52 protein-coding genes (1 of these 52 running past the window's edge) are annotated in these 57,671 nt (G+C 37.8%); 38 read left to right on the forward strand and 14 right to left on the reverse strand.

Annotation, left to right across the window (positions count from 1 at the left end; genetic code table 11):
• Window positions 1-191: 191 nt before the first annotated feature.
• The 7 genes from gyrA to dnaA form a co-directional block, all read right to left on the reverse strand.
• Window positions 192-2,687 carry a DNA gyrase subunit A gene (gene gyrA, locus MLE14_RS13735; RefSeq protein WP_243298963.1) on the reverse strand — a complete coding sequence of 832 codons (2,496 nt, stop codon included), beginning with the start codon at window positions 2,685-2,687 and terminating at the stop codon, window positions 192-194.
• Between the two features lie 116 nt (window positions 2,688-2,803).
• Complete coding sequence (gyrB, locus tag MLE14_RS13740) at window positions 2,804-4,729, reverse strand: DNA topoisomerase (ATP-hydrolyzing) subunit B (protein WP_390628870.1); 1,926 nt, start codon at window positions 4,727-4,729, stop codon at window positions 2,804-2,806.
• Between the two features lie 37 nt (window positions 4,730-4,766).
• Window positions 4,767-4,997: an extracellular matrix regulator RemB gene (remB, locus tag MLE14_RS13745; protein WP_279326260.1), complete on the reverse strand. Its 231-nt coding sequence runs from the start codon at window positions 4,995-4,997 to the stop codon at window positions 4,767-4,769.
• A gap of 13 nt (window positions 4,998-5,010) precedes the next feature.
• On the reverse strand, window positions 5,011-6,126 hold the full coding sequence (gene recF, locus MLE14_RS13750; RefSeq protein ID WP_243298965.1) for a DNA replication/repair protein RecF: 1,116 nt from the start codon (window positions 6,124-6,126) through the stop codon (window positions 5,011-5,013).
• Between the two features lie 13 nt (window positions 6,127-6,139).
• Window positions 6,140-6,352, reverse strand: coding sequence for a S4 domain-containing protein YaaA (yaaA, locus tag MLE14_RS13755; protein WP_279326840.1), 213 nt, complete (start codon window positions 6,350-6,352; stop codon window positions 6,140-6,142).
• Window positions 6,353-6,635: 283 nt separating this feature from the next.
• Window positions 6,636-7,772: a DNA polymerase III subunit beta gene (dnaN, locus tag MLE14_RS13760; RefSeq protein WP_243298967.1), complete on the reverse strand. Its 1,137-nt coding sequence runs from the start codon at window positions 7,770-7,772 to the stop codon at window positions 6,636-6,638.
• A gap of 302 nt (window positions 7,773-8,074) precedes the next feature.
• Complete coding sequence (gene dnaA, locus MLE14_RS13765; protein ID WP_243298968.1) at window positions 8,075-9,421, reverse strand: chromosomal replication initiator protein DnaA; 1,347 nt, start codon at window positions 9,419-9,421, stop codon at window positions 8,075-8,077.
• Between the two features lie 695 nt (window positions 9,422-10,116).
• Here dnaA and rpmH point away from each other — a divergent pair.
• The 11 genes from rpmH to MLE14_RS13820 all read left to right on the forward strand — a co-directional run bounded on the left by rpmH (window position 10,117) and on the right by MLE14_RS13820 (window position 20,897).
• The gene (gene rpmH, locus MLE14_RS13770) at window positions 10,117-10,251 is read left to right on the forward strand and encodes a 50S ribosomal protein L34 (RefSeq protein ID WP_097156559.1); all 135 of its coding nucleotides are present in this window, start codon (window positions 10,117-10,119) and stop codon (window positions 10,249-10,251) included.
• A 176-nt stretch (window positions 10,252-10,427) separates the two neighbouring features.
• Window positions 10,428-10,793 (forward strand): ribonuclease P protein component, encoded by a 366-nt coding sequence (gene rnpA / locus MLE14_RS13775; RefSeq protein ID WP_243298969.1) that lies wholly within the window; start codon window positions 10,428-10,430, stop codon window positions 10,791-10,793.
• A gap of 180 nt (window positions 10,794-10,973) precedes the next feature.
• Entirely contained in the window at window positions 10,974-11,738 is a 765-nt protein-coding gene (spoIIIJ, locus tag MLE14_RS13780) for a YidC family membrane integrase SpoIIIJ (protein ID WP_390628889.1), read from the forward strand.
• Window positions 11,739-12,359, forward strand: coding sequence for an RNA-binding cell elongation regulator Jag/EloR (jag, locus tag MLE14_RS13785; protein WP_243298971.1), 621 nt, complete (start codon window positions 11,739-11,741; stop codon window positions 12,357-12,359).
• Between the two features lie 345 nt (window positions 12,360-12,704).
• Window positions 12,705-14,090 (forward strand): tRNA uridine-5-carboxymethylaminomethyl(34) synthesis GTPase MnmE, encoded by a 1,386-nt coding sequence (mnmE, locus tag MLE14_RS13790; RefSeq protein ID WP_243298973.1) that lies wholly within the window; start codon window positions 12,705-12,707, stop codon window positions 14,088-14,090.
• Window positions 14,091-14,333: 243 nt separating this feature from the next.
• Window positions 14,334-16,226 carry a tRNA uridine-5-carboxymethylaminomethyl(34) synthesis enzyme MnmG gene (mnmG, locus tag MLE14_RS13795; protein ID WP_243298974.1) on the forward strand — a complete coding sequence of 631 codons (1,893 nt, stop codon included), beginning with the start codon at window positions 14,334-14,336 and terminating at the stop codon, window positions 16,224-16,226.
• Between the two features lie 169 nt (window positions 16,227-16,395).
• Entirely contained in the window at window positions 16,396-17,112 is a 717-nt protein-coding gene (gene rsmG / locus MLE14_RS13800; protein WP_243298976.1) for a 16S rRNA (guanine(527)-N(7))-methyltransferase RsmG, read from the forward strand.
• A gap of 115 nt (window positions 17,113-17,227) precedes the next feature.
• On the forward strand, window positions 17,228-18,088 hold the full coding sequence (noc, locus tag MLE14_RS13805; protein WP_243298978.1) for a nucleoid occlusion protein: 861 nt from the start codon (window positions 17,228-17,230) through the stop codon (window positions 18,086-18,088).
• A gap of 247 nt (window positions 18,089-18,335) precedes the next feature.
• Window positions 18,336-19,097, forward strand: coding sequence for a ParA family protein (locus MLE14_RS13810; protein ID WP_243298979.1), 762 nt, complete (start codon window positions 18,336-18,338; stop codon window positions 19,095-19,097).
• Window positions 19,090-19,929, forward strand: coding sequence for a ParB/RepB/Spo0J family partition protein (locus MLE14_RS13815; RefSeq protein WP_243298980.1), 840 nt, complete (start codon window positions 19,090-19,092; stop codon window positions 19,927-19,929). Before MLE14_RS13810 ends, MLE14_RS13815 begins: the two co-directional genes overlap by 8 nt.
• A 251-nt stretch (window positions 19,930-20,180) precedes the next feature.
• On the forward strand, window positions 20,181-20,897 hold the full coding sequence (locus MLE14_RS13820; RefSeq protein ID WP_243299033.1) for a DUF554 domain-containing protein: 717 nt from the start codon (window positions 20,181-20,183) through the stop codon (window positions 20,895-20,897).
• 72 nt (window positions 20,898-20,969) lie between these two features.
• Here the strand turns inward: MLE14_RS13820 and yyaC are convergent, their stop codons facing one another.
• Window positions 20,970-21,593 carry a spore protease YyaC gene (gene yyaC, locus MLE14_RS13825; protein ID WP_243298981.1) on the reverse strand — a complete coding sequence of 208 codons (624 nt, stop codon included), beginning with the start codon at window positions 21,591-21,593 and terminating at the stop codon, window positions 20,970-20,972.
• A gap of 188 nt (window positions 21,594-21,781) precedes the next feature.
• Here yyaC and MLE14_RS13830 point away from each other — a divergent pair, with 188 nt between their 5' ends.
• The 25 genes from MLE14_RS13830 to MLE14_RS13950 all read left to right on the forward strand — a co-directional run bounded on the left by MLE14_RS13830 (window position 21,782) and on the right by MLE14_RS13950 (window position 48,348).
• Entirely contained in the window at window positions 21,782-22,657 is an 876-nt protein-coding gene (locus tag MLE14_RS13830) for a mechanosensitive ion channel family protein (protein ID WP_243298982.1), read from the forward strand.
• 17 nt (window positions 22,658-22,674) lie between these two features.
• Window positions 22,675-22,878 (forward strand): DUF951 domain-containing protein, encoded by a 204-nt coding sequence (locus MLE14_RS13835; protein WP_279326842.1) that lies wholly within the window; start codon window positions 22,675-22,677, stop codon window positions 22,876-22,878.
• Window positions 22,879-22,940: 62 nt separating this feature from the next.
• Window positions 22,941-23,192, forward strand: coding sequence for a DUF2164 domain-containing protein (locus MLE14_RS13840; protein ID WP_243298983.1), 252 nt, complete (start codon window positions 22,941-22,943; stop codon window positions 23,190-23,192).
• A 427-nt stretch (window positions 23,193-23,619) separates the two neighbouring features.
• Window positions 23,620-24,720 carry a redox-regulated ATPase YchF gene (ychF, locus tag MLE14_RS13845; protein WP_243298985.1) on the forward strand — a complete coding sequence of 367 codons (1,101 nt, stop codon included), beginning with the start codon at window positions 23,620-23,622 and terminating at the stop codon, window positions 24,718-24,720.
• A 221-nt stretch (window positions 24,721-24,941) separates the two neighbouring features.
• A complete protein-coding gene (gene rpsF / locus MLE14_RS13850; protein ID WP_243298987.1) occupies window positions 24,942-25,229 on the forward strand; it encodes a 30S ribosomal protein S6 in 288 nt (95 codons plus the stop codon).
• 64 nt (window positions 25,230-25,293) lie between these two features.
• On the forward strand, window positions 25,294-25,797 hold the full coding sequence (gene ssb, locus MLE14_RS13855) for a single-stranded DNA-binding protein (RefSeq protein WP_243298988.1): 504 nt from the start codon (window positions 25,294-25,296) through the stop codon (window positions 25,795-25,797).
• 48 nt (window positions 25,798-25,845) lie between these two features.
• On the forward strand, window positions 25,846-26,082 hold the full coding sequence (gene rpsR / locus MLE14_RS13860; RefSeq protein WP_243298991.1) for a 30S ribosomal protein S18: 237 nt from the start codon (window positions 25,846-25,848) through the stop codon (window positions 26,080-26,082).
• Between the two features lie 169 nt (window positions 26,083-26,251).
• Window positions 26,252-27,199, forward strand: coding sequence for a YybS family protein (locus MLE14_RS13865; RefSeq protein ID WP_243298992.1), 948 nt, complete (start codon window positions 26,252-26,254; stop codon window positions 27,197-27,199).
• Between the two features lie 33 nt (window positions 27,200-27,232).
• On the forward strand, window positions 27,233-29,206 hold the full coding sequence (locus MLE14_RS13870) for a DHH family phosphoesterase (RefSeq protein ID WP_243298993.1): 1,974 nt from the start codon (window positions 27,233-27,235) through the stop codon (window positions 29,204-29,206).
• Window positions 29,203-29,652: a 50S ribosomal protein L9 gene (rplI, locus tag MLE14_RS13875; protein WP_243298994.1), complete on the forward strand. Its 450-nt coding sequence runs from the start codon at window positions 29,203-29,205 to the stop codon at window positions 29,650-29,652. Before MLE14_RS13870 ends, rplI begins: the two co-directional genes overlap by 4 nt.
• Window positions 29,653-29,857: 205 nt before the next feature.
• Window positions 29,858-31,219, forward strand: a complete 1,362-nt coding sequence (gene dnaB / locus MLE14_RS13880; protein WP_243298995.1) for a replicative DNA helicase — start codon at window positions 29,858-29,860, stop codon at window positions 31,217-31,219.
• A 235-nt stretch (window positions 31,220-31,454) separates the two neighbouring features.
• A complete protein-coding gene (locus tag MLE14_RS13885) occupies window positions 31,455-32,741 on the forward strand; it encodes an adenylosuccinate synthase (protein ID WP_243298996.1) in 1,287 nt (428 codons plus the stop codon).
• A gap of 427 nt (window positions 32,742-33,168) precedes the next feature.
• A complete protein-coding gene (locus MLE14_RS13890) occupies window positions 33,169-34,635 on the forward strand; it encodes a M23 family metallopeptidase (RefSeq protein ID WP_243298998.1) in 1,467 nt (488 codons plus the stop codon).
• A 313-nt stretch (window positions 34,636-34,948) separates the two neighbouring features.
• Window positions 34,949-35,659, forward strand: coding sequence for a response regulator YycF (gene yycF / locus MLE14_RS13895; RefSeq protein WP_243298999.1), 711 nt, complete (start codon window positions 34,949-34,951; stop codon window positions 35,657-35,659).
• A gap of 9 nt (window positions 35,660-35,668) precedes the next feature.
• Window positions 35,669-37,492, forward strand: a complete 1,824-nt coding sequence (walK, locus tag MLE14_RS13900; RefSeq protein WP_243299001.1) for a cell wall metabolism sensor histidine kinase WalK — start codon at window positions 35,669-35,671, stop codon at window positions 37,490-37,492.
• Window positions 37,489-38,877: a YycH family regulatory protein gene (locus MLE14_RS13905; RefSeq protein WP_243299003.1), complete on the forward strand. Its 1,389-nt coding sequence runs from the start codon at window positions 37,489-37,491 to the stop codon at window positions 38,875-38,877. The genes walK and MLE14_RS13905 overlap by 4 nt, the downstream gene beginning before the upstream one ends.
• Complete coding sequence (locus tag MLE14_RS13910; RefSeq protein ID WP_243299005.1) at window positions 38,864-39,691, forward strand: two-component system regulatory protein YycI; 828 nt, start codon at window positions 38,864-38,866, stop codon at window positions 39,689-39,691. Before MLE14_RS13905 ends, MLE14_RS13910 begins: the two co-directional genes overlap by 14 nt.
• A 5-nt stretch (window positions 39,692-39,696) precedes the next feature.
• Window positions 39,697-40,491, forward strand: a complete 795-nt coding sequence (locus tag MLE14_RS13915) for an MBL fold metallo-hydrolase (RefSeq protein ID WP_243299006.1) — start codon at window positions 39,697-39,699, stop codon at window positions 40,489-40,491.
• A gap of 292 nt (window positions 40,492-40,783) precedes the next feature.
• Window positions 40,784-41,992, forward strand: coding sequence for a S1C family serine protease (locus tag MLE14_RS13920; protein WP_243299007.1), 1,209 nt, complete (start codon window positions 40,784-40,786; stop codon window positions 41,990-41,992).
• A 188-nt stretch (window positions 41,993-42,180) separates the two neighbouring features.
• Entirely contained in the window at window positions 42,181-42,375 is a 195-nt protein-coding gene (locus MLE14_RS13925) for a CxxH/CxxC protein (protein WP_243299008.1), read from the forward strand.
• A gap of 56 nt (window positions 42,376-42,431) precedes the next feature.
• Window positions 42,432-42,911 (forward strand): 23S rRNA (pseudouridine(1915)-N(3))-methyltransferase RlmH, encoded by a 480-nt coding sequence (gene rlmH, locus MLE14_RS13930; protein WP_243299009.1) that lies wholly within the window; start codon window positions 42,432-42,434, stop codon window positions 42,909-42,911.
• 82 nt (window positions 42,912-42,993) lie between these two features.
• On the forward strand, window positions 42,994-44,022 hold the full coding sequence (locus MLE14_RS13935; protein ID WP_243299010.1) for an asparaginase: 1,029 nt from the start codon (window positions 42,994-42,996) through the stop codon (window positions 44,020-44,022).
• A 56-nt stretch (window positions 44,023-44,078) separates the two neighbouring features.
• Window positions 44,079-44,711, forward strand: coding sequence for a copper homeostasis protein CutC (locus MLE14_RS13940; RefSeq protein ID WP_243299011.1), 633 nt, complete (start codon window positions 44,079-44,081; stop codon window positions 44,709-44,711).
• A gap of 209 nt (window positions 44,712-44,920) precedes the next feature.
• Window positions 44,921-46,435: a malate:quinone oxidoreductase gene (locus MLE14_RS13945; protein ID WP_243299012.1), complete on the forward strand. Its 1,515-nt coding sequence runs from the start codon at window positions 44,921-44,923 to the stop codon at window positions 46,433-46,435.
• 515 nt (window positions 46,436-46,950) lie between these two features.
• A complete protein-coding gene (locus tag MLE14_RS13950) occupies window positions 46,951-48,348 on the forward strand; it encodes an NAD-dependent malic enzyme (protein ID WP_243299013.1) in 1,398 nt (465 codons plus the stop codon).
• A gap of 249 nt (window positions 48,349-48,597) precedes the next feature.
• On the opposite strand, the gene MLE14_RS13955 is transcribed toward MLE14_RS13950, so the two are convergent.
• The gene (locus tag MLE14_RS13955) at window positions 48,598-49,752 is read right to left on the reverse strand and encodes an endo-1,4-beta-xylanase (protein WP_243299015.1); all 1,155 of its coding nucleotides are present in this window, start codon (window positions 49,750-49,752) and stop codon (window positions 48,598-48,600) included.
• A 711-nt stretch (window positions 49,753-50,463) separates the two neighbouring features.
• On the opposite strand from MLE14_RS13955, the gene MLE14_RS13960 reads away from it, so the two are divergent.
• On the forward strand, window positions 50,464-51,531 hold the full coding sequence (locus tag MLE14_RS13960) for a M14 family zinc carboxypeptidase (protein WP_243299016.1): 1,068 nt from the start codon (window positions 50,464-50,466) through the stop codon (window positions 51,529-51,531).
• Window positions 51,532-51,642: 111 nt separating this feature from the next.
• Here MLE14_RS13960 and ahpF read toward each other — a convergent pair whose 3' ends face one another.
• The 5 genes from ahpF to MLE14_RS13985 all read right to left on the reverse strand — a co-directional run bounded on the left by ahpF (window position 51,643) and on the right by MLE14_RS13985 (window position 57,314).
• Window positions 51,643-53,172, reverse strand: coding sequence for an alkyl hydroperoxide reductase subunit F (gene ahpF, locus MLE14_RS13965; RefSeq protein WP_243299018.1), 1,530 nt, complete (start codon window positions 53,170-53,172; stop codon window positions 51,643-51,645).
• Window positions 53,173-53,188: 16 nt separating this feature from the next.
• The gene (gene ahpC, locus MLE14_RS13970; protein ID WP_243299020.1) at window positions 53,189-53,752 is read right to left on the reverse strand and encodes an alkyl hydroperoxide reductase subunit C; all 564 of its coding nucleotides are present in this window, start codon (window positions 53,750-53,752) and stop codon (window positions 53,189-53,191) included.
• Between the two features lie 300 nt (window positions 53,753-54,052).
• Window positions 54,053-55,180 carry a carboxynorspermidine decarboxylase gene (gene nspC, locus MLE14_RS13975; protein WP_243299021.1) on the reverse strand — a complete coding sequence of 376 codons (1,128 nt, stop codon included), beginning with the start codon at window positions 55,178-55,180 and terminating at the stop codon, window positions 54,053-54,055.
• Window position 55,181: 1 nt separating this feature from the next.
• Window positions 55,182-56,420 (reverse strand): saccharopine dehydrogenase family protein, encoded by a 1,239-nt coding sequence (locus tag MLE14_RS13980; protein WP_243299022.1) that lies wholly within the window; start codon window positions 56,418-56,420, stop codon window positions 55,182-55,184.
• 669 nt (window positions 56,421-57,089) lie between these two features.
• Entirely contained in the window at window positions 57,090-57,314 is a 225-nt protein-coding gene (locus MLE14_RS13985; protein ID WP_243299023.1) for a hypothetical protein, read from the reverse strand.
• A 174-nt stretch (window positions 57,315-57,488) separates the two neighbouring features.
• Here MLE14_RS13985 and MLE14_RS13990 point away from each other — a divergent pair, with 174 nt between their 5' ends.
• Window positions 57,489-57,671, forward strand: partial view of a YdeI/OmpD-associated family protein gene (locus MLE14_RS13990; RefSeq protein WP_243299024.1) — the 5' end (the start) only. 489 nt of this gene lie beyond the right edge of the window; 183 of the gene's 672 nt are visible here — the first part of the coding sequence; it begins with the start codon at window positions 57,489-57,491; the stop codon falls past the right edge of the window.

Below are 57,671 nucleotides of genomic sequence, written 5' to 3' on the forward strand. Positions count from 1 at the left end.
CATATACACGTAACTCCATTTCTTTTGTCTTGTTTCTAGACAATTCAAGTATAAAAGAATTGGATGTCTACGTGTTTTTTTATGAATAAAAAGTTGTGTTCAAACCCCAACAAATATTATAGAGCCTAAAAAAATAGAGGCTGAATCAGGTTATATCATTACTGCTTCAGCCTCTGAATTACTATACTAGCTTATGCTTCCTCTCCAATATTGTCCTGATTTTCGTAGTCTTGCTCATCATCATGTGCTTTTTCTTCTTCCTTTTCTACCTTTGCAACAGTTGCAACGTGATCCTGTTGTTCATCAAGTCTAATCAAACGGACTCCTTGCGTATTACGCCCCATTGTGGAAATATCATTAATTGCCATACGGATTAGCACACCATTCGCTGTAATAATCATCAAATCTTCTTCGCCGGTTACAGCTTTCATGCTAACTAATTCTCCATTTTTCTCTGTAATATTGCAGGTTTTAATTCCTTTTCCTCCACGGCCTTGAATTCGATATTCTGTCGCTGGGGTTCGTTTTCCATATCCATTTCTGGTGACAATAAGAATTTCAGAATTTTCTTCCAAAATCTCCATTCCTATTACTTCATCATCGTCATCTAGTGTAATACCTTTAACCCCTGAAGCTGTACGGCCCATTGAACGGACATCTGTTTCAGGAAAGCGGATAAGCATTCCTTTTTTAGTGCCAATAATGATTTCTTTCGTGCCATCAGTTAGACGGACAGAGATAAGTTCATCCTCTTCACGTAGTGATACAGCAATTAATCCAGAAGTACGAATATTAGCAAATGATGAAAGCGGTGAACGTTTAGAAATTCCGTGTTTCGTTGTAAAGAACAGATACCAATCATCGACAAATTCTTCTACTGGAATAATCGCATTAACCCATTCATCTTTATCTACTTCAAGAAGATTGATGATCGGCAAGCCTTTTGCAGTCCTGCTGAACTCAGGGATTTCATAACCCTTGGCACGATAAACCTTCCCTTTATTCGTAAAGAATAGGATGGTGTCATGTGTAGAAGTGGTTAATAAATGTTCGACAAAATCATCTTCATTTGTACCCATTCCTTGAACACCGCGTCCTCCGCGTTTTTGAGAGCGATACGTAGATATTGGAAGACGTTTAATATAGCCATTATGAGTTAATGTAATGACGATGTTTTCTCTTGGAATTAAATCCTCGTCTTCAATATTTTCTACACCGCTGATTGTGATTTCAGTGCGTCTCTCATCGTTAAAACGCTCTTTAATCTCTGTAAGCTCTTCACGAATAATTTCTAATACTTTTTCTTCATCAGCTAAAATCGCCTTTAATTCTGCAATTAATTTGACTAATTCAGTATATTCTTCTTCAATCTTGTTTCTTTCAAGTCCTGTTAAACGCTGCAAACGCATATCTAAAATAGCTTGAGCTTGTTTTTCAGATAGATTGAATTGATTCATTAACCCTTCCCGTGCAATATCTGTTGTTTCAGAAGCACGAATAAGAGCAATAATTTCATCGATATGGTCTAATGCAATTCGCAAGCCTTCCAGAATATGGGCTCTTGCTTCTGCTTTTTTAAGATCAAATTCGGTCCGTCTCCGAATCACAATTTTTTGATGTTGAAGATAGTGGCTTAGAGCCTGCTTAAGGTTTAATACCTTAGGCTGCCCGTCTACAAGAGCAAGCATATTGATACCAAAGCTTGTTTGCAAGGCAGTATGTTTATAGAGGTTATTGAGCAATACGTTCGCATTGGCATCCTTGCGAACCTCAATGACAATCCTCATTCCATTACGGTCCGACTCATCACGTAAATCTGTAATTCCGTCAATTTTTTTATCGCGTGCAAGCTCTGCAATTTTTTCAATGAGCCTTGCTTTATTCACCTGATATGGAATTTCATTTACGATAATCGTTTGTTTCCCATTTGCCTTTTCTTCAATTTCTACTTTAGCCCTGATCGTAATAGAACCTTTACCTGTTTCATAAGCTTTTCTGATCCCGCTTCTTCCTAAAATCAGTCCGCCTGTAGGAAAATCAGGACCAGGGATGTAATCCATAAGCTCTTGAATCGTAATGTCCGGATCCTTACTCAAAGCTAGTACACCATCAATGACCTCACCGAGCTGATGAGGAGGAATATTGGTAGCCATTCCTACAGCGATTCCGGATGTTCCATTCACTAAAAGATTAGGAAATCGTGATGGAAGTACAGCAGGTTCCTTTTCGGAACCATCGTAGTTATCTTGATAATCGATGGTGTCCTTTTGGATATCACGAAGCAGCTCCATTGAGATTTTAGACATTCTTGCTTCGGTATAACGCATCGCAGCAGCAGAATCTCCATCAACTGAACCGAAGTTGCCATGACCGTCTACTAGCATGTAACGATAGTTAAAATCCTGTGCCATCCGTACCATTGTGTCATAAACAGCTGAGTCACCGTGAGGGTGGTACTTACCGATAACTTCCCCAACGATACGCGCCGATTTTTTGAATGGTTTATCGGCTCTCATTCCTAAGTCATGCATTGCATATAAAATTCTGCGATGTACTGGCTTTAAACCATCCCTTACATCTGGAAGAGCACGAGAAACAATAACACTCATCGCATAATCAAGGAAAGATGAGCGCATTTCCTGACTTATATTTACTTCCATTACATTTGAATTTGGCATTTCAGCCATAAGGAAAACCTCCTTAAAATCAAACCCTAGATATCATTACAAAGGTTATAAAAAACTATGAAAAGCAGGATAGGTTTGAATATCTATCCTGCCTGTTCTAGGCGATTCGCTTTCTTCTAAATATCTAAATTCTTTACATAAACAGCGTTTTCTTCAATGAATTGGCGTCTTGGTTCTACACGGTCACCCATTAATATTTCAAAGGTTTCATCCGCTTCAATCGCATCTTCTAAGCTGACTTGAAGCAGTGTCCGATTAGCTGGATCCATCGTGGTTTCCCAAAGTTGCTCAGGGTTCATTTCTCCAAGTCCTTTATAACGCTGAATTTCCGGTTTCGTATTTTCAGGAAGCTGTGATAATAACTGATCGAGCTGACGATCATTGTAGACGTATTCAACCCTTTTTCCTATCTCGACTTTATAGAGAGGCGGCTGAGCAATATAAATGTATCCTGCTTCTATAATTTGTCTCATATAACGGTAGAAGAAGGTAAGAAGAAGCGTCCGGATGTGGGCTCCATCTACGTCTGCATCTGTCATAATTACAATTTTATGATAACGTGCTTTTGTAATATCAAAATCCTCGCCAATTCCAGTACCTAATGCAGTAATGATTGTCCTAATCTCGTTATTGGAGAGAATTTTATCTAAACGAGCCTTTTCTACGTTTATAATTTTTCCTCTTAAGGGAAGAATAGCTTGGAAATGACGATCTCTTCCTTGTTTGGCCGAACCCCCTGCTGAGTCACCCTCAACGACATAAAGCTCACTGATTGAAGGATCTTTCGAAGTACAGTCGGCTAGTTTTCCAGGCAAACTGGATACTTCTAAGGCACTTTTTCTTCTTGTTAATTCACGTGCCTTTTTTGCAGCCAAACGGGCACGGGAAGCCATTAAACCTTTTTCTACGATTTTTCGTGCAACTGCAGGATTTTCTAATAGGAATTTTTCAAATCCTTCTGAAAAAATAGCATCAGTAATAGCTCGAACCTCAGAATTACCTAATTTTGTCTTGGTTTGCCCTTCGAACTGGGGATCAGGATGTTTAATGGAGACAATAGCAGTTAATCCTTCACGAACATCTTCTCCTGTCAGATTATCGTCCTGTTCCTTAAAAAGTTTATTTTTACGGGCGTAATCATTAATAACTCTCGTTAATGCTGTTTTAAAGCCAGATTCGTGGGTTCCGCCTTCATACGTATGAATATTATTGGCGAACGAATAAATATTGCTTGTGAAGCCATCATTATATTGCAGGGAGATCTCGATAGAAATGCCTTCTTTTTCTCCCTCCATATAAATTGGTTCTTCATGAATAACTTCCCTTGTCCGGTTTAAATGTTCTACATATGATTTTATTCCGCCTTCATAATGGAACTCTTTTCTTTTATCTGTGCGTTTATCCTCAATGTTGATTTTAATTCCTCGATTAAGGAATGCGAGCTCTCGAACACGAGTTAGTAAGGTTTCATAGTCATATTCAGTTGTTTCAGTAAAGATTTCAGGATCCGGCTTAAAATGTGTAATTGTACCTGTTTTATCGGTTTCTCCGATTACCTTTACATCCTCAACAGGAACTCCCTTATGATATTGTTGATAATAAACTTGGCCTTCTCTGTGGACGGTTACCTCAAGCATAGTAGAAAGGGCATTTACAACGGATGCCCCTACACCGTGTAATCCTCCGGAAACCTTATAGCCTCCGCCGCCAAACTTCCCGCCTGCATGGAGAACGGTCATAATAACTTCTAAGGCAGGTCTTCCCATTTTTTCATGGATTCCTACAGGTATACCTCGTCCATTATCGGTTACAGTAATACTGTTATCTTTTTCAATAATAACATTTATTTCAGAACAATAACCGGCCAATGCTTCATCAATACTGTTATCAACAATTTCCCATACTAAATGATGTAAACCTTTAACGCTAGTGGACCCAATATACATCCCAGGTCTTTTTCGAACAGCTTCAAGTCCTTCTAAGACTTGTATCTGATCGGCATCATACACTTGTTCTTCACTCATTTTTGGTTCCATTGTCATCCTGACCACCTGCTATTTCTATCCCAATTCGTAACGACTATAGGCTCTTGAGTTTACATCTTTTTTTCAATGTTTGGGAAGAAAAGGGGGATTGGTAAATAAAATCTTTTGTTATAACAAAGGATTTTATGACCCCTTTCGATAGCCTGTGAATTTTGTCGTTGTTATTTGTTATAAATTCCATGATAAAGTCTGACGATGATTCATCAATAATGGCAACGATATCATCAGTTCGGACAACCATTTCTTCACCCACATGTAAATACATAGTGCACCTCAGACTAATTCCTGCTTAAAGTACCTGATTCTACATACCAAATAGTCGCATCATCTAAAACTTGATGATCAATTCCTTCTGTACTTGTCGTTGTAACAAAGGTTTGGACCTTACCTTGTATCGTATTTAAGAGATGAGATTGCCGATGATCATCCAATTCTGATAAAACATCGTCTAAAAGAAGAATGGGATATTCACCTATTTCTTTATTAATTAATTCAATCTCAGCAAGTTTAACAGATAAGGCTGTAGTTCTTTGTTGTCCTTGGGAACCATATGTTTGAACATTTTTATCATTTACATAAAATTCCAAATCATCTCGATGCGGCCCTGCTAAGGTCACGCCACGCTCCCATTCGCTATCTCTTATTTTAGCAAATTTTTCTTGTAATCCCTCTATTATTTTCGACAATTGTTCATTTTCTGATACATGTACAGAAGGGCGATACCGAAGTGTTAAATTCTCTTTCCCGCTCGTTATACCTGAATGGATGGGACGCGCCCAGCTCTCTAAGAGGCGAATAAATTCAAACCGTTTTTGAATGATTTGGGCCGCCAATGCAATTAGCTGTTCCGTAAATACATCCAACATCATGTTATCTTTTGACTTTGAAAGCTTTTGCATTTTTAAAAAGTGATTTCGCTGTGAAAGTGACTTTTGATATTGACTGAGCGTGTGCAAATAAACAGGAGAAACTTGTCCAATCTCCATGTCAATAAAGCGCCTTCTGATTTGCGGATTCCCTTTTACTATATTTAGATCTTCGGGGGCAAACATAACTACGTTCATATGCCCCACATAACGGCTAAGTTTTGATTGTTCAATGTGATTAACTTTAGCTTTTTTTCCCTTTTTTGAAATTACAAGCTTCATAGGCAAAGAAGCATGTTTTTTTTGTATACTACCTTCTATTTTAGCATAATCTTGTTCCCAGCGGATTAATTCTCTATCTTGCGAAGTACGGTGGGACTTAGCCATGGCCAATACATATATGGATTCCATCACATTCGTTTTACCCTGTGCATTTTCGCCTTTTATGACATGGATTTTATCATCGAAATTGACCTCAAGATGCTCGTAATTCCTATAATTTTTTAAAATCAGTTCTTTAATGTACATCTTGAGTCTTCCTTTATCCTATAATTTTGAAGTCCCCCACATCTGGGATCTCGATTTTATCTCCAGGCTTTAATTTTCTGCCTCTGCGCTGCTCTTTTTCTCCGTTTACCCTAACTTCATTTTCCTCTAAAAACCATTTAGCTAAGCCACCTGATCCAATCACATCAATCATTTTTAAAAATTGGCCTAATGTTACATATTCAGTCTCAATTTGAACAGATTTCAAAAATAATCGCCCCTTTTCCTGTGGATAACATATATTTCGTGCCAGATTAATTCCACGATCAGGCGTTTTTATTTCAGGTTAAACATTCTGTGAAACCCTAACCTGCAAATAATCGTTCTACCTCGATTTTGCCCCTTTGCAGTCATTTTATAATTCGGCTAAACAAAAAAGGAGCCGACCTGGTTCAAAGCACCTTTAAGCACATATTCCATGTTTACATAAGCAAACAATTTACATTCTGTGTTTATTGGCCTTAGAACTGATCGGTCAGCCCAAGTGATCATCAAAATGTTCGAACAGGAAGGATTAACTGGAGAATGAAATCATTATCAATTGAACGAATGACGAACGGTCTCATGGCTCCAGTAAAACTAATCTTTATTTCGGTTGAATCAATAGCTTTTAATGCATCCATTAAATATTTTCCGCTAAAGGATATTTTCAATTCTTCACCTATAATCGATTGAGTTTTTACAATTTCAACGACTCGTCCTATTTCTGGTGAATCAGAAGAAATTTCTATAGAATCATTTCCAATGATAGAAAATTTAACAACATTATTTCTTCCTTCTCTTGCCAATAAAGAAGCCCGGTCTATTGCTTGAAGGAACTCTTTTGCATTCAAAATAACATCTGTCTTACTTTCGTTTGGAATTAATCTTGATGTATCCGGATAATTTCCTTCTAATAATCTAGAAAAGAATAATAAATTTTTTGTTTTAAATAGAATTTGATTTTGCGTCAGTACCATTTCAATTGGATCCTGACTATCATCCAAAATTTTATTTAATTCATTTAAGCTTTTTCCTGGAATCACAACACTATGAGAATGATTTAATTCGCTTTCCAGCGGTGCTTTTCTCCAGGCCAGTCTATGGCTGTCAGTAGCCACACAAGTCAATTCATTATTTTCAATTCTCCAATGAACGCCGGTTAAGATAGGTCTTGTTTCAGATGTTGAAACAGCAAATACAGTTTGCCGAATTATTGCTTTTAATAGATCAGTCGGCAATTTGTAGACTTCTTCTTCTTCAATTTGCGGCAATCGAGGATATTCTTCCGCATCTAATCCATTAATAGAGAATTCTGCATTCCCTGATTTTATAAAGGTTTGCAAGTTATCTTTAACTTCAATCATGACCGTATCTTCTGGCAATTTGCGAATAATATCATTAAAAAATCTTGCCTGAAGAACAATACTTCCTGTTCTCTCAATTTCTACGATTATCTGTTCATCTTCTACTTTAGGTATAATCGTTTCAATCGATATATCTGAGTCGCTGCCTGTTAATGTAACGCCTTCCTCTGTAACCAACAGTTTGACACCTGTCAAAATAGGTATGGTGGTTCTAGAAGAAACAGCCTTCATTACATCCTGTAAGCTTTCAACAAGCCGGTCCCTCTGAATCGTAAATTTCATGGTTTTCGATCCTCCATTTTATTGGACATTGTGCCTTTTTCATTAGTAAAAAATATTTGGATACTGAACTTTTATAATTGGCGATTCCGCTTTTCTCTATCATCTCACATTTTTTTCCTTTATGAAATTAAAAATGTCAAATGACATGTCTATTATTTATTCTTTTTTAATAAAAATATAGTAATAATAGTACTAGGTGCTGTGGATTTGTGGATAAGTTCATTTTATGAAAGGAAACACAGCCTATCCACATGTGGACAGACTGTGTATATTCTATGTCCGGTTATTCACAGTACACACATCTATATTTTTAGCATTTGTTTGATTTGTTTGATCTGCTGCTGTAATTGAGGATCGGAATCTAGCATTTTTGAGATTTTTTCATGAGCATGAATAACGGTTGTATGATCTCTTCCGCCAAATTCCTCGCCAATTTTAGGCAATGAGAAATCCGTGAGTTCTCTTGATAAATACATGGCAATCTGTCTTGGAAAAGCAATTGATTGGGTCCGTTTTTTAGCTTTAAAATCTTCAAGTTTTACATTGAACTGTTCTCCAACAACCCGCTGGATGTCAAGAATCGTTATTACTTTTGGCTTCGAGCTTGGAATGATATCCTTAAGTGCTTCAGCAGCTAAATCTGCATTTATATCTTTATTGATTAAAGACGAATAGGCAACAACCCGTATTAACGCCCCTTCAAGTTCACGGATGTTCGAGTCAATTTGATTCGCAATATAGAGCATAACTTCATTTGGAATATCCAGACCTTCTGCTTTTGCCTTTTTTCTTAAAATGGCAATCCTGGTTTCCAGATCAGGGGGTGTAATGTCGGTAATTAATCCCCATTCAAACCTTGAACGCAGCCGTTCCTCTAAAGTTGGAATTTCTTTAGGCGGCCGGTCACTTGAAATAATAATTTGCTTACTTTCTTCGTGCAGTGTGTTAAACGTATGGAAAAACTCTTCTTGTGTTGATTCTTTCCCCGCTAAAAACTGAATATCATCAATTAATAGTACATCCACATTTCGATATTTATTTCGAAAATCAACCGCTTTGTTGTCCCGAATCGCATTAATAAATTCATTTGTAAATTTTTCAGAAGATAAATAGACAACCTTCGCTTTTGGATTATGTTCAATCACATAGTGACCGATTGAATGCATTAAGTGCGTTTTTCCTAATCCTACACCCCCATAAATAAACAATGGGTTATATGCCTTTGCCGGAGCTTCAGCTACAGCAAGTGAAGCGGCATGGGCAAATCGGTTACCAGATCCAATAACGAATGTATCAAACGTATATTTGGGATTTAGCATACTTTGCGGAATGTCAGCAGGCTCTTCCACTGCTTCAATCCTCTTTGAAGGAAGAATGACATCAAAATCATCCTCTTGTTTACTCTGAGGAATGATAAATTTTACTTCAAGCTTTTCACCTGTGAGTTCAAAAAGGATGTTTGATACGAGTTGACTGTAATGACCCTCAAGCCAATCGCGGGCAAACTCATTTGGTGCTACCACATCGAGGGTATTTTCTTTTAATGAATGAGCTTTTGTCGATTTTAGCCACGTTTCATAGCTTGGCTTACTGATTTTCTTTTTGACACTCTCCAGTACTTTTTCCCACAGGTCATCTAAATTTTTCAAAAATCAAACCCTCCTTTGCCCGCAACCTTCTCTTTTTCGTCACGAGTTATGTAAAGATTGCTCTTTACAACAAAACATACGTTTCTAGCAATCTTTGAAGCTAGAAACGGCTTCAGAATAGATACACTCTTTACGAGTCTTTATCCGAAGCCTTTAAAATAATGATTTAATTATAAAAATGAGTGCTTAGTAAAATGTGGATAAAAATATAATAAGGAAAAAAAGAGACTTTTCGACATTACGCACGATTTGTGGACAACTTTTATTCAGAGGTTGGGGAAAACTATCCACATACTATCCACAGTTTGTGGATAAATCGATTATCCACAACACTTTATCCTCAAGTAAAACAAGATTATCATATCAAATTGTGCTATGATTCGCAATGCATTTCTTGCATTATCCACAAGAAAAACAATTTGTGAGTATCTTTTTTCCACAAGAAGATAATTTGTGCAAAAAATGTCGGGAACCTGTGCAGATAATGAAAAATTTGTCAAATATTATCCACAGCTTTAAATGACTTGGATTTTGCTGTTCTATAACAGAAATATTGTTAAATTTAATGAAATTCAAATGTATTTCTATAAATTTGCTGTAAAGAAGGAGCCTTGACATCATCAAGCCAGATACTTATAATGAGAAAGAATGTCTTTAAAGCAGCAAATTGTTATTCCTCAGAGGAGGTGTCATACATGAAAAGAACATACCAACCTAATAAACGTAAAAGAAGCAAAGTACATGGCTTCCGTCAGCGTATGAGCACAGCTAACGGCCGTAAAGTATTAGCTCGCCGTCGCCGCAGAGGAAGAAAAGTACTTTCTGCATAAGCCACTGAATAGGATCAGTGGTCTTTTTTTTACATAGATAAAGCGAAATGCTCTTTTGCTCCGCTGTTTTTGGACTTTAGGCTGTAAAGAGTACATAGAAGCTTTTGACTGATATTTTGTGATTTTGGAAATCCTTCTGATTAGTAGAAAGAATTTATAGTAAGTCAGGTGTTTTCATGAAAAAAGAGTTAAGAGTCAAAAAAAATGAAGATTTCCAAGTTATTTTCAAAAAAGGAAAATCTGTTGCAAATCGGCAATTTGTTGTTTATAGCTTAAAAAAAGAGGAACAACCCTATTTTAGGATTGGAATTTCTGTAAGCAAAAAGATAGGAAACGCAGTAAAACGAAACTATATTAAACGATGTATCCGTAAATTTTTTCAGGATTATGCACAAGATATTCGCGCTGGATATGATTATGTAATTATAGCTAGGAAACCAACTTCCGACATGGATTACCACCAAATGGAGAATAGCCTCACACATGTTTTGCGTCTTGGTAAAATAGTAAATGTACAACTTTCCGCAACCAAAAAAAAATAATCCATATCTCTATCATATTTTGACTTAATTTATAGAAGGTATTTTCTATTTTTCCTAGAACTATATTAAAGCTGGAATGCATATAAGGAATAATGGTACAATACCTTTTGAATGTTTAGATTTTTTAAATGGATACAACTGAAGCAGTTTAGTTAGGAGGCAATACGCTTGAAAAAACGCATGGGGTTATTACTCAGCTTAATCGTCCTAGTGATGCTATTATCTGGGTGTACCGAAATTAATCAGGATATCACGAGTGAAAGTGAAGGCATTTGGAATGAATATTTTGTCTATCCGCTTTCTTGGCTCATTATTTACACTTCTAACCTGGTAGGAGAAAATTATGGATTAGGTTTAATCATTGTTACATTATTAATTCGTTTTGCGATCTTGCCATTAATGATTAAGCAGACAAAAAATACAAAAGCAATGCAGGCACTTCAGCCAGAGATGGAAGAACTTCGTAAAAAGTACAGTTCTAAAGACCAGGCAACTCAGCAAAAGCTTCAGCAAGAAATGATGCAGCTTTTCCAAAAGCACAATGTGAACCCGCTTGCAGGATGTTTTCCTTTATTAATTCAAATGCCAATCCTAATTGCTTTCTATCATGCGATCATGAGAACACCTGAAATCGGTGAGCATAATTTCTTATGGTTTGACTTAGGGGCAAGAGATCCGTATTTTATCCTGCCTTTAATCGCAGGTGCAACAACCTTCCTGCAGCAAAAGATAATGATGGCTGGAGCAGCAAATACACAGCCGCAAATGCAAATGATGCTTTGGCTTATGCCAATTATGATCATTATTTTTGCAGTATCACTGCCATCCGCTTTATCTCTATACTGGGTTGTGGGAAATATCTTTATGATTATTCAAACTTTAGTTATTAAAGGACCAGATCTCAAAACTAGGGCTGAGACTGGGAAAGCAGGGGGAAGTAAATAAGTGAAACAAACTACGGCTACAGGGCAATCGGTTGAAGAAGCGGTTCAATCAGCTTTGGCTGAGTTAAACATCACGATGGATAAAGCTGAAATTACCGTGATTGATGAAGGGAAAAAGGGACTTTTAGGAATTTTTGGGACAAGACCGGCAGTCGTTAAGGTAAAGATAAAAGTGGATCCCATTCAAGATTCAATCAATTATTTAAAAGCAGTTACTGAAAAAATGGGAGTTCAAGTAGACATTGAGGTATCTCAAAATGGCAGAAATTTAGAACTAACCATGAATAGTGATAAATCTGGGCTTTTAATTGGAAAAAGGGGACAAACCCTTAACGCGCTGCAATATTTAACCCAGTTAGTGGCTAACCATTCTTCAGAACAGTACGTAACGGTTATTTTAGATACTGAAAACTACCGGGAAAAGAGGAACCAGACGTTAGTTCAATTAGCTGAACGTTTAGCATACAAAGCTATTCAAACAAAAAAAGAAGTTGTTTTGGAACCAATGCCTTCATATGAGAGAAAGGTGATTCATACCGCTCTCTCCAATAACACAAAGGTGCGGACATTTTCTAGCGGTACCGAACCAAATCGACATATTGTAATTGCACCTGAGCTGTAGCTTCTAAGTAATAGACTCCTAAACCATTATGGTTTAGGAGTTTTTTTTCTTATTTTGGAATAATATAGTTTATCTATTATTTTCTCTAGGTATTTTTTGAAATAAAATATAAAAATTTTTATAAAAGAAAACGAAGCACAATGTAATAAAAAACGAGGTAGCATTTAATTGTTATTCACATGTGGATAAGATAAAATAACGAGTGGAAGTTTTGAGTGTTGTGGATAAATATGACTACAATTTTATGCACAAAAATGATAAAATTGGAATTTAAGGCTTTGTTTGTGAATAAAAGGGTAACCTTATAATAGATGAGTGAAAAACAAAGTGAAAAGGGGTGATAAAATGGAATTTGATACAATTGCTGCGATATCGACACCAATGGGAGAGGGAGCAATTGCTATTGTACGTTTAAGCGGGGACCAAGCTGTTGAAATTGCAAACAAGCTCTTTATCCCAAAGGGGAAGAAGAGATTAAAGGAACTTGCTTCACACACGATTCATTATGGTCATATACAAGAGCCAAAAACAGGTGAAATTATAGAGGAAGTAATGGTATCTCTAATGAGAGCCCCTAAAACCTTTACACGTGAAGATGTAGTAGAAATTAACTGTCATGGGGGACTTGTATCGGTTAATCGTATTTTGCAGCTGGTGTTAAAACATGGGGCTCGGCTGGCTGAACCAGGGGAATTTACAAAACGGGCTTTTTTAAATGGACGAATTGATTTATCTCAGGCTGAAGCGGTTATGGATTTAATACGGGCAAAAACTGACAAAGCAATGAATGTAGCCCTTAAACAAATGGAAGGTCGGCTGTCAAAGCTGATTCAACGTTTGAGACAGGATATTTTAGAAACCTTAGCTCATGTGGAGGTTAACATTGATTATCCAGAATATGATGATGTTGAAGAAATGACTCATCGTGTTCTTTTAGATAAGGCGAAATCGGTTAAAAGTGAAATTGAAAAAATACTGCAAACAGCAGGGCAAGGGAAAATTTTAAGAGAAGGGATTTCAACGGTTATAATAGGAAGACCTAATGTTGGTAAATCTTCACTCTTAAATAGCCTTGTTCATGAGAATAAGGCAATAGTAACCGATATACCAGGAACTACACGTGATGTGATCGAAGAATATGTAAATATAAGAGGGATTCCGTTAAGACTGGTTGATACTGCAGGAATTCGTGAAACCGAGGATATTGTTGAAAGAATTGGGGTTGAACGCTCTAGACAAGTATTGAAAGAAGCAGATTTAATTTTGCTGGTGTTAAATTATTCAGAGGATTTAAGTGAAGAGGATCTCAATCTCTTTAAGGCAATTGAAGGGATGGACGCGATCATTATTGTGAATAAAACCGATCTTCCTCAAAAAATCGACTTAAATAAAGTTAAAAAAATGGCTAATAACCAGCCCGTTATCACGACCTCTTTATTAAAAGAGGAAGGGGTCGATCAATTAGAGGAAGCGATCGCCTCTTTATTCTTTGAAGGGGGATTAGAAGCGGGGGATATCACCTACGTATCCAATAGCCGGCATATTGCCCTGTTAAATCAAGCTTTACAAGCGGTTGAGGATGCAATCGAAAGTGTCGAAAGTGGTATCCCAATTGATATGGTCCAAATTGATATGACCCGGGCATGGGAACTGCTGGGGGAAATCATTGGTGACGCTGTTCACGAAAGCTTAATTGATCAATTATTTTCACAATTTTGTCTTGGGAAATAAGAAAAGCGAAGCGAGGCAACTTTCAATCACATCATGAAGAACATCTATGAGATACTTTATAATGCCTTGCACCGAGCTGATGGTAAACTCCTTCGATTTTGCTTTGTTCTCAGTTGCATCCTATTAAGACCATTATTGAAGAAGACTTTACTCACTGTGCTCTGGCACTAGACAGTTATCAAAGTTCAGAGTTTATACTTTTATGATATAAGAAAGATTTTGATTGTAGAGGAGGCTTATTGCATGCAGCAATATGATGCTGGAAACTATGATGTTATCGTTATAGGAGCAGGGCATGCGGGTTGTGAAGCAGGCTTAGCATCAGCGAGACTTGGTGCTAAAACACTTATGATCACCATTAATTTAGATATGGTTGCTTTTATGCCATGTAATCCCTCTGTTGGCGGTCCGGCAAAAGGAATTGTGGTTCGTGAGATTGATGCGCTAGGCGGAGAAATGGCTAAAAATATAGATAAAACTCATATTCAAATGAGAATGTTAAATACAGGCAAAGGCCCTGCAGTACGGGCGTTAAGGGCTCAGGCTGATAAATTTTCTTATCAGCATGAAATGAAAAAAACTTTAGAAGATACACCGAATCTCACCCTGATTCAGGGAATGGTTGAGCGATTAATTGTGGAAGACGGAGAATGCCGTGGCGTTATTACTAAAACAGGTGCCACCTATCGTTCAAAAACAGTCGTTATTACAACAGGCACCTTCTTAAGAGGAGAGATTATTCTTGGTGAGCTTAAATATTCAAGCGGTCCAAATAATCAGCAGCCATCCATTAAGCTTTCTGAGCATTTGGAAGAGCTAGGCTTTGAATTAGTTCGATTTAAGACCGGAACTCCGCCTAGAGTAAACAGTCATACAATTGATTATTCTAAAACGGAAATTCAGCCTGGTGACGATGAGCCAAGAGCCTTTTCTTATGAAACGACAAAGTATATAACAGATCAGCTGCCATGCTGGCTAACCTATACCAATGATCAAACACATCAAATTATTGATGCGAACCTTCATCGTTCTCCGATGTATTCAGGCATGATAAAAGGAACGGGACCACGTTATTGTCCGTCTATTGAGGATAAAGTTGTTCGCTTTCATGATAAGCCAAGACATCAAATCTTCTTAGAGCCAGAAGGTCGTAATACGCACGAAGTGTATGTACAGGGTCTCTCAACTAGTCTGCCTGAAGATGTTCAAGCCAAAATCCTAAGAACGATTCCGGGCTTAGAAAATGTCCAAATGATGAGAGCAGGATATGCAATTGAGTATGATGCAATTGTTCCAACTCAATTATGGCCGACGCTAGAAACGAAAAAAGTAAAAAGTCTCTACACTGCTGGACAAATCAATGGAACATCCGGATATGAAGAAGCAGCAGGACAAGGCATAATGGCAGGAATAAATGCGGCACGGAGAGCACTTGGCAAAGAAGAGCTTATTTTAAGCCGTTCTGATGCTTATATTGGGGTTCTGATTGATGATTTAGTTACAAAAGGAACCAATGAGCCTTATCGCCTCTTAACTTCAAGAGCGGAATATCGCCTGCTTTTACGCCATGACAATGCCGATTTGAGATTAACCGAAATAGGCTATAATATTGGTTTAATCAGTGAAGAAAGATATCAAAGATTCATGAAGAAAAAAGCTGAGATTGAGGCCGAGAAAGAACGGTTACAGTCCATTATGATCAAACCAAATGCGAAGACACAAGAATTAATCAGAAGTGTCGGCGGAAGTGAACTAAAAGATGGAATTCGTGCAATTGACCTGCTTAAGAGACCGGAAATTTCGTATACCCATATTCATCAATTAGCACCTGCTGAAGTGGAATTAGATCAGGAAGTAACAGAGCAGGTGGAAATTCAGGTGAAATATCAAGGTTATATTGAAAAATCATTGCAGCAAGTGGAAAGATTAAAGAAAATGGAGAATAAGAAAATCCCGGTTGATATCGATTACGATGCAATTAATGGATTAGCAACAGAAGCCCGGCAAAAATTAAAGCAAGTTCGTCCTTTGTCGATTGCTCAAGCATCCAGGATTTCAGGGGTGAACCCAGCCGATATCTCCATTCTTCTAGTCTATATCGAACAAGGTAAAATTGCGAAGGTATCCAATCAATAAATAGTTTCTTCAGGAAAGCAGAACAAAGTTAAATGTCACATAACATTAATTTGTATATAGCTATTCTGCTTTCCTTATACATATTGATGTGAAAACTACAAGATACAGTTTATCACAGTGAAACAGCTAATTTTAGAGAATATGCCTTGCCCAAAAAGGAAGTGGCTTTATGAACGAATCGGAATTTCATGATCTTTTAGTGGAAAAAGGGATTTCCTTAACACAAACTCAAATCAATCAGTTTAAGCTTTATTATGAACTGCTGATTGATTGGAATGAAAAGATTAATTTAACTGCTATCACAGAGCGTAATGAAGTATATGAAAAACATTTTTATGATTCTATTTCTGCAGCTTTTTACTCACCTATTGAAAATATTCAATCTTTATGTGATGTAGGAGCGGGTGCAGGATTTCCAAGTATCCCATTAAAAATATGTTTTCCCCATTTACATGTAACGATTGTTGATTCTCTTAATAAAAGAATCTCCTTTTTAGAGGAGCTTGTTTCGAGGTTGAAGCTAGAAAATGTCCAGCTTTTTCACGCAAGAGCAGAAGAATTTGGCAGACAACCTGAACATCGTGAGCAATACGATGCAGTAACGGCCAGAGCAGTTGCAAGAATGTCTGTTTTAAGTGAATTATGTTTGCCGCTTGTCAAACTGGACGGATTATTTATTGCGTTAAAAGGTTCTCTTGGAAATGAAGAGTGGACAGCTGGCAAAAAAGCAGTTTCTATTTTAGGAGGAAAACTTGTTGATCAAGTTTCATTTAATCTCCCTTACGAAGAACATAAACGTACGATATACTTAATTAAGAAGGTAAAACCGACTCCAAAAAAATACCCGCGCAAACCCGGGATGCCGAATAAGCAGCCACTGGAGTAAAATGTTTCACGTGAAACATTTGTAATACCTTTGTAGAAAATGTCCAAAAAAGCAGGAACTTATCAGCTGGACAGAGAATAGTTAACGAGGGAGTTTCTTAAAGGTGGTGTAGGAGATGAAAAGTCCATTTTCACGTTTTTTCGGGGTTGTTGAGAAGGAAACAGAAGAAGCTGAAGTGAAATGGGAAGATCATGAGGTGGACATGGAAAAGGTCGAGAAAATTCCCATTTCTAACATTGTTCCAAACCGATATCAGCCTCGAACTGTATTTGACGATGAAAAAATAGAAGAACTTGCAAGAACGATTCATACTCATGGCATAATTCAACCAATTGTTGTTAGACATGCTGAAGATGGGCTATATGAAATCATTGCAGGAGAAAGAAGATTTAGAGCTGTTCAATTATTGGAATGGGAGACAATTCCTGCAATTATAAAAAATTTTAACGACACGGAAACAGCATCAGTAGCTTTAATTGAAAATCTCCAACGTGAAGAGCTATCACCCATTGAGGAAGCAATTGCTTATGGGAAACTCTTAGAATTACATAACTTAACTCAAGAGGCTTTAGCTCAACGCTTAGGAAAGGGACAATCAACGGTAGCCAATAAACTCCGCTTATTAAAACTGCCGGAAGAAGTACAAGCTGCCCTATTAAATAAGCAAATTACGGAACGTCATGCTCGTGCTCTTATTCCTTTAAAGGATCCGAAGAAACAAGTGATGCTGCTGCAGGAAATTATTGAAAAGCAATTAAATGTGAAGCAAACAGAAGATCGGGTCGTTAAATTATTAGATAAAAATCAGGAAAAGCCAAAGATGAAAAGAAAGGCTTTTAGCAAGGATATGAGAATTGCCGTCAATACAATTCGTCAATCTCTATCAATGGTCCATGACAGCGGGATTCACTTAGATTCAAAAGAAGAAGAATTTGATGATTTTTATCAGTTTACCATTCGAATACCAAAGAAATAATACATTTTTACTATTCTTTAATGGGTGGGAAGGACAATAAACCTTCTCACTTTTTTTGTTATTTCTGATTAATAGAGAGAAAAAATGCATCTTACTCGATAATCCTATTCTGGTTTTATAAAAAGGTTAATAGATTTGAATGATGAATTTGCAGACAGTTTTCTTCTATTTTTCTTAGCCTTTCTGATTTTTCGTGATACAATAGAGTACATGATGATAGAATTGTAAGTTGAAGGTAGGTGACATCGTGGGCAAGATCATTGCGATTGCCAACCAAAAAGGCGGAGTTGGAAAAACAACAACGTGTGTAAATCTTGGGGCATGTTTAGCATACATAGGAAAAAAGGTTTTGCTCGTCGACGTCGATCCCCAGGGGAATGCAACAAGTGGGGTTGGTATCGATAAAGCAGATGTCGAACATTGTGTGTACGATATTTTAGTCGAGGATACAGATGCGGAAAAAGTCATACAAGCAACAAAAGTGGAAAATCTTTATGCAATTCCAGCAACGATTCAGCTGGCAGGTGCAGAAATAGAGCTTGTTCCAACAATTTCCCGCGAAGTTCGCCTTAAAAGAGCATTAGAAAATCTTAAGGAAGAATATGACTTTATCATTATTGACTGTCCTCCATCTTTAGGTCTTCTTACACTTAATGCACTAACAGCCTCAGATGCAGTGTTAATTCCGGTTCAATGTGAATACTACGCACTTGAGGGACTGAGTCAATTGTTAAACACTGTTCGACTTGTACAGAAGCATTTAAATAACCAGTTAATGATTGAAGGAGTACTTTTAACCATGCTTGATGCCAGAACCAATCTTGGTATTCAAGTCATTGAAGAAGTGAAAAAATACTTCCAAGAAAAAGTCTTTCAAACTATTATTCCGAGAAATATACGGTTAAGTGAAGCACCAAGCCACGGAGAGCCTATTATTTTATATGATCCTAAGTCCAGAGGAGCAGAAGTATATTTAGATTTGGCAAAGGAAGTGGTGGCGAATGGCTAAAGGACTCGGTAAAGGAATTAATGCACTATTTTCAAATTTAGAAGTAGGAAATGAGGAAACTGTTCAGGAAGTTAAAATAAGCGATATTCGTCCTAATCCCTACCAGCCTCGAAAGCTATTTAAACCAGAAGCAATTGAGGAGCTAAAGGAATCGATTTTAGAACATGGTGTTCTCCAGCCAATTATTTTAAGAAAAAGTATTAAAGGGTATGAAATTGTAGTTGGAGAAAGACGGTACCGGGCTGCAAAAGAAGCAAAGCTTAAAGTCATTCCAGCTGTTATACGGGATCTTTCCGAAAAACAGATGATGGAATTAGCAGTGCTTGAAAACTTGCAACGTGAAGATCTGACTCCAATTGAAGAAGCACAAGCTTACCAAAAGCTCATTGAAAAGTTAAATATGACCCAGGAACAGCTAGCGAAGCGGCTAGGGAAAAGCAGACCGCATATTGCCAATCATGTTCGTTTACTATCGCTACCGCCTGAAATTCAAGGACACATCACAGATGGAAAGATCTCTATGGGACATGGCAGAGCCTTACTGGGTTTAAGGAATAAAGACCTTATGAAACAAGTTGTCGAAAAAGTTATAAAGGAACAACTCAATGTACGTCAACTTGAAGAATTAATTGTAAGATTGAATGATAATGTTTCACGTGAAACAAAACCTAAACCTAAAAAGGATATTTTTGTAAAAGAGCAAGAAGAGATTCTTCGCGAACGGTTTGGAACAACGGTAAACATTGTTCAGACAAAGAAAAAGGGGAAAATTGAGATAGAGTTTTTCTCTAAAGAGGACCTCCAGCGGATTCTCGATTTACTAGATAAATAGAAAAAATTTTAACCATCGTGATGATGGTTCTTTTTTTATGAGTCAAAAAAGTATAAGATTTTAACGTTGAGAAAAAACATCTGCCCATTAAACAAGTAGTTGGAGAAAGCAATTTCTTAGTGCAGAGTTTTAAAATGCACTGAAAATGAAAGACATCATGAATGTAAGGTTCATAGTCGACTATCTTTTATAGGTTTAGTTGGATGGGTTTCTTGCATTCTAGCGGGGAAAGGTTCTGGGTTGTGAATGAAATGGTACTTTTAGGCACTATTGTTAATGGAATAACGATTATTTTAGGTACTGTCATTGGGAAATTTTTATCTAAGATTCCCGATAGAATGAAAAACACAGTCATTCATGGGATTGGTCTTGCTGTAACTGTTCTCGGTATCCAAATGGCACTAAAAACTGAACAATTTTTATTCGTGATTTTAAGTCTTGTTCTTGGTGCTGTAATCGGTGAATGGATCGATTTAGATGACAAGTTAAACAAATGCGGACAATGGCTGGAAAAGAAAATGGGGAAAATAGGGAGTGGCCAAATATCCCAAGGGTTTGTTACAGCAACCTTAATATTTGTAATTGGAGCTATGGCCGTTTTAGGAGCTTTAGACAGCGGTATCAAAAATGATCATGATATTTTAATTACGAAAGCCATTATTGATGGATTTACTGCTCTCATTTTAACAACTACTCTCGGAATTGGAGTGATTTTTTCCTTCATTCCGGTTGTTCTCTATCAGGGAACCATTGCATTGCTTGCAGCCAAAATTGTAGCACTTGTACCAGAGTCTCTTTTAGATCAAATGATTGTCGAGCTGACGGCAACCGGTGGTGTTATGATAATGGCTATCGGTTTGAATTTAGCTGGAATTACAAAAATCCGAGTGGCAAATCTGCTGCCAGGGATTTTAGTTGTACTCGTTTTAGTAGCTCTTGTATTTAATCTTCAAAGCTTTTTTAATTAGGGAATAGAAAAAAGAAAAGAGTAAGGACTGTACAAAAAATACCGGGCTAAAAAGCCCGGTTTTCTTAACAATTTATATAGAATTTTCCTGATCTACATCTAATTGCAAGTATTCTTCAATCTGTATTTTTCGATTTAGGTGAAGACCAGCTTGATATATACCCTCTGCCATGGTTTTAGCCATTTTTAAAACAAGATTTAATCGGGTATTTTGTAAAACGAAAAACTCCATGAACCCACTTACATTGACTATGCCAGTCATGTGGGCATCTCCTACTTGCGGGAGATCTTTATTGACCCCTGCTCCTGGCTTGACAGGACCTTCACCAAGAATAATATGCCCAACACTCTTGATCCGTCCTAAACATGCATCAATTCCGATTATAAACGGATTATTGTGTTTTTCTTCAATCATTTTCAGTTTATCGACCAAATTCACAGCATGAATCGGGTCATCCAATGTACCGTAAATCGAAAAAGGTAAGTTTCCTTTTTCAGACAATAGTGTGCCGACAAAAGGTCCTAAGGAATCTCCTGTTGATCGGTCTGTACCAATACAAACAAAAACAATGGGTCGAGCCGCAGCAGGAAGTAATTGTTGAATATGTGAAGCCAAAGCTTGAACTGCATGTTCATCATCATAGGGAATTCTAACAGTTCCGCCAGATCGTTCAAAAAAATAGGGCTTAAATTTCATAGGTCCTTCTCCTTCTGAATGGTAGTAACAGTATACGGAGAAATCACCAAATGTATACATAAACACCATTAGTTTGTCTACGTATCTTCAATTAAATAATGCACATATCTCTTTTAAAACGATATGTATCTTGCTAAAATAGGGATACTTATTTTATAAGGTTGTAAGTTTTTAAACGAGGTGAAAATGTGATTTACATAGAAAAATTTCTTCAGTCTATCCAGGAAAAATTATTGAATGAACAAACTTGGATTGAAGTAGGTCAAGATGCAATCAAAATAATCCTGATTTTGGTTTTGGCAGCCATTTTCGTAAAAATTGCAAAATCAAGTATTGCTAAAATCTTTGTTGTTCGTTCAAAGGCACCGCTTCGAATTTCGGAGCGAAGAGAAGCCACCTTGCTGAAGCTCATGCAAAATGTTACAACGTATATCGTTTATTTTTTAGCCATCATGATGATTTTAGATATGTTTATGGATATAAGGACCATTATCGCGGGAGCTGGGATTGTCGGACTAGCAGTAGGTTTTGGGGCACAAAGCTTAGTAAAAGATATTATCTCCGGATTTTTTATCATTTTTGAGGATCAGTTTTCTGTTGGAGATTATGTACGAATAAACCAGGCCGAAGGTACAGTTGAGGAAATCGGATTACGGATTACAAAGATTAAAAGCTGGACAGGAGAGCTTCATATTTTCCCGAATGGATCGATTGTAGAAGTTACTAATTTTTCAATCCATAATAGTTTAGCGATTGTAGATATCAGTATAGCTTATGAAGGCGATATACAGGAAGCTGAAAAGGTCATTACTGAATTCCTTGAAACTCTTCCAGAGCGATATCCTGATATGGTAAAAACCCCTGAATTATTAGGTGTACAAATGTTAGGTGCGTCTGAGGTTGTCTTGCGTGTCATAGCAGAAACAAAACCAATGAAGCATATGCCGATTGCCAGAGCTCTCCGAAAAGAGCTTAAAACCTGTTTAGATGCACATGGCATTGAAATACCGTTTCCACGCATGGTGATGTATACACGGAATGAAAAGCAAAATGAAGTCATATAAAAAGGAAGTGAATCATTTTGGAAACGAAAGATTTTGACTTAAATGATGTTGTTGAGATGAAAAAGTCACATCCGTGCGGTACAAATCGGTGGAAAATCATCAGAGTCGGAATGGATATCCGAATAAAATGCGAAGGCTGTAATCATAGTGTCCTCATGCCACGCAGAGAATTTGTGAAAAAAGTAAAGAAGATTTTGGAGAAACACGAAAAAGAAGCATAGAAAGTGATGCTTCTTTTTTTCTAGAGCTGTTTTTTTAAAAACTAAAAAAGGATGGGTTTGCCATGTATATTCAATTGCCGAAGGAACAGAAGGATCAAATTATAGAGGAAATTCAAAGATTTTTTCTTCAGGAAAAAGGAGATGATTTAGGGATTATAGCTGCTGAAAATATCTTTTCTTTTTTTATGGAAGAGCTGGGTCCCATTCTTTACAATCAAGGAGTTAAGGATGCGAAAAAATTGATAATACAACATCTTCTAAATATAGAGGATGATATTGCTTCTCTAGAGAGGCCCATGAGGAGAAATCGTTAGTATTCTAGGGTGGATGGATAACTGGAATGATCCGGTCACTTGTCTTTTCCTCTATTAGTCTCTATAATTGGTAAAGGTTTAAATATTAAGGCTGTATACGCAAAACATTGTTATTATTAAATATATTTTTTAAACAATAGTGGAATGGAGCGGAAGACACTTGAGTCCTCATAAAATGCATTCGCATTTTCTTCGTGCGATGCTTATGGCTGCCGAAGCCTTCCTTGTCCTGCGGGAAGAAGAGGTGAAACTCTAGACCCCCTAAAGGCAAAGCTGAGGAGGCTCGACTTCCTCCCCGGGGAATCTTGTGTCTGGAGCGCAATGGAACGGACATCTTTACCATTATTAAAACAACAAAGTATAAACAGCTAATGTTAAAATCCAGCTGAAATATTGATAGATATATTTTATTTGAGGAGTGACGAGGATGGCCCTGACAGCCGGTATCGTGGGCTTGCCGAATGTGGGTAAGTCTACATTATTTAATGCAATAACACAAGCTGGTGCAGAATCAGCAAATTATCCGTTTTGTACGATAGACCCAAACGTTGGAATTGTAGAAGTTCCAGATGAACGTCTTGAAAAACTGACCGAATTAATTGTCCCAAAGAAAACGGTTCCTACTACATTTGAATTTACAGATATAGCCGGAATTGTAAAAGGGGCAAGTAAGGGTGAAGGATTAGGGAACAAGTTCCTCTCTCACATTCGCCAAGTGGATGCGATATGTCATGTTGTTCGTTGCTTTGCGGACGATAACATTACTCACGTTTCTGGAAAAGTTGATCCAATCTCTGACATCGAAACGATTAATTTAGAGTTAATTTTAGCTGATTTAGAGTCTGTAGATAAACGAATTGAACGCGTCGGTAAAATGGCGAAACAGAAGGATAAAGATGCTCTAGCTGAACATGAGATCCTTTTGAAGCTAAAAGAAGCTTTTGAAAACGAAAAGCCTGCTAGAACCGTAGAGTTTACTGATGAACAAATGAAAATTGTTAAAGGTTTGCATCTTCTAACCATTAAACCTGTCCTTTATGTTGCAAATGTCGGGGAGGATGATGTGTCAGATCCTTCTTCAAATGAATATGTTCAAAAAGTAAGAAAGTTTGCTGAAGAAGATAACGCCGAAGTCATAGTAGTATGTGCTAAAATCGAAGCAGAAATAGCCGAGCTTGAAGGGGAAGAAAAGAAAATGTTCCTGGCTGAGCTAGGTATTGAACAATCTGGTTTGGATCAGCTGATTAAGGCTGCCTACAGCTTGCTTGGACTAGCTACGTACTTTACTGCGGGTGTTCAGGAAGTAAGAGCCTGGACTTTCCGAAAAGGAATGAAAGCTCCACAATGTGCGGGTATAATCCACTCTGATTTTGAGAGAGGATTTATTCGGGCAGAAACTGTTTCTTATGATGATTTAATGGCAGCAGGATCTATGAATGCTGCTAAAGAAGCAGGAAAAGTTCGGCTCGAAGGTAAAGATTATGAAGTGAAAGACGGGGACATCATCCATTTCCGTTTTAATGTGTAAATAAAAATCAAAAGATAAGAAGCGAGCAGATCTCCCTTCTTATCTTTTTTATTTGACTGATTAAATAATCAGCAACTATATGGACGATACATTAGCATTATGAAGGAGTTTTATTGCTTTTCCTATATGAACATGGTATAATTTCAACTTGTGAGTAATGAATGCATTGCTCCTTGCTCTTTTTAGAAAGAGCCGTTAGACCAAAAGGAGGTGACTGTGAGATGAGAAAGTACGAAATTATGTACATCATCCGCCCAAACATTGAAGATGAAGGTAAAAAAGCATTGGTTGAGCGTTTCAACACTATTTTAACTGATAATGGTGCTGAAGTTCTTGAAGCAAAAGAATGGGGTAAGCGTCGTTTAGCATATGAAATTAACGACTTCCGCGATGGTTACTACCAACTTTTAAAAGTTAATGCTGGTACTGAAGCTGTTAACGAATTCGATCGTTTAGCTCGTATCAACGATGATATCCTTCGTCATATCGTAGTTAAAGAAGAAGATTAATAATAATTAGATTTCATAAAAATGTTTCACGTGAAACATTTTTATAGGTAGAGGAGTTGTTCTGATGTTGAACCGTGTCGTCCTCGTTGGCAGACTTACAAAAGATCCAGATCTTCGTTACACGCCAAGTGGTGTTCCTGTAGCGACTTTTACTCTTGCCGTTAATCGTACCTTTACGAATCAGCAAGGAGAAAGAGAAGCAGACTTTATTAATATCGTTGTTTGGAGAAAACCTGCAGAAAACGTAGCTAACTTTTTGAAAAAAGGCAGCTTAGCTGGTGTAGATGGACGGATCCAAACAAGGAGCTATGAAGGCCAAGATGGCCGAAGAGTGTATGTTACTGAAGTTGTAGCAGAGAGTGTTCAATTCCTTGAACCAAGAAATGCATCGCAAGACCGCGCGGGAAGCGGATTCTCTGGTGGTCAAAGAGAACGGGATTTCGGTTACAATCAGAACCAACCACAACGTAATTATCAGGATAATAACCAATTTTCTCGTCTGGATGACGATCCGTTTGCTGACAATGGTGAACCAATTGACATCTCAGATGATGATTTACCATTCTAATTACGACGTTAAAATATATTTCATTTTAAATGTAAGGGAGGGTATAAAATGGCAGGACGTAAAGGTGGACGTGCGAAGAGACGTAAAGTGTGTTATTTCACAGCTAACAATATTACACACATCGACTACAAAGATGTAGATCTTCTTAAAAAATTCATTTCAGAACGCGGTAAAATTCTTCCACGTCGTGTAACAGGTACAAGTGCGAAGTACCAACGCAAATTGACAGTAGCAATTAAACGTGCTCGTCAAATGGCTCTTCTTCCTTATGTAAGTGGAGAATAAGGGTAATAAACAGCAGCTAGGTTTTTTCCTGGCTGTTTTTTTATGCTCAATAATCCTTGCTTCCCCGAAAAATCATTTATAAAGCTGATAAGGTCTGAAAGTTGAATGTTGTTTTTTTGTCTTTTACAATATAGGTAGTTTTGTTTCTACATTGATTGGGGGAACACTTGTGAATAATACACGAAGACTAACAGAAGGTGCTGTTCTGTTAGCGATTTTCTCGGTTCTATTACTGACTTTTTTGTATGTACCTTATATATCAGTAGTTTCTATGTTTTTTTTGCCATTACCGTTTATCATTTTTACAGTTAAATTTGGGTTTAAAAATAGTGCCGTATTTGGGGTGGCATCCCTTTTCATTTCCTTTATAATTGGATCTTTGTTAGCTATTCCAGTTACTCTTCTTTATGGTTCACTAGGAATGGTAGTAGGTTATGCAATCAGAGAGAAAAAAGGCCGCTTCTTTTTATACATATCGTCTACTCTAACTGTGAGTATTGGATTGCTTCTTCAATACATAGTATCGATCCTATTTTTGGATGTAAATGTAATAGAAGAAACATTTGAGGTAACCAAACAGTCGTTTATCAGGTCTATGGAAATACTTCAAGCATTTGGTCAACAGGTACCTGCTGAATTTACCGAAGAAAATATTGTTACGGTATTTGACATGCTCAAGACATTATTTCCTTCTCTCTTAGTTGTGTCCTCATTTATTGCTGTTTATTTAATCCTGCTGGTATGTGGTACTATATTAAAAAGATTTAAAATGCCACTTCCGGAAAGAATCCCTTTTCGGGAATGGAAATTACCGAGAAGTCTCATTTGGTATTATGTGGGAGTGACGTTAATCAGCTTCTTTGTACCCTTTGAAACAGGTACATTTACCAATATGGCCATTGTTAATCTGGTATTCATGCTTCAGGTTTTATTCACTATTCAGGGATTATCTTTTGTCTTCTTTTTTGCATATAATAAAAGAATAGCAAAAGCCGTTCCTGTCATTGTGGCTATTTTTGCTATGCTTACCCCAATAGGACTTTTACTGATAAGATTATTAGGTATAATTGACATAGGCTTTGATTTAAGACAGCGGGTGAATCAGTCAAAATCTTGATGATCCTATTGAAAGAATAGGAGCTGAAAACAAATGTCTTCACATTTAAAAAAGGGTCTGTTAAAAGCCCCTTTATATGCACTGGTAGTATTAACAGTGTGTTTATTAGCCGTATTAGCCTACTTTCAATGGATTGTAGCCTTAATTGGTTTTGTATTATTTGGCGGCGTATTCTTTTTTCTTCTTTACCGGGAAGATACTCGTGAACAGGAGATTGAACAATATATTTCAACCCTTTCTCACCGGGTGAAAAAGGTAGGGGAAGAGGCATTATTAGAAATGCCAATCGGAATTATGCTTATTAATGATGAGTATATCATTGAATGGGCAAATCCCTATCTGACTTCTAGTTTTGATGAGGAAAGTTTAATTGGCCGTTCCATTTATGATTTAGCAGATGACCTGGTTCCTATTATTAAACAGGAAATCGAATCGGAAAATATTACATTGCATGACCGTAAATTCCGGGTTGTATTTAAACCTGAAGAACGGTTATTATACTTTTTTGATATAACAGAGCAATGGGAAATTGAAAAACGATATAAAGAGGAACAACCCGTAATTTCTATCATATTTCTAGATAATTATGATGAAATGACACAGGGTATGGATGATCAAACCAAAAGCAGTTTAAATAGCCAGGTTACATCGATATTAAACAAATGGGCTAATGATTATGGGATATACTTAAAAAGGGTATCATCAGATCGCTTTATTGCGCTTTATCATGAAAAAGTGTTGCATAAATTGGAAGCGGATAAATTTAGTATATTGGACGTTGTTCGTGAAATAACCTCTAAACAAAATGTCCCACTTACCTTAAGTATAGGGGTCGGTGTAGGTGTCTCATCCCTGATAGAGTTAGGGAGTCTTGCCCAATCCAGCCTCGACTTAAGCCTAGGCCGCGGAGGGGATCAGGTTGCGATAAAACTTCCTGGCGGAAAAGTTAAATTTTACGGTGGTAAAACTAATCCGATGGAGAAACGGACAAGAGTTCGGGCCCGTGTTATCGCTCATGCATTACGAGAGCTGATTGTGGGAAGTGATAATGTCATTATAATGGGTCACAAACGCCCTGATATGGACGCAATTGGATCAGCAATAGGAATATTAAAAATAGTTGAAATCAATGAAAAGACTGGATATGTGGTTGTGAATCAGCAGGATATGGATACGAGCGTGAGCCGCTTAATGAAGGAAGTCAAACTAAAAGAGGACTTATTTTCCCGTTTTATCTCGCCAGAAAGGGCAATGGAACTTGCTACTGAAAATTCCTTGCTGGTCATTGTAGATACACATAAACCATCTATGGTTATTTCAGACAAATTATTGCAAATGATCGATCATATTGTTGTGATCGATCACCATCGCCGGGGAGAAGAATTTGTTCACGATCCTTTACTCGTATACATGGAGCCTTATGCGTCCTCGACAGCAGAATTAGTAACAGAACTTTTAGAATACCAGCCAATGCATAAACGGATTGCAATGCTTGAAGCAACAGCGTTACTTGCTGGTATAATAGTAGACACAAAAAGTTTTACTTTGCGAACGGGGTCAAGAACATTCGATGCCGCTTCTTATTTACGATCACTTGGGGCAGATACCGTTCTTGTTCAGCGCTTTCTTAAGGAAGATATTCAAACATATATCAAAAGAGCTAAACTTATCGAGCATGTTGAGTTCTATAAGGAAGGGATCGCCGTAGCGAAGGGGCCGGAAAACGAGTTTTTTGACCAAATCCTTATTGCAAAAGCAGCTGATACGCTTCTTACTATGGACCAGGTAACCGCATCCTTTGTCATTGCCTACCGCCAAGAAGGAATGGTCAGCATTAGTGCCCGTTCACTGGGAGATGTTAATGTTCAAGTCATTTTAGAACGATTAGGCGGCGGAGGGCATTTATCAAATGCAGCTACACAAATTTCCGATGTAACCATTGAAGAAGCACTTAACCAATTATACGAAGCAATAGATGATTATAAGCAAGGGGGAAGTAAAGAATGAAAGTAATCTTTCTAAAAGACGTTAAAGGGAAAGGAAAAAAAGGAGAAGTCAAAAATGTGGCAGACGGGTATGCCCAAAACTTTTTAATAAAGCAAGGACTTGCTGTTGAAGCTAATAAGAGCAATATTAGCCAGCTCGAGGCCCAAAAGAAAAAAGAGGAAAAAATGGCCAAGGAAGAGCTTCAGGAAGCCCAGGCTCTAAAGTTAAAAATTGAAAAATTAACAGTTGAATTATCGGCAAAAGCTGGTGAAGGCGGGAGACTATTTGGTTCCATTACAAGCAAACAGATTGCGGATGAATTGAAAAAGAAACATGACTTAAAAATAGATAAAAGAAAAATAGAACTTCCAGATGGAATCCGTTCGTTAGGCTATACGAAGGTTCCAGTTAAACTTCATACGGAAGTCACTGCTACATTAAATGTACATGTTAAAGAAGAAAACTAATTTTGCCAACAACTAAATCAAGAGAAACATGATAAAATAAAAAATGTGATCGTTCAGCCGGTCACATTTTTTTAGTGTTTACCTCGAGTTAACAATGAATTAATGATGGAGCTTGAGGCACTAGACAAAAATCCTTAGCCAAAAGAACAGATATCTATTAATATAGTAAGTAAGACAACGAGTGAATGGAAGGGGGCATACTCTCATGAATGAATGGTTTCAGGATCGAATTCCTCCTCAAAATATTGAAGCGGAACAAGCCGTGTTGGGTGCCATCTTTCTTGAACCCTCATCCATTACGGTGGCTTCTGAAATATTAGAACCAGAAGATTTTTATCGTAGTGCTCATGAAAAAATCTTTTACCATATGTTAAAGCTCAACGATTCAGGTGAAGCAGTAGACCTGATCACAGTAACAGAACAGCTTCAGGCAGCCAAGCAGCTTGAGGATATTGGCGGAGTTTCTTACTTAAGTGAACTTGCCGCAAGTGTACCAACGGCAGCGAATATTGATTACTATGCAAAAATAGTAGCGGAAAAGTCATTGTTGCGCAGATTAATTAAGACCGCTACGTCAATTGCACAAGATGGGTATGCCCGCGAAGATGAAGTGGATGAGCTTTTAACAGAAGCTGAAAAGAAAATAATGGAGGTTTCTCAACGAAATAATTCGGGAACCTTTCAAGATATAAAAGATGTATTAGTTAAAACATACGACCAGATTGAAGTTCTTCATAATCGTAAAGGCGATATCACTGGAATTCCCACAGGCTTTGCCGAGTTAGACCGAATGACTGCAGGATTTCAGAAAAATGATCTGATTATTGTTGCAGCACGTCCTTCAGTCGGGAAAACTGCCTTTGCTTTAAACATTGCCCAAAACGTAGCAACTAAAACAAGTGAAAATGTAGCCATCTTTAGTTTAGAAATGGGCGCAGAACAGCTAGTCATGCGGATGCTTTGTGCGGAGGGGAATATTGACGCACAGCGCTTGCGGACCGGATCGCTGACCGATGATGATTGGCGTAAACTAACAATGGCAATGGGAAGTCTTTCAAGAGCGGGAATTTATATTGACGATACACCTGGTATCCGAATTAATGAAATTAGAGCGAAATGCCGGCGCTTAAAACAAGAGCATGGTCTCGGAATGATCTTAATTGATTATCTGCAATTAATTCAGGGGAGTGGTAATTCAAGAGAAAACAGACAGCAGGAGGTATCTGAGATTTCCCGTTCCTTAAAAGGGATAGCCCGTGAGCTTCAGGTACCCGTTATTGCATTATCACAGTTATCCCGTGGAGTCGAACAAAGACAAGATAAACGGCCAATGATGTCGGATATCCGTGAATCGGGATCTATTGAGCAGGATGCAGATATCGTTGCCTTTTTATACCGGGATGACTATTATGATAAAGAATCGGAGAATAAAAACATTATAGAAATTATTATTGCGAAACAAAGAAATGGTCCGGTTGGAACAGTTCAACTCGCTTTTGTGAAGGAATATAATAAATTTGTTAATTTAGAAAGAAGATATGATGACGCAGCTGTCCCAGCTGGATAATCATTTCGCCCCTCCTAATAGCAGGCTGGGGCTTTTATATTTTATAAAATGGCTGGCTATAGAATGGATTAAACAAAAAATGGCAAACTAAGTGAAAATAAGCAATCCATCAATCACGAAATTACGAACAAAAATATTAATATAGTGTGAAATGTTCGTGATTTCATTGACTCCTTCTATTGAAATTGATACACTTAAACAGTCAAAAAAACCAATTGTTGCTGGAGGTGCTCCAATGTCTTCCGTAGTTGTTGTCGGTACACAGTGGGGAGATGAAGGGAAAGGAAAAATTACAGACTTCCTTTCTGAAAATGCAGAGGTAATAGCACGTTATCAAGGCGGAAATAATGCAGGACATACGATCCGTTTTAATGGTACTACGTATAAGCTTCACTTAATTCCATCTGGAATCTTTTATAAAGAGAAAATTTGTGTAATCGGAAATGGTATGGTAGTAGATCCGAAAGCATTAGTCAAAGAGCTTGCCTATTTACATGAACAAGGTGTTACAACTGATAATTTACGAATCTCTAACCGTGCTCATGTTATTCTTCCTTATCATTTAAAGCTCGATGAGGTAGAAGAGGAAAGAAAAGGGGCCAATAAAATTGGAACGACGAAAAAAGGGATTGGCCCAGCTTATATGGATAAAGCTGCAAGGATTGGCATCCGAATTGCCGATTTATTAGATAAAGACGAATTTAAACAAAAACTTAGCCATAATTTAAATGAAAAGAATCGACTTTTAGAAAAATTTTATGAGGTTGAGGGCTTTCAATTAGAAGATATTTTAGATGAGTATTACGAATATGGCCAACAAATTAAACAATATGTTTGTGATACGTCTGTTGTACTCAATGATGCACTCGATGCAGGTAAGCGTGTCCTATTTGAAGGTGCACAAGGAGTCATGCTTGATATTGACCAAGGAACTTACCCATTTGTAACGTCATCCAACCCAGTAGCTGGAGGAGTAACGATTGGATCAGGTGTAGGACCAACAAAAATTGACCACGTCGTTGGCGTATCAAAGGCATATACAACGAGGGTAGGAGACGGTCCGTTCCCGACCGAATTGAAAAATGAAATCGGGGACCAAATCCGTGAAGTCGGAAGGGAATATGGCACAACAACAGGAAGACCGCGCCGAGTAGGATGGTTTGATAGTGTAGTTGTTCGCCATGCGCGGAGAGTGAGCGGGATTACAGATCTTTCTTTAAACTCAATTGATGTTTTAACAGGTATTGAAACTTTAAAAATTTGTGTGGCTTATAAGTATAAAGGCGAAATTATCAATGAGTTCCCTGCCAGTCTTAAGATCTTGGCTGAATGTGAACCCGTTTATGAAGAGCTGCCTGGCTGGAAAGAGGATATTACAGGCTGTAAAACACTTGATGATCTTCCTGTTAATGCAAGACACTATATTGAAAGAGTATCTCAGCTGACAGGGATACCGATTTCTATCTTCTCTGTAGGACCAGATCGCGCCCAAACAAATGTAGTAAGAAGTGTATACAGATAATATGGAGTATATATTGTATGATGTACAGGAGACCGCTGTGTGCAGCGGTCTCTGCCATTTTCAAGACACCTGAATCGAAAAACAGTTCAATCATAAATGTTGAATAACCTTCATACATTGTAAATTAGCATGGAATCTTTCTGCATAAAACGTCGTGTTTTGTCGAATATAGCGGTTAGTGCATTAATACTAGTCCAATATTTTAATAGAGTAGGAAAAAAATAGCATTTACGATTCCATTTTAAGTAAAAAATGGAGTTATGTTGTCAATTATAATACAGTTTTATTACATATTTGGGTCAATTCTTCCCTTTTCCTCATTTTATGGTAGAGTATAAAAGTGTGAATTTATAAGACTATTTTGTAAATAGGACTTTGTCACTATGTGGAAACGAGAGACCTTCTATCACATGAGGGGGATTAAATTATGGCTCATTGGAGACATTTATTGTCGAAATGGAAAGAACCAGTGCAGAAAAAATCGAATTTTCTTGTGAAGGGTACAGTAATCTCTACACTGGCTGTTTCAAGCTTAACATTAGGCTCAGTTAAAGCTAAAACTGAAGAAGAAGCAGGGCTTTCCACTGTTTACCACGTATATGTTGGAAACGAAAGAATCGGCGTGGTAACTAGTAAAGAAGAAATTGAAAAATGGATTAAATCAGAGCTTGATAAAGCAAAAGAAGAATATCAGGGACTTGAATTTACCCTGGAAGAGCAAATTTCATATGTCCCAGAGCAAGTATTTCAAATTGCTACTCAAGACGACTCTGTTATCAATACATTAGAGGATCAAGTACAGGTTCAAGCAGAGGCATTTGCCATTACAGTAAATGGAGAACCCGTTACATATGTAGAAAGTGCTGAACTTGCAAAGCAAATTTTAGATTCTATAAAACAAGCATATGTGTCAAAAGAGGAGCTTGCCCAATTATCTGCAAGCAAAGATGCAGCAGCTGAAACAGCAAGTCCTTCAAAAAATAACGATACTAAGCTTTTAGACGTGCGTTTTACAGAAGAAGTTGCAGTTTCAGAAGAAAAAGTTGCACCTAATGAAATTTTAACCGTTGACGAAGCGTTAAAGCTCTTGCAAAAGGGAACCCTTGAAGAAAAGAAGTATCAGGTTCAAACCGGTGATGTGCTGGGCACAATCGCCGCTAAGCATGACTTAACACTTGCTCAACTGTTAAAGCTTAATCCTGGCCTTGAAGAAGATTCAGTTCTTCAGATTGGTGAGGAATTAAATGTTACAGTATATGAACCAATCATTGATGTCGTTGTGGAATATGAAAAGTATCATGAAGAAGAAATTCCATATGAAACGAAAGTCATTGAAGACGACACAATGTTTAAAGGCGAACAAACAGTCAAACAGGAAGGTCAGTCAGGTGTTGAAGCTGTTACTTACTTAATCCGGGAAGTAAACGGCATAAGAGATGGAAAATCTGTTCTAGACTCAAAGGTTCTCTCTAAGCCAGTAGAAGAAATTATTGTAAAAGGTACGAAAGTAGTACCATCAAGAGGAACTGGTGATTTTATCTGGCCGGCGGTAGGCGGATATATCTCAAGTACCATGGGGTATCGCTGGGGGAAAATGCATCAGGGAATTGATATCGCACGTCCATCCGATCGTACCATTAAGGCTGCGGACAATGGAGTTGTTGTCGAGGCTGGCTGGGACAGCGGTTACGGAAATAAAATAGTAATTGACCACAATAATGGTTACCGTACTGTTTATGCTCATCTGTCATCAATTGGTGTTAGTGTCGGTCAAACCGTACCTCAGGGTTCCAAGATTGGTGTAATGGGTTCAACAGGAAACTCTACAGGTGTTCATCTTCATTTTGAAATCCATAAAAATGGCAAGCTTGTAGATCCATTAAACTATTTTTAATTTTACAAAGCAGATAACGTGCTCTCAGCAAAGGCTGAGAGCTTTTCTATTACGGATTATGATACACGAATCTATGAAACTATGAACTCAAAAATAAAAGAAAAAAATCACGACCGTAGATAAATTTGGTACATGACCCTTCACTTTTTAAAGGATAATAAACAGTAATAATCGAATTATTTAGTCTAGGCATTTCTTTCCTTGAAAAGAAAAAGGTTTACAGATGAAACAAACCAAAATCCGTGATAAAGTAAAAAATAAAAGCTTAAATACGAAGAATCCAATAAAGATTCTCTTTGAAAGGAGAATAAGCATGGAAAAGAAAATACTAGTTGTTGACGATGAAAAACCCATTGCAGATATTTTACAGTTTAACCTAAAAAAAGAAGGCTATGAGGTCTATTGTGCCTACGATGGCAATGAAGCCCTTAAATTAGTTGAAGAAGTAATGCCAGATTTAATATTATTAGACATTATGCTTCCTGGAAAAGATGGTATGGAAGTTTGCAGAGAAATTCGTAAGAAACATGAAATTCCAATTATCATGCTGACAGCAAAAGACTCCGAAATTGATAAAGTCCTCGGTCTAGAGCTTGGAGCGGATGATTATGTGACAAAGCCTTTTAGTACCAGAGAGCTGATTGCCAGAGTCAAAGCCAATATAAGAAGACAACAGCATGTGGCGAGCCAGACAGATGAGCAGGATGAAAATAGAGAGATTGAAGTCGGGGTCCTTACCATTCATCCTGATGCCTATGTTGTTTCAAAACGCGGGGAAACGATTGAATTAACTCATCGTGAGTTTGAATTGCTGCATTATTTAGCGAAGCATATTGGACAAGTTATGACACGTGAACATTTGCTCCAAACTGTATGGGGCTATGATTATTATGGAGATGTCAGAACAGTCGATGTTACGGTTCGAAGATTACGGGAAAAAATCGAGGATAACCCAAGTCACCCAACATGGATTGTAACAAGACGAGGTGTTGGTTATTACTTGCGAAACCCAGATCAGGAGTAATCCGTTTTTATGAAAAAGGTTAGTTTTTTTCAGTCGATACACCTAAAATTTGTGCTGGTTTATGTTCTTCTTATATTAATCGCTATGCAAATTATAGGTGTATACTTTTCAAGGCAGTTAGAAAATCAATTCATTGAGAACTTTCAGAACTCTATTACGGATCGGATGAATCTTCTCTCATATAGTATCGAGGAAGCAATAGCAAAGATTCGGGATGATGAAGATCCCAAATTAGAGGTTGAAGTTAGTGGAATTTTAAGGGGTTATTCCGGCGGAGATATATTAGAAGTACGGGTTATTGATATCAATAAGCGGATTATCGGTACTTCCGAAACAGACAATCAAAACGTCGTTGGGCAAATAACGACAGATAAAGACATACTACAATCAATGGCCTTTGACGTAGTTCAGAAAGCCATATATCGAGACGGCGATACGGGAAACCGAATATGGAAAATTGTCCAGCCCATTAGGATCGAAGGAGAAGTAAGAGGCGCAATTTATTTAAAAGCTGATATTGAGTCCGTATTTGATCAATTGCAGGAAATAAATGATATCTTTGCAAATGCTACAGTGATTGCTTTGTCGATTTCGGTTATTTTAGGAATATTATTGGCCCAAGCGATTTCACGGCCGATTACTGATATGAGAAGACAAGCCCTTGCGATGGCAAAGGGTAATTTTTCAAGGAAGGTTAAGGTTTATGGCCTGGATGAAATTGGACAATTGGCATTAACCTTTAATAACCTGACGAAACGGCTTCAGGAAGCACAAGCAACAACTGAGGGGGAGAGACGGAAGCTTGCCTCTGTTCTTGCTTATATGACTGATGGTGTGATCGCGACTGATCGCAGGGGAAGAATTATCTTGATTAATGAATCTGCGATAGGGCTGTTAAATGTTTCACGTGAAACAGCACTTTCTCAGCAAATAACTACTTTGCTAGGTATTGAAGAGAAGTACACGTTTGAAGATCTGATTAATGAGCAGGAATCAGTTATTCTAGATTATAGCACACCTCACAAACCATATATCTTAAGAGCTAATTTTTCGGTTATCCAAAAGGATTCTGGAATAGTTAATGGTTTAATTGCAGTATTACATGATATTACTGAACAAGAAAAAATTGAAATGGAACGGCGTGAGTTTGTCGCTAATGTTTCTCATGAGCTGCGAACACCATTAACCTCAATGAGAAGTTATTTAGAGGCTTTATCGGATGGGGCGTGGAAGGATGAAGAAATTGCTCCGCGCTTTTTAGAGGTTACACAAACTGAAACTGAGCGCATGATTCGGCTTGTCAATGATCTGCTCCAATTATCGAAAATGGATAGCAAAGACTATCGTTTTCAAAAAGAGATTGTGGATTTCACTATCTTCTTTAATCGTATCATTGACCGGTTTGATATTATTAAAGAACAGCATGTTACCTTTACGAGAGAGCTTCCTTCTAAAACGATATTTGTAGAAATAGATGAAGACAAAATGACACAGGTCCTTGATAATGTTATTTCAAATGCATTAAAGTACTCGCCTGAAGGCGGAAATATTACTTTTAAACTGGAAGAAGGCTCTGATGAGATTCAAATTAGTGTATCAGACGAAGGGGTCGGAATTCCTAAGGATCAAATCAATAAGATCTTTCACCGCTTCTATCGGGTAGATAAGGCAAGATCAAGAAAATTTGGAGGAACAGGACTTGGACTAGCCATTGCAAAGGAAATGGTAGAGGCTCATGGAGGGAAAATATGGGCTGAAAGTAAGGATGAAGTTGGAACTACGATCTTTATTACATTACCTTATGAGCATACTGATGAGGATGATTGGGCATGAAAAATTTAGAAACAATCAAATCAATAGTCTTAACCATTCTTGTCGTTATTAGTCTTGTTCTTACTTATTTTCAATGGATTTATCAGCCAGGTAATGAGGAAAAAGACCTTGATAATTTAGTAGAACCCGTTAAGATCGCGGAGGAACGCGCCCTAGATGAAGTGATTGTCCCTACCCAAGTCCTATTTCACCGCAGTGGAGAAACATATGGAACAGGGAATATCAGCAATATAACAGATATGTATAGCGATATCAAAAAGTGGGACTTTTCCGAAATTGTGGAATACAATCCAGGGGATAACTTTCTTAATCTGGTTCATGGAAATGGCCGTGTAGAATTCATTTTTGATAGTGATGTTTCATTGCAATTATTTAGCCGTATTCAAGGATTTTCTGAAGATAACGTACCAGATAGAATCTTCGACCGAATGGTTCTTGATATGGGGAACTATGACGGAAACAATTTGACTGTCTATTTTGTTAAATACTTCGGCAAAGAGAGAAAAGTTTATAAAACTAATGCCAGTGGAGCCGCTATCAAGCAATTCCAGGATAACTACTACTATCAAAACCCGGAAGGATTTTATGCCTATAAGTATTATGATGTAGACGAATTGCATCGGGTATACTATCCTATCAACGAAAATAGAGATGTTACAATCTACGGATATAATGTTTTGACTAACGAAGTAGAAACCGATCTTTTTAGAGATGCTCTTTTCAGCCAACCTGACAATGTTTCAAGAACGTGGATAGACGGGGGGCGAGAATATAAGGATAGTTCTAGTTTAATGAGGGTGGATAACTCTAGAAATGAGCTGTTTTATGTTAATCCAGCGAACAAACCAGACACTATTATTTCTGAATCGGATATACATCAGAGACAAAACGGGACGGAGACTACTGGTTCGGAAACCAATATACATGAGAGAAGTATTGAATACATTAATAATCATGCTGGCTGGACTGATCAATATATTTATACCAGCTGGGTTGAAAATAAAATATCTTTTATGCTGTATTATCAGGGCTATCCGGTTTACAGTGAGGACATAAAAACCACTATTGATATAATTTGGGGAGAAAAAGGTATATATAAGTACAATCGTCCTGATTTTGATATAAAAATTCGCTTAGGGGATGAAACAGAGAAGAATGAACCAACTGTAACAGAATTGCCCTCCGGCGATTATGTGATTGAAACACTTCTTCAGCAACAACTGGATCCGAAAGACCTCCAAGCTTTAAGAATTGGGTATAAATTAGTCCAGGAATCGAAAGGTTCTGTAATTACACTTAAACCGACATGGCTCTATTTATATGCTGGGAATTGGTTATCAATCACTTTTGGTAATCAAGGAGGGGATAAGATTGGACTGGAGTAGAATAAAAAATATTTTTATTATAGCCTTCTTGATTCTCGATATTTTCCTGCTATTTTGGCTTAAAGAAAAACAAGATAGTGAGAATTTTCCTTTAATGACAGAGGCAACCTTTGAAGAAAAGTTGGAAGCGGCTGATATAGTTGTGGAAAATCTACCAACAGATGTGGGGAAAAATCAGTTTTTAATTAACGCCACAGCTAAGAAATTTTCTGAAGAAGAATTAAATTTACTTACTATGAAAAATCAGGATGTTGAAGTAAAAGACGAAAACCAACAGGTTGTAGAAAAGGACGGAATTGAAATCATTTCAAGGCTAGAGAAACCGATTCAGCTTAATTTTGAAGTGACTTCAGATAATATGAAGCCAATATTAGAGTCAACTGTCTTGTATGGGGATCAATATAGGTTTTGGAATTACAATCAGGATAAGCGGCAGATTATATATTACCAAACTTATAAAGATTTTACCTTATATAACAATAAGAGTGGAAGAATTACATTTTATTTAAACGAAAAAAATGAAATTACCAGCTATGTACAAACGATGTTTAACACGGAGTTTGATGCATATGGAGAACAAGAAATTCTTCAACCGATGCAAGCATTAGAAATTCTCTATTCAAACAGTATGATTAAACAAGGCAGTACAGTCAATAATATTGAACTTGGTTATTATACGCTTGTTCAGTTGACTTCACAGGTTTTGGCACCGACTTGGTATTTTCAGGTAAATGGAGAGGAAAACTATTTCGTTAATGCGACTGAGGAAGGAAGTATTATTGAAATGGACGATCCAAAAACGATAACGGAGTGACAAAAATGTCTTTGTTTTTTAGTGTTTTAGCTAGCGGCAGCAAGGGGAATGCCGCCTATATAGAAACAGACCAGCATCGCTTTTTGGTTGATGCAGGGGTGAGCGGAAGACAGATGGAGGACTTATTCAAACAAATTGATCGAAGTCCTAAAGACTTATCAGGGATTCTCGTGACACATGAACACTCCGATCATATTAAAGGTTTGGGAGTGCTGGCGCGAAAGTACCAGCTTCCCATATATGCCAATGAAAAAACGTGGCAGGCCATGGAAGGGCAAATTGGCGAAATTTCAGTAGACCAAAAGAATATTTTTCGCATGGAGGCAGTTCATTCCTTTGGCAGTTTAGATATTCAATCTTTTGGTGTTTCCCATGATGCGGCAGAACCGATGTTTTATGTATTTCATTACAAAGAAAAGAAACTCGCGATTATCACCGACACAGGTTATGTGAGTGAACGGATGAAGAGTATTATTCATAATGCGGATGCATACATATTCGAAAGTAATCATGATGTGCATATGTTAAGAATGGGAAGATATCCATGGAGCGTCAAACGCAGAATTTTAAGTGATGTTGGCCATGTCTCAAACGAAGACGCAGCCATTGCTATGAGTGAAGTACTTGGAGATCGGACTAAGCGTATATACCTTGCTCATTTAAGTCAGGATAACAACATGAAAGAGCTGGCCAGAATGTCAGTCTCACAAACCTTACAAAGCAAGGGAATCCTAGTCGGAGAAGGCTTTGAACTATATGATACGGATCCAAAAACTGCTACTTCACTAGTAGCTGTATAAAAAATTGGGAAAGAAGCTATACGTAGTTTCGTTCCCTTTTTTTCGGTTATAACATTAAAATAAAGGTTTTTAGCCATGCTTTAAAACCTTTGTTTGTTTTATAACGTACTATAATATAGATAGGAGCTTTTCTTTGATGGATTGTATAAAAAATACGGGAGCAGCGGAATAATAGGTAGGATAAGTAGAATAAAGACCTTTCTGTACATATCAGTAAAGACAAAAGTGCATGTTAACTCTAGTTTTTACCCTAATAAGAAAAACAATTGGTATGCGAAAGGATGATGTTGGTTTGGGTTACTATGATCAAGACTACGAACAGCCACCTAAAAATCAGAAGGGAAATAAAGGATATTTGCTTTCTAGCCTAGTCGGTATTGTACTAGGTGCATTATTAGTGATTATTGCTGTACCTGCCCTTATTAATTATAACGTTCTCCCGTATGATACAGAGAATCAAACCGAAAATGGCGCTGGTGATGAAAGAGAAGCCCCTATTCAACAAAATGTATCGGTCGATGTTACGACACAGGTAACACAAGCTGTAGAGAAGGCACAGGGTGCTGTTGTTAGTGTCACTAATATTCAGGCCAATAATTTTTGGAACCAGCAAGCAGAAGCTGGAACTGGATCTGGCGTTGTGTATAAGAAAGCAGGAGATGTAGCGTATATTGTAACAAATCACCATGTGGTAGAAGGTGCAAATCAAGTTGAAATTACTTTAACGGATGGAACAAAGGTACCTGCTGAGATTAGGGGTACGGACATATGGACTGATTTGGCTGTATTAGAAATCGAAGCCGAACATGTAACAACAGTTGCTGAGTTTGGCGATTCTGACGCACTGACAACCGGAGAACCCGTGATTGCAATTGGAAGTCCCCTAGGCATGCAATTCTCCGGTTCTGTTACACAAGGAATTATTTCAGGATTAGAAAGAGCAATCCCGATTGATATCGACCAAAACGGAACCGTTGATTGGCAAGCAGAGGTTCTCCAAACCGATGCGGCCATTAATCCTGGTAACTCAGGAGGAGCCCTTGTCAACATTAATGGCCAGGTAGTCGGGATTAATTCAATGAAAATTGCCCAAGAGGCTGTAGAAGGGATTGGTCTAGCTATTCCGATCAATGATGCGATACCGATTATTGAAGACTTAGAGCGATTTGGGGAAGTGCAGCGACCTTCAATGGGAATCACCATTGGGGGAGATGTAAGTTCTGTCTCCACTTATCATCAAAGAGAGACACTCCTATTACCGGAGGATGTAACAGAAGGCGTTTTTATTGCCGATGTGGTACCTAATTCCCCTGCAGCTCTTGCTGGGTTACAAGAGCTTGATGTAATTGTCGCGTTAGACGGAGAACCGGTTAATAACATCATTGAGTTGAGAAGATATTTATATACTGAAAAAGAAGTCGGGGACCAAATGGAGGTCACCTTCTATAGAAATGGTGAGAAACAGGAAGCGGTACTTAAATTGGCTAGCGGCAGTATTTAATTTTATGAAAGGTGTGGATAAAATAGATTCCACACCTTTTTTATATTTGTGGAAAAGTTTACGTAATCGGTTATCATAGTAAAAGAGATAAATTTGTGGAAAACTGTATTGTCTAATTGACAGAAGAACCACAAATACTAATCAATATAAAGAGCAGAATGTACATTATTGAAGTGAGGGTAAAAGTGATGAAATCATTGATTTACTGCTGTTTAGAGCATGTTGATCTGGCATTAGAAGATGTGGTAGACGAAACGGGAGAGCCGCCGATTTTAAACAAGGTTGAAGGAGAAAATGAACTATCAACAGGCTGTGAATATTGTCAAAATCAAGCGATATATGTGGTAGGGAACACTCATTCTGACACAATATGTGGACAATAAATGTGTATATGTGGATAACTTCTGTGGATATCTTGTTCGTAAAGTGAGGAAAACCTGTGAATATCACGATTTTGTCGGTCGGAAAATTAAAGGAAAAGTACCTAAAGCTTGGGATTGAGGAATATGTCAAACGCCTGTCGAGCTATGCAAAAGTTGAAATTGTCGAAGTTCCGGATGAGAAGGCGCCAGAAAATTTAAGTCCAAAGGAAGAGGAAATGGTTAAATTTAAAGAGGGAGAACGGCTCTTGGCAAAAGTTAAAGATGAAGATTATGTCATTGCGTTGGCAATCGAAGCGCAGATGCCCTCTTCAGAAAAACTTGCAGCCAAACTGGATCAGCTTGCTACATATGGAAAAAGTAAAATCTCCTTTATTATAGGCGGATCATTAGGATTAAGCAGCGAAGTTATGCAGCGTGCAGATGAGGCGATATCCTTTTCTCGTATGACATTTCCTCACCAGCTGATGCGGTTAATATTGGTAGAACAGATTTACCGAGCATTTCGGATTATTAGGGGTGAACCGTATCATAAGTAGATCTAGTTATTTACCCTTTGCAAATAAGTGATTGGAAGATATAGGATAGATAGAGGATGTTATCAAGAGGAGATGTAGAAACATGAACGCGCTAACCTTAGTTGAAGAAACCAGAGCAGGTGTAGTTGAAAATGTTCATACTGGTATGATTTGCGGGGTAAATGAAAAATTAGAAACGATATACTATACAGGGGATTCTGCCCACTACACGTATTTTCGGTCTGCAGCCAAGCCAATCCAAGCGCTGCTAGTATTTTTATCAAATTGTATAACGAAATATGGACTGACGAATGAGGAGGCCGCTTTGTTTACAGCTTCTCACCGGGGAGAATCCTATCATATCGCTGCCCTTGAATCGATGTTACAGAAATTACCTGTCAGTGAAGATGAATTATTTTGTCCATATTCTTATCCCTTAAATGTCAAGCCAAAGGAAGAAATGCTTCGAAAACATATGGAGAAAAGAAGGCTGTACCATAACTGTGCGGGAAAACATATGGGGTTTGTGACGGTTTGCCGTGAATATGGATTCCCAGTCGAAGGATATTGGAAGGTGGATCATCCGCTTCAGCAACAAATAGTAAAATTTCTTTCGGAGCTGGCGGAATTGCCTATTTCTGAGGTTAAGATTGGAATAGATGGTTGTGGTGTCCCTGTTTTTGCCATTCCATTAAAAAATATGGCACTGACGTATTTAAAATTAGCATGTCCAGATTTGATTAAAGATCCATTATTGCAAGAAGCTGTGATGCAAATGACTAGTGTCATGAATGAACATCCCCGTATGGTTGCTTCAGAGAACTTTATTTGTTCCGTCCTGCTTCAGGATCAAAATATCGTAGCAAAAGGCGGAGCGCAAGGGGTATATTGCTTCGGTTTGAAGAAAGAAAGAACGGGCTTTGCTTTAAAAGTGTTAAATGGATCAGAGGATGTCTGGCCTGTAATTGTAGCTGGTATTCTTGAGCAAATTGGCTATGAAAACAAACAAACGATTGCTAGTTTAAGAGCTTTAAAACCATCCATTATACGGAATGATGCAGGGGCGGATGTTGGGAAGATTAACGAAAAGTTTATATTAACTGGAACGCAAAATACGGCTTCAGAAAAATAGCGGTTTTGATACATTAAGGTTTAGAGGCTGAACATAATTTTGTAAGGTGGATGTTTATGCTTAAAGAAGTCTGTGTGGAGAATTTTACGATCATTCCCGATGTGATTGCAAGGGGGGCAGGCCGTATTGAGCTTTGTGACAATCTTGCTGTCGGGGGTACAACGGTAAGTCACGGTGTTGCTAAAAAGACTATTGAATATTGCCACAGTAAAAATATTAAGATTATGGCCATGATAAGGCCTAGAGGTGGCAATTTTATTTATAGTCATGAAGAAATCGAAATGATGAAGTATGATCTCGTCCATCTAAAACAGTTAGGTACGGATGGAGTAGTGCTGGGCTGTTTAAATAATACGGGTTGGATTGATGAGATGGCCATGCTCACCCTATTAGAATTGGCAAATGGACTAGAGGTCACCTTTCACATGGGGTTTGATCAAATAAAACCTGAGTATCAGCTTAAAGCGATTGATTGGCTTGCAGAACACAATGTAGATCGAATCTTAACCCATGGAGGCCCGATAGATTCCTCAATTGAGCATAACCTGCCCAGATTGAAGGAATATATAGACTATGCGGCGGGCAGAATCATTATCCTTCCTGGTGGTGGAATTACTGATAAAAACCTACAATCTGTCGCCAATGCATTAAATATAAACGAAGCTCACGGGACAAAAATAGTTGGCTAAAACACTAGAGCCCAGTTGTATTGTCCTTCACTCCACTTTTTACCAGATAGTAGCTTTTAACTATCAAAAAATAAAAAATTTGATAAACTATTATTAGGTTATAATTAATACAGAAATGGTGTGAAATTATGTGGCTCCTTGGGCTGATGGTACGAAACCAGGAGCGCTAACATCATTTCTGCAAATCTTAAGAGATAAGGTTGATAAAAATGAGTAACAGACATACTACAACAGACGTTATCTTAATCGGTGCCGGAATCATGAGTGCGACTTTGGGGGCACTGCTGAAAGAGTTAGTGCCGGAATGGAAAATTACAGTGTTTGAGAAGCTCGAAAACGCAGGAGAGGAAAGCTCTAACGAATGGAATAATGCAGGAACGGGGCATTCTGCACTGTGCGAGCTTAACTACACTCCCGAAAAATCGGACGGATCCATAGATATTAGCAAAGCTATAAAAATTAACGAACAGTTTCAGATTTCAAAACAGTTTTGGTCTTATCTTGTAAACAGCAATCTCATACGTAATCCTCAGGACTTTATCATGCCATTGCCCCATATCAGTTTAGTGCAAGGAGAAAAAAATGTAACGTTCTTGAAAAAACGTTTTGAAGCGCTGTCAAATAATCCATTGTTTCAAGGCATGGAATTTTCCGATGATCCGGAAAAATTAAAGGAATGGATTCCGCTTATTATGGAAGGCCGTACATCGAAGGAACCGATAGCGGCAACAAAAATTGACTCCGGAACCGATGTCAACTTTGGCGCTTTAACACGCATGTTGTTTGACCACTTAAAGAGTCAAAACGTCGAAATTAACTACAAACATTTGGTAAAGGATATTAAACGTACTACCGACAACTCGTGGAAATTAAAAGTGCTTGACATGGATAGCGGTAAAATCGAATACCATACTGCAAAATTCGTCTTTATCGGCGGTGGTGGCGGAAGTCTGCCTTTACTGCAAAAAACAGGTATTCCTGAAAGTAAACATATCGGGGGATTCCCGGTAAGCGGACTATTCCTGGTATGTAACAATCCGGAGGTTGTAGAGCAGCATCATGCAAAAGTATACGGCAAAGCTGCAGTTGGTGCACCTCCAATGTCTGTGCCGCATCTAGATACACGATATATCGACAACAAAAAATCATTGCTATTTGGACCGTATGCCGGCTTCTCTCCAAAATTCTTAAAAACTGGTTCAAATATGGATTTATTAGGTTCTGTAAAACCGAATAATGTCTTCACTATGTTAGCAGCAGGTGCAAAAAACATTCCATTAACAAAATATCTGATTGGGCAACTTATGTTATCAAAAGAACAACGTATTGAAGAGTTACGAAAATTTGTTCCGACCGCTAAAGGTGAAGATTGGGATATTGTAGTGGCGGGGCAACGTGTACAAGTTATTAAAGATACTGACAGCGGCGGCAAAGGAACGCTTCAATTTGGTACGGAAGTTGTTAGTAGCTCGGATGGCTCGATTGCTGCATTGCTTGGTGCTTCTCCAGGTGCTTCTACTGCCGTCCACGTCATGCTTGAAGTAATTAGAAAATGCTTCCCGCAACATCTGAAAGCCTGGGAACCGAAAATAAAAGAAATGATTCCATCATATGGCATGTCATTAATGGAAAATCCAGAGCTTATCCGCGAAATTCATACTTCAACTGAGAAGGCGCTGGGCTTAGCAGATCAAAAGGATAAAAAACAAGTAAATCTTGCATAACCGAAGTAGTAGATGTCATAGAATTCAACGGTTCTATCGGAATACTGATAGAACCTTTTTGTTCCGCCCCGCTGTAGTTTCAATACCTGGATTAATGAGTTACAAGAAACCTCATGGTTCTGCTTTATAACAAGATTACTCTATCGCGTAGTGCATTCAATATTGATAGTTTACCTTTTTTATAATGTTTAAATATCAGGCAGATTTCATTTTTGATAGTATAATGAAAGCGGTACATATTATGTTGAGAAGGAAACATTGCCTTCAATAAGATTTGCTATCGTTGCATTGCAATAAAATCTATTAATCGTGGTAATCGATTACAACAAGAGCTTGCTTCGGCAGTTTAAATCAATAAAATATTCAAAAGATTTGACATCTTATAGTAAACTAGTAATAAGAATAAGTGTGTTAACTATGTATCTGTCTTTTAGGATGATGCCATATTAGAGGCAGGACCTTGGGCAGAGATGGCAAAAATTTTAATATAATGAATGGCTAAAAGGAGAGACACAATGGCTTACAATAATTTAGTAGCTCGAGTTGAATTAAAAAATGTTTCGTTTGGTGAAGTCGCTTCTGTAATAGGAAAAGCAGGGGGAGATATCATATCCATTGATGTGATTAGTTCAAGCGGGGAATCTTCTGTGCGTGACATCACAATTGCAGTTAGGGACATAGAGGAGGAACAGGTTCTTGATCGTCTGAAAGCAACCCCAGGTGTTAAAATCATTAATGTATCTGATCGAACATTCCTTGCGCATTTGGGTGGAAAAATTTCGACTAAAACAAAGATACCAATCAAAAATAGAGATGATTTATCAAGGGTTTATACTCCAGGCGTTGCCCGTGTTTGTTCCGCTATTTATGAAGATCCGCGGAAAGCTTACTCTCTCACGATTAAAAGGAATACTGTTGCCGTTATCTCAGATGGGAGTGCGGTACTCGGTCTTGGAAATATAGGTCCACTCGCATCGGCTCCAGTTATGGAAGGGAAAGCGATGTTATTTAAGCAATTAGCGGATGTCGATGCCTTTCCAATTTGTTTGGATACGCAGGATACAGAGGAGATTATTCAAACCATAAAAAATATCGCGCCTATTTTTGGCGGGATTAATTTAGAAGATATTAGTTCCCCGCGTTGTTTCGAAATTGAAAAGCGTTTGAGTGAAGAATTGGATATTCCAGTGTTTCATGATGATCAGCATGGAACCGCAGTGGTTGTCATTGCAGGTCTTTTAAATGCTTTAAAAGTAGTGGGCAAAAAAATTGAAAACGTTCGTGTGGTTGTGAATGGAATCGGAGCAGCTGGTGTTGCCATTTGTAAAATGCTTATCAATGCGGGAGTAAAACGTCTTGTTCCTGTGGACGTAGATGGGGCAATCATAAATGGCGGAACCTATCCTCATCCAATGTGGCAATGGCTCGCAGAACAAGATCAAGTGGAAAAACAAGAAGGGACATTAAGAGACGTTATTAAAGATGCTGATGTCTTTATTGGCGTATCCAGAGGCGGGGTTTTGTCGGCTGAAGACGTTCGGAAAATGGCTGAAGATCCAATCGTTTTTGCGATGGCTAACCCTAACCCTGAGATTTCTCCAGAAGAAGCTCTTGAACATGTTAGAGTATTTGCAACAGGACGCAGTGACTACCCAAACCAAATTAATAACGTTCTAGCGTTCCCTGGCATTTATCGTGGAGCTCTCGATTGTCGGGCAACTCATATTAATGAGCCAATGAAGCTTGCTGCAGCTCGGGCCATTGCTGCTGTGGTTACCGATAAAGAATTAAATGAGCAGTATATTATTCCGAGTATTTTCAACGAGCAGGTTGTTTCAAAAGTACGTTATGCTGTGATACAAACAGCTATTTTAACAGGGGTAGCCCGTCGGATCCCAAAGGATTTTAGATAGAAGGTTATCTTATTCTTACTGTTTATTCAATCCCTTAATATTGTTTTATTTAGCCCTAATTTCTTCGAAGGAATTAGGGTTTTCATTTATGAATTAAGTATTTTCGCCGTTTCACCTGATACGGTGACCGTACCCATAAGTAAATGAGGTTTTTTCTATAATCCTTGTCTGATTTCGATCTTAATATAGGCTCAAAATATAATAAAATCAGCTCCGAAACCTCGGAGCTGATTAACTAGTTTCCTTTAGTTAGTCTATAATTGCCCAATATGCCAGTTTTACATTGTAATCTGGATCAAAAACAAATGGAGCATCTTTTCCTACTCCGTCATTGTACTGTTCCGCGCGGTCGTCCAGCCATGTATGGTTATCAGCAACGCCCCAGAATGTTACATTACTAATTTTATCATCTAATCTTTCGTATAATTCAAATAATGCATTGTAACGATCTGCCTGGGCTTGGAATTTCTCTTCTCGAATATCAGCATATGTCGGATATGCCGGTCTAGGCGGCCAACCATAAAGGCTAACATCAAGCTCAGTAATTTGATTATCTAACCCAAGACTTGCAAACAAATTAATAGAATCCTCGGTCTCCTGTAAAGTAGGCCAACCGATTTGGATGTGAGACTGATGCCCAACTCCATCAATTGGAACACCCTGCTCCAATAATTCTTTAACTAGGTTATATAAGTAAGTTCTTTTCGGTTCTACTTCAGTATTGTAATCATTGATATAAAGCTTAGCGTTCTCTCCTGCATATTTTCTGGCTGTCTCAAAAGCAACTTTTATGTAGTCAGTGCCAGTAATTTTATACCATGGGGATTCACGTAAACCTTTGCCATTCGGTGCATATTCATCGATTACTTCATTCACAACATCCCAAGAGTCTATATCATCTTTATAGCGTTGCACAATTGTTTTAATATGTTTTTCTAAACGTTTTAATAAAAGCTGTTTGTTCTTCTCGCGTTGTTTTGGATCTGTCTCATCGGCCATTGGTTTTCCATTCTTATCAAGGAAGAACCATTCTGGTACTTGGCTATGCCAGACGAGGGTATGGAAACGTAAGTCCATATCATTTTCCTTTGCAAACTTAACAATTTTATCTGCCTGTTCAAAGTTAAATTTACCTTCTTCTGGTTGAATATTTATAGGCTTCATGACATTCTCTGCAACAATACTGTTATAATGGTGCTTTAGCACTTCCGCGTCCTTGCCTTCTAATTGATAGGGCTCAACGGCTGCACCGATTGTGAAAGAATCTTCATATCTTTCATCCAATGGTTTTACCTCTAATGCACTTTTCGGTTCATTTGTGGCAGCTGCACTATTTATTCCAACAGGTAGTAATAAGACTATAGCCACCCCTGAAATAAAAGATTTACGTACATTGTTTAGCATGTTTCAATCTCCTTTTTAAAAATTGTTTTTTGAAGGTTTTTATAAAGGACTTTAACTAAGCTTTCATTTTATAGTTCCCTGGCCAGGAGAAAGAAAGGGCTTTCAATTTGTTGCGAAAAAATGATCAAGCCGCAGTCCTTGCTTGTGGTAATTATAACATCGAGAACTTAGTTTATCTACTAAATAAACTAAGTATTCGAACTATTTTATTAATTTGGTAAAATTGTAGCAGTAAAAAATAACTAAAAATGAAGTTTAAAAGCTAAAATATTCTAGTGATTTTGGACCAGGGGAGCGGTCGTTCTAAATACTCAGCAAAAGGAGCCGACCTTATCTTTGAATAACTGGCCAAGATAAAGGTTCTGTATTTAATGGAACAGCAAATTTCGATGGTATACGACAATGACAATAATCTGTACGTGTAATAGTACCTATTTTTCATGGTGTGATTTATTTTAATAGTTTACGATTGGTCAGTTTTGCCTATGCAATATGATAAAAATTATTAGACATGCTTAAATCTCAATAAAATCTTATAACCGAATACCTGCCTGTCTGCTATAAAACACAAATATATACGTCTATTTTCATATATTTCATTACTCGAAATATGTCTAAAGAATAGACAGAATACTCTATTAATTCTGTCAAATATAACTTATATAATGATAGTTACCTATTGAAAATTAATAGAAGGCGGAGGGATATTTAATGAGTTTGAAAAAGAAAGTTTTATCGGTTTCTTTATCTGGCTTAATGGCGCTGGGGATATTCACTAATGTTACTATTCCGGCCAGTGCAGTTGGAAATGGTCCAGAACCTGGCCATGGTTCGATTCAAACTTCGATTCTGCATACGTATGAAAGCATGGTAGACTACCTTAAAACAGAAGATGCAAAGCAAGAAGCAATGGAGCTTGAAGTGATTGGCCAAACTGTAAAAGGACGAGATATTTATCTAGCAAAATACATATCCAATCCAGAAAATCCAACTATTCTATTTTTAACTCAACAGCATGGAAATGAACAGCTTACTACGGAAGGAGCTCTAGAATTTATTAAACACTTAGGTACTAATAAAACAAAAGGTGTTTTAGAAAATGTAAATGTGCTAGTGCTTCCAATGCTGAATGCAGACGGTGCAATGGGAGATGTTAATTTTTCGCTGGATAATTACTTAGCAGACGGAGAACGCCATCTTACACGTTACAATGCAAATGAAGTTGACTTAAACCGTGAACATGATAAAGCGATTGAGGATATGGAAGTTGAAGTTAGAGCATTGCACGAAAATGTATTTGCAAAATACGATATTGATTACATGATTGATTTACACCATCAAGGAGCAATGAATCAAACGGAAGGTGAACTAGTTTCTGGATCCATCCTTTATCCAACCAATTCCCAAGTAAAACCAGAAGTTTTAGAAGGCTCAAAAAAGCTTGGGGCTATAGTATATGGCGCACTTGAAAATACGGGTTGGGGCCACATAGGTAAATATAATGGCGGGAATGGTGCAAATATTGGACGAAATGGTGCTGCCCTCCGTTATGATATCTCAACACTTCTTTTTGAAATGCGCGGAATGTCTGATCACTATATCGAATCATACGCGCTAGGTCAAAAAAGTAATGGCTATTTAATTAAGCAAACGATTTTAACATTAGATGCGGCAGTAAGAGCCATTGCAGATGGATCAATTGAAACAGCTGATACAAGCTTCTGGGATACTCTTCCGACACAAACAACAAGACCCAATGAAGAAGATGATAGTGAATAAAAATATGTAAGTATATCCGTGATAAAGGAAAGTCGCTCAACTGCAATTAAAATAGTGAGCGACTTTCGAAATTAAAAGATATACTTTGAGAAATGTAGATTAAATGTGTCATTAATTTCTGATTAGATAATCGAATGCTCCTAAGGCAGCAGTAGCGCCTGTTCCCATTGAAATTATGATTTGCTTATAGGCGCTATCTGTACAGTCACCTGCAGCAAACACGCCAGGGATGTTGGTAGCTCCGTGCTTGTCTACGATAATTTCACCGAACCGATTGCGTTCAACTGTTTCACCTAGCCAATCGGTATTGGGAACAAGACCGATCTGAACAAATACACCCTGCAATTCAATGTGATGTTCTTCTCCTGTTTCACGATCAATGTAAGAAATGCCGTCTACTTTGTCAGTACCGGTAATTTCTTTTGTTTGGGCGTTCTTTAAAACCGTTACATTAGGAAGGCTATAAAGACGCTCTTGCAAAACAGCATCAGCTTTCAGTTCTGGCATGAATTCAAGAACGGTTACATGCTTTACAATACCTGCCAGATCAATAGCAGCTTCAATGCCTGAATTACCGCCGCCAATAACAGCTACGTGTTTTCCTTCAAATAATGGTCCATCACAGTGTGGGCAGTATGCTACGCCTTTGTTTTTGAATTCTGCTTCGCCCGGGACACCAATATTGCGCCAACGGGCACCCGTTGAAATAATTACGGTCTTGCTCTTTAGAACAGCACCGTTTTCGAGTTCGATTTCAATGAATTCCTTCTTCTCTAATCGTCTGGCACGCTGCAAATTCATTACATCAATGTCATACTCTTTGACATGTTCTTCAAGACTTGCGGCGAGCTTAGGGCCTTCTGTATATTTCATACTGATAAAGTTCTCAATGCCCAAGGTATCCATGACCTGACCGCCAAAACGTTCAGCCACAATACCTGTACGGATGCCTTTGCGTGCTGCATAGATGGCTGCACTTGCACCTGCTGGTCCGCCACCAATAACTAGTACATCATATGGATCCTTGTTAGCAAGCTCTGATGCATCTGGTCCGTTTCCCATCTTGGAAAGAATCTCTTGAAGTGTCATCCGGCCGCTGCCAAAGGGTTCACCATTCAGAAAAACGGTCGGTACAGCCATAATGTCTTTACTCTCTACTTCTTCTTTAAAAGCTGCACCATCGATCATGGTATGTGTGATAGTAGGATTAAGTATGCTCATTATGTTTAGTGCCTGTACAACATCAGGGCAGTTGTGGCAGGTCAGACTGATATATGATTCAAAGTGATATTCACCCTTTAAGCTTTTAATTTGGTCAATAACACTCTGATCAACCTTGGGAGCTCTTCCGCTAACCTGGAGTAAAGCCAATACGAATGAAGTAAATTCATGTCCCAAAGGAATCCCGGCAAAAGTTACCCCAGTGTCTTCGCCGACACGGTTCACACTAAAGCTCGGAGTTCTTTCTAATTGAGTTTTCTCTATCTTAATTTTCGATGACATAGTGGCTAATTCATCCACCAAATCTAACATGTCTCTAGATGTGTCATCCGATCCCGCACTAACTTTGAGTAGCACATTGCCCTCCATCAGTTCAAGATATTGGGCTAATTGTGCTTTTATATCTGCATCTAGTATCATGGATAATCGTAACTCCTTAAATCTTTCCTACAAGATCTAGGCTTGGCTTAAGTGTTTGGGCACCTTCCTGCCATTTAGCTGGGCAAACTTCACCAGGATTGTTGCGAACATATTGAGCTGCCTTAATCTTATTAATAAGAATGCTAGCATCGCGACCGATGCCATCTGCATTAATTTCAACAGCTTGAATAATCCCGTCTGGATCGATAATAAATGTACCGCGGGCAGCAAGGCCTTCTTCTTCATTAAGTACTTCAAAGTTTCTAGAGAGTGTTTGTGAAGGGTCGCCAATCATAATATATTCAATCTTGCCGATCGTTTCTGAATGATCATGCCATGCTTTGTGAGTAAAATGAGTATCTGTTGAAACTGAGTACACTTCGACCCCAAGTTCTTTTAAAGTCGCATAATGATTTTGCAAATCTTCTAGTTCAGTTGGGCATACGAATGTAAAGTCTGCAGGATAAAAGCAAACTACACTCCACTTGCCTTTAAAGTTTTCTTCAGTAACCTCAATAAATTCGCCATTATGGTAAGCATTTGCTTTGAATGGTTTTACTTCTGTTCCAATTAGTAACATAGCTACATTCCTCCTAAGATGTATTTTGTGGATTTAATTGGCATGCTGAAGACTAGAATTATTATCAATAATAATTCTAATTCAATATGCAATGTTATATAGAAATAGTTTTCTTGTCAATAACAGCAGACAATTTCCATGTATCATAGTCTCCATTATGTCCTGTTTAATTCCGATTTAAAACTTTATGCGATTGATATAAAAAAACCAGATTCCTATTTAGGAATCTGGCTTTTACTTTTTAAAAGATATCCTTATGTTTCAAAACAGTAGCAAAAAAATATTCATTCAGCTGAACTTTTAAGCTAGTCTCATCTTAAAGTCCTGATAGCCAAATTCACGTACGACCTGACAATCGCCATTTTTATCCTGAATGGCGATGGCTGGTAAAGGCATGCCGTTAAACGTGGTATTTTTCACCATTGTGTAGATCGCCATATCACCAAAAACTAAACGATCCCCGCTTTTTAAAGGCTGGTCAAAGGAATAATCCCCAATTACATCGCCTGCAAGACAGGTTTGACCGCCTAGTCTGTAAGTATATGGCTTCTCTCCAGGTTCGCCTGAGCCAAATAAAGGAGGGCGATAAGGCATTTCTAATACGTCAGGCATATGACAGGTTGCAGAAGTGTCAAGAATAGCAATATCGATGCCATTTTTTACAGTATCCAGTACCGATACAACTAGATATCCTGCATTAAGAGCAACCGCTTCTCCCGGCTCAAGATATACTTCAAGACCGTATTTATCCTGCATTCTCTTAATACATTCCTCAAGCAATGGAATGTTATAGTCTTCCCTCGTGATGTGATGACCGCCGCCAAAGTTAATCCATTCCATTTGTGATAGCCAGGGTCCAAATTTTTCTTCTACGGCATTCAGTGTTGTTTCTAAATCGTCAGAGTTTTGCTGGCAAAGTGTGTGGAAATGCAGCCCTGACACGCCTTCAAGCAAATCAGGACGAAAATGTTCCAGTGTTACACCGAATCGAGAGCCAGGTGAACATGGATCATAGATGGCATGTCCCACCTGTGTGGAGCATTCGGGATTAATGCGCAAGCCTACTTTTTTACCGGCTTTAAGCACCTTATCCTTGAATTTTTCCACCTGTGAGAAAGAATTAAAGATGATATGATCACAGATCGAAATAATTTCATCAATTTCATCTTCCCGATAGGCTGGGGCAAAGACATGATTTTCTTTGCCCATTGCCTCGTAGCCCAGACGAGCTTCGTATAAACCGCTGGCTGTAGTCCCACTTAAATACTTTCCAATAAGAGGATACAGCGTATACATGGAAAAAGCTTTTTGTGCTAAAACAATCTTGCACCCTGTCCGTTCCATAACTCCATTAAGAATTTTTAAATTTTTCTCCAGAAGACCTTCATCAACTACATAACATGGTGTTGGTAATTCTTCAAATCTCATCTTAACGAACGAGCTCCGGTTCTTTAACTTTTATAGGTTCGTTATCAACAAGCTCTGGATTAAAATCTTCTTTCCAAGGGAGTCCCCATTTATTCAATGCTTCCATGAATGGATCTGGATCAAATTCTTCAATATTGTATACGCCTGGTTTATTCCATTTTCCAGTTAAGATCATCATCGCGCCAATCATAGCAGGAACACCTGTTGTGTAAGATACTGCCTGAGAACCGACTTCTCTGTAGCATTCTTCATGATCACAAACATTGTACACGTAGTACGTTTTATCTTTTCCATCTTTTTTACCTTTGAAGATACAGCCAATGTTCGTTTTACCCTTTGTACGCGGTCCAAGAGAAGCTGGATCTGGCAGTACAGCTTTCAAGAACTGAAGCGGAATGATTTGTTTTCCTTCGAATTCAATTGGTGCAATTGAAGTCATACCTACATTTTCAAGACATTTTAGGTGAGTAAGGTAGCTTTCGCCAAATGTCATAAAGAAACGAATCCGTTTAATTCCTGGAATGTTTACTGCAAGAGATTCCAGTTCTTCGTGGTACAGCAAATACATGTCTCTTTCGCCAACTTCAGGGAAGTTATATACACGTTTGATTTCCATCGGTTTCGTTTCGATCCATTCTCCGTTTTCCCAATATCTGCCGTTCGCAGAAACCTCACGAATATTGATTTCAGGATTAAAATTCGTTGCGAAAGGATAGCCGTGATCTCCAGCATTACAATCAAGAATATCGATATATTCAATTTCATCGAAATGATGTTTGAGAGCATACGCAGAAAATACACCCGTTACACCTGGGTCGAAGCCGCTGCCTAAAAGCGCCGTAATCCCAGCCTTTTCAAAACGTTCGCGGTATTCCCATTGCCATTTGTATTCAAATTTTGCTGTATCTTCTGGCTCATAGTTTGCAGTATCCAGATAGTGTGTTTTAGTTGCAAGACAAGCCTCCATAATCGTTAAATCCTGATATGGTAAAGCTAAGTTCATCACAATGTCTGGTTTGAACTCTTCAATTAAAGCAATTAGTTCTTCTACATTATTAGCATCAACTTGAGCAGTTGAAATTTTCGTTTTGCCGCCATCTAGCTTAGCTTTTAAGTCATCACATTTTGATTTTGTACGGCTTGCGATGCAAATTTCTTCAAACACCTCAGGATTTTGGACACATTTGTGAATGGCAACAGAGGCCACACCACCGCAACCAATAATAAGTGCTTTTCCCATTTTCTCATCTCCTAATCTGATAGATTTTTAAGTTAATAAATAAAGAGCAAGAGTACAAACTTGAAGAAACAAAAAAAGCAAGTGCAAAACGCATAACCGCGCACACACTTGCTTTAGATATAATCCGAAATATTAAAAAGCATATGGATTCCATGACTAAAGTCATAGGACATAAGGATAGAAAGCTCTTTAATATCCAAAATATACCAATATGATCAGAGTCTATATAGCAAATAATTACTTTTACCACTCTTATTGACCGTTTCACAAGTTGATGTGCATATGCACTGGTTGTAAAGTAACCAACTTATAAAATTTGAGCTTTTAACTCAATCAATAAGGCAACTAAAAGTTGCCAATCGGCATTTGACCCGGCTGTCCGTATGGCCTTAACTTCCGAAAAAGTGGTCAAAATTATCTGCTTGGAAAGACCCAAATATTTTTGAATAAAAGCTTTCCAATTACATGCTTCTTTAGATTAACAACATATAAGAAAAATATCAATAGGAAAGTTAAAAAAATATCATACAATTTTTACAAAATTTCCGCATTTTTTTATTTATTGCTTAAAATTACTCCACATTTAATGAGAATCCTCTAATTGACGGGTTTGTCCGTTATTAGATTGTGTTCTCGCTCAGCCCACTTCATTTGAAATAATATCTTCTTTTAATAAAGTATCAATGGCTTCTGTGTTGTGCATACAAGGCATGGTTTTGCAAGACGATTTGCTGCTTTTGTTTGAGTTCTGGATATGTGAGGAAAGGCTGCTCCGTTACTTTTTGCAAATGAGATAAGTTCTTGTTCATAATGATTGATTCTTTCTTTAGGTACTGTTTTGGAAATAAACAAGTTCTGCTTCACTTTATTGATTTCAGCAATCGCTGTTTTCATAGATTTTAAATTTCCTATTCAGGAATCGGATAAACCTATTATGATCTACCTTAAACACCAGTATTTATATTTTTTAAACTAAAAATGGGATTCTTTTAACTGCAAAAATTGATAACGGTGTAGAGAACTTTTACAATAATAGATGAAATGAAATCAAAATAAAAAGGTGAGATGATGGCAAAATCAATTACAGAAAAGCTAAGCCTGCAAAAATATAAAAATGTAGCAGTTCTTAATCTCCCAGATGGCGCTGATTATTTAGAAGAATTAAATGATTATGATACGAAATTATCCGGCAGTTCGTATGATCTGATTTTTGCTTTTGTCTTAGATATGAAGTGTTTAAAAGAGCTAGTA

The sequence above is a fragment of the Bacillus litorisediminis genome (assembly GCF_022808645.1).
GTDB classification, from domain to species: domain Bacteria; phylum Bacillota; class Bacilli; order Bacillales; family JC228; genus Bacillus_BF; species Bacillus_BF litorisediminis.

Excerpts from the sequence above, each read along its gene's own strand:
- gyrA (WP_243298963.1), bottom strand. The coding sequence starts at position 2,687 with ATGGCTGAAATGCCAAATTCAAATGTAATGGAAGTAAATATAAGTCAG.
- gyrB (WP_390628870.1), bottom strand. The coding sequence starts at position 4,729 with ATGACAATGGAACCAAAAATGAGTGAAGAACAAGTGTATGATGCCGAT.
- remB (WP_279326260.1), bottom strand. The coding sequence starts at position 4,997 with ATGTATTTACATGTGGGTGAAGAAATGGTTGTCCGAACTGATGATATC.
- recF (WP_243298965.1), bottom strand. The coding sequence starts at position 6,126 with ATGTACATTAAAGAACTGATTTTAAAAAATTATAGGAATTACGAGCAT.
- dnaN (WP_243298967.1), bottom strand. The coding sequence starts at position 7,772 with ATGAAATTTACGATTCAGAGGGACCGGCTTGTTGAAAGCTTACAGGAT.
- rpmH (WP_097156559.1), top strand. The coding sequence starts at position 10,117 with ATGAAAAGAACATACCAACCTAATAAACGTAAAAGAAGCAAAGTACAT.
- rnpA (WP_243298969.1), top strand. The coding sequence starts at position 10,428 with ATGAAAAAAGAGTTAAGAGTCAAAAAAAATGAAGATTTCCAAGTTATT.
- spoIIIJ (WP_390628889.1), top strand. The coding sequence starts at position 10,974 with ATGGGGTTATTACTCAGCTTAATCGTCCTAGTGATGCTATTATCTGGG.
- mnmE (WP_243298973.1), top strand. The coding sequence starts at position 12,705 with ATGGAATTTGATACAATTGCTGCGATATCGACACCAATGGGAGAGGGA.
- mnmG (WP_243298974.1), top strand. The coding sequence starts at position 14,334 with ATGCAGCAATATGATGCTGGAAACTATGATGTTATCGTTATAGGAGCA.
- rsmG (WP_243298976.1), top strand. The coding sequence starts at position 16,396 with ATGAACGAATCGGAATTTCATGATCTTTTAGTGGAAAAAGGGATTTCC.
- noc (WP_243298978.1), top strand. The coding sequence starts at position 17,228 with ATGAAAAGTCCATTTTCACGTTTTTTCGGGGTTGTTGAGAAGGAAACA.
- MLE14_RS13815 (WP_243298980.1), top strand. The coding sequence starts at position 19,090 with ATGGCTAAAGGACTCGGTAAAGGAATTAATGCACTATTTTCAAATTTA.
- MLE14_RS13820 (WP_243299033.1), top strand. The coding sequence starts at position 20,181 with ATGGTACTTTTAGGCACTATTGTTAATGGAATAACGATTATTTTAGGT.
- yyaC (WP_243298981.1), bottom strand. The coding sequence starts at position 21,593 with ATGAAATTTAAGCCCTATTTTTTTGAACGATCTGGCGGAACTGTTAGA.
- MLE14_RS13840 (WP_243298983.1), top strand. The coding sequence starts at position 22,941 with ATGTATATTCAATTGCCGAAGGAACAGAAGGATCAAATTATAGAGGAA.
- ychF (WP_243298985.1), top strand. The coding sequence starts at position 23,620 with ATGGCCCTGACAGCCGGTATCGTGGGCTTGCCGAATGTGGGTAAGTCT.
- rpsF (WP_243298987.1), top strand. The coding sequence starts at position 24,942 with ATGAGAAAGTACGAAATTATGTACATCATCCGCCCAAACATTGAAGAT.
- ssb (WP_243298988.1), top strand. The coding sequence starts at position 25,294 with ATGTTGAACCGTGTCGTCCTCGTTGGCAGACTTACAAAAGATCCAGAT.
- rpsR (WP_243298991.1), top strand. The coding sequence starts at position 25,846 with ATGGCAGGACGTAAAGGTGGACGTGCGAAGAGACGTAAAGTGTGTTAT.
- MLE14_RS13870 (WP_243298993.1), top strand. The coding sequence starts at position 27,233 with ATGTCTTCACATTTAAAAAAGGGTCTGTTAAAAGCCCCTTTATATGCA.
- rplI (WP_243298994.1), top strand. The coding sequence starts at position 29,203 with ATGAAAGTAATCTTTCTAAAAGACGTTAAAGGGAAAGGAAAAAAAGGA.
- dnaB (WP_243298995.1), top strand. The coding sequence starts at position 29,858 with ATGAATGAATGGTTTCAGGATCGAATTCCTCCTCAAAATATTGAAGCG.
- MLE14_RS13885 (WP_243298996.1), top strand. The coding sequence starts at position 31,455 with ATGTCTTCCGTAGTTGTTGTCGGTACACAGTGGGGAGATGAAGGGAAA.
- MLE14_RS13890 (WP_243298998.1), top strand. The coding sequence starts at position 33,169 with ATGGCTCATTGGAGACATTTATTGTCGAAATGGAAAGAACCAGTGCAG.
- yycF (WP_243298999.1), top strand. The coding sequence starts at position 34,949 with ATGGAAAAGAAAATACTAGTTGTTGACGATGAAAAACCCATTGCAGAT.
- walK (WP_243299001.1), top strand. The coding sequence starts at position 35,669 with ATGAAAAAGGTTAGTTTTTTTCAGTCGATACACCTAAAATTTGTGCTG.
- MLE14_RS13905 (WP_243299003.1), top strand. The coding sequence starts at position 37,489 with ATGAAAAATTTAGAAACAATCAAATCAATAGTCTTAACCATTCTTGTC.
- MLE14_RS13915 (WP_243299006.1), top strand. The coding sequence starts at position 39,697 with ATGTCTTTGTTTTTTAGTGTTTTAGCTAGCGGCAGCAAGGGGAATGCC.
- MLE14_RS13925 (WP_243299008.1), top strand. The coding sequence starts at position 42,181 with ATGAAATCATTGATTTACTGCTGTTTAGAGCATGTTGATCTGGCATTA.
- MLE14_RS13935 (WP_243299010.1), top strand. The coding sequence starts at position 42,994 with ATGAACGCGCTAACCTTAGTTGAAGAAACCAGAGCAGGTGTAGTTGAA.
- MLE14_RS13940 (WP_243299011.1), top strand. The coding sequence starts at position 44,079 with ATGCTTAAAGAAGTCTGTGTGGAGAATTTTACGATCATTCCCGATGTG.
- MLE14_RS13945 (WP_243299012.1), top strand. The coding sequence starts at position 44,921 with ATGAGTAACAGACATACTACAACAGACGTTATCTTAATCGGTGCCGGA.
- MLE14_RS13950 (WP_243299013.1), top strand. The coding sequence starts at position 46,951 with ATGGCTTACAATAATTTAGTAGCTCGAGTTGAATTAAAAAATGTTTCG.
- MLE14_RS13955 (WP_243299015.1), bottom strand. The coding sequence starts at position 49,752 with ATGCTAAACAATGTACGTAAATCTTTTATTTCAGGGGTGGCTATAGTC.
- MLE14_RS13960 (WP_243299016.1), top strand. The coding sequence starts at position 50,464 with ATGAGTTTGAAAAAGAAAGTTTTATCGGTTTCTTTATCTGGCTTAATG.
- ahpF (WP_243299018.1), bottom strand. The coding sequence starts at position 53,172 with ATGATACTAGATGCAGATATAAAAGCACAATTAGCCCAATATCTTGAA.
- ahpC (WP_243299020.1), bottom strand. The coding sequence starts at position 53,752 with ATGTTACTAATTGGAACAGAAGTAAAACCATTCAAAGCAAATGCTTAC.
- nspC (WP_243299021.1), bottom strand. The coding sequence starts at position 55,180 with ATGAGATTTGAAGAATTACCAACACCATGTTATGTAGTTGATGAAGGT.
- MLE14_RS13980 (WP_243299022.1), bottom strand. The coding sequence starts at position 56,420 with ATGGGAAAAGCACTTATTATTGGTTGCGGTGGTGTGGCCTCTGTTGCC.
- MLE14_RS13985 (WP_243299023.1), bottom strand. The coding sequence starts at position 57,314 with ATGAAAACAGCGATTGCTGAAATCAATAAAGTGAAGCAGAACTTGTTT.